This window comes from Streptomyces sp. NPDC090045 (assembly GCF_044747975.1).
GTDB lineage: Bacteria > Actinomycetota > Actinomycetes > Streptomycetales > Streptomycetaceae > Streptomyces.
On sequence record NZ_JBIVFA010000006.1, the window covers coordinates 297,616 to 354,073 of the forward strand.

Sequence of the window (56,458 nt, forward strand, 5' to 3'; positions counted from 1 at the left end):
CTCTCCGCTCTCTCCCACCCCGCCGCCGTCCGGCCTCTAGTCCTTTTAACCCCCCGCGGCCCCCCCCCCCCGCCCGGGGGGCCCCGGGGGGGCGCCGCCCCCCCCCCCCGGGGCGGGCCCACGACCGAGGCCCTACGCGCCGTCGTTCAGCTGCGCGAGGAGACGCTCCGCCGAGGGCAGGAGCCAGTCGGGCAGCTCGCCCTCGGGCAGCGCCCGGGCCTCGTCGATCAGCGTGGAGACACGCGCGGCGCCGGCTTTCGCGTCGCCCCGCTCGTGCTCCGTCCAGGCCGCGTTGTTCAGGCACTGGAACCGGTCCCGGAGATGGTCGGGCCCGAGCGCGGCGTAGGCGCGGGCGGCCCGGTCCCACAGCTCGATCTCTTCCAGGCGCAGCGCATCGGCCTCCGCGCGGCTCAGCCGGGCCGACGGCGTCTCGGTCTCGCCGGCGCCGGCGTCGGCGTCGGCAGCGGCCTCGACCCCGCCGGCGTCGGCAGCGGCCTCGGCCTCGGCTGCGTCCTCGTTCGTGCTGACGTGCCGGTCGAGCACCTGCGCCAGCTGGTGCCAGGTCTGGGCGAGTTCGGAGCGGAGCTCGGGGGCTCCGGGATCCGCGGCCAGGGCGGCCTCCAGCACCTCGGCGGCCTCCGTCATCCGGCCCCGGGCCTGTTCCACCGCCGTGGCCGTGACCTCCTCGCGCAGGCCCAGCCAGGCCAGGGAGCGCAGCACCCGCACCTCGGCGACCGGGGCCTCCCCCGTCAGCCGGTGCAGCTCCAGGGCCCGTTCGTAGGCGGCGACCGCCTCCGCGGTCAGCCCCGCGTCGGACAGGGTGTCGGCGGCCGACTGTGCGAGGCTCGCCTGCGGGCGCGGATCCTCCCAGCCCTTGGTCACCTCCGCCGCCAGCAGGTACTGCTCCGCGGCCGGCCGAGGCTCGTTCAGCCGGCGCAGCAGGTCGCCCAGGAACTCCCGTACGAACACCGCCTGCCCGTCACCGTGCTCCAGCAGGTCGGGCAGTGCCGACTGCAGGACCTCCGCGGCCTCGGCGGGCCTCTCCTCCCGCGCGTAGGCCCGGGCCAGCAGCAGCCGGGCCTGCGCCCCGCCGTCCGCGGTGAGACCGGCCTGGTCGAACCAGTGGGCTCCCGCCAGTGCGAGCGCAGCGGCCTCCTGCGCCGACCCGCCCCGCCGCAGCAGGATGTCCGCGAGGGTCAGCCGTACGACGCCCTGGGCCTCGGCGTCGGTCAGCTCGGCCGCGTGCTCCAGCCCGGCCCGCGCGGCGTCCTCCGCCTCCTCGAGCCGCTCGAGCGACATCAGCACCCCGGCCCGCAGCACCAGCGGGTCCACGGCCTGCCACGGTCGGCCGGCGGTGACCGCCCGCGCGGCGGACGTCGCGAGCAGCGGCACGGCCCGCTCCGGGTCGCCCTGGGCGAGGGCCACCCGGCCCAGCATCTCCTCGGCCTCCGAGACCAGGTCCGCCGCACCGTGCTCGTAGGCGGAGATGAAGGCGGTCAGCTCCGCGGCGAGTTCCCCGTGGGCGTGCTCCTGGTCCCCGCCGTGGTGGTGGTCCTGGTGGTCGTCCGGGCCGGCCGCCTCGACCGAGCGCAGGTACGACTCCACGCGCATCGCCGTCAGTTCCGCGAGCGCGATCCGCCGGACCCGCAACGGTTCGGCGGCGTCCAAGGCCTCGGCGGACCGCAGGGCGATCCGCAGCAGGTCCCGGATCTGCTCGGGCGCGTCCCCCGACTGCGCGGCCACGCTGGCCAGCCGCAGCTCGGCGAGCGCCGCGCGCTCCGCCCGGCCCAGCGCCCGGTAGCCGTCGCGCACCGCGGCCAGGAGCTGCGGAGCCTCCTCGGCCCCCCGCCGTGCGGCGGCCAGGGCCTGCTGGTCCGCGAGGTCGGCGCGGACCAGCGGATCGGGATCCGGCTGCGCGTCCACCCGTACCGCAACCTCGGCCCACAGCGCGTCCGCACCCGGATGACCCAGGTCGCGGGCGCCGCGGGCCCGTTCCACGAGCTCGGCGAACCCGGTGGGCGCCACGAACGGCGTGGGGACGGCGGAGGCGGAGGCGGTGGAGCCGGCGGTGGCAGCAGCACCTTCCGTGTCGGTCCGGGGCAGCTCCGCACTGCGCACCCCCAGCGGCAGGGTGCCCACCAGCGGCTCCCGGCCCACCCGCGCGAGGAACCGGTCCGAGACCCGGGTCGTGCGGTTGCGCGCGTCGAACTGCCGGGCGATGTCGAGGCAGCCCGCGTGGAGCACCTCGTACAGCTCGGAGACCGTACGCGGGGTTCCCTCGTAGGAGACGGCCGGGATCCGGCCGTGTCCCAGCTCCTGCAGACGGCGCAGCAGCACGAGGATGCCGCCGTGGAAGGCCAGCCGGTCGTCGAGGTTGGCCAGCGGCGCCACGTGGGCGGCGTGCTCGGCCAGGATCTCCAGGCCGCGCGACTCGTTGCCGGTGAGCGCGCAGAACTCGATGTGCCTGCCGACCGAGGGCAGCAGGCTGTCGTTGCCGCGGGCCATGCGGTAGCCGCGCAGGTGGTTCGAGCGCGCCTCGTCGGTCCGGCCGAGCCGCAGCAGCGGCAGCAACGAGGTGGCCAGGACCCGGTGCGGCTCTTCGGCGCAGACCAGCTCACCCGTGAGCACGGGCTTCCACAGCTCCAGTGCCTCCGCGTCGTCGCCCCGTACGACGGCGTACTGGCCCTGGCCGTTGAGCTCGCAGGCCTGGCAGTCGCTCATGTCGTCGCGCTCCGCGGCCAGCCAGCGACGGAAGGCCCGCTCGGCGCGCTCGTCCTCGCCGGTCACATGGGCGAGCCACAGCTCGGCCTCGCGTACGGGCCGCTCGCTGTAGCCCGCGATCCGGTAGCGGCGCTCCATCTCGTCCAGCCAGCCGGCGGCCGACTCCAGCGGGATCCCGGGAGAGTCGGAGATGGCCGAGGCCACCCACTTGAACTGCCAGAACAGCGAGTGGGCGTCCCATTCGGAGAAGGCGCCCGGGTCCTTGTCGTACTCCTGGAGCAGCCGCGCGAAGGGCACCAGCATCTTCGACGACTCGGAGCTGTAGAGATACGCGGTGATCAGGTTGTCGAGGGCTTCGCGGAACAGTGCGCCGTCGCCGTTCGTCTCCGCCGCACCGGCCAGGGCCTCGGCGTGCGCGTTGCGCGCGGCCCCGTTCGGCGCTTCGCGGTTCTCCGCCAGACCCCGCACGATCTCCTCGCGCGTCAGCGTCGTCACTTCTGGTCCTCCTGGGCATCGCGGGCATCGGTGGAGTGCGTCGCCCATTCCAGGAGTCCGAGGAAGGCCCGGTTGAGCAGGGTGGAGTCGGCGGGGCGCAGCGGCCGCTGCGACATCAGCAGGGCCTGCCCGTACAGGGATTCGACGGCGGTGCCCGTCAGCGCCTCGTCGGGAAGGGCGGCGATCCGCCGGATCAGCGGATTGTTGTGGTTGAGGACCAGCCGGGCGCGCGGCGCGGAGCCCCGCAGCGCGCCGAGGATGCCGCTCCACAGGGAGTCGGCGCTCTCCAGCGCGGCGGTGCGGTCGCGCTCCTGGCGGGCCTGGCGGTCGTCGAGGTAGAGCGCGGGGACGGCGACGGGCTGGAAGGCGCGCAGCACCACGTCGCAGCCCTGGGGTTCGAGGCGGGTGCGCGCGGTGGCCAAGAAGGCGGCGAGCTCCAGTTCGGCGGAGGTCGGCACCGGGTCCAGCCGCTCGGTGACGGCTCCGGCGTCCAGCTCGGTGACCTTGAGCTCGGGCCGTACGGCGGGCAGCAGGGCCAGCAGGTCCGCGTCGTAGGTGTAGCCGGCATTGATGACGCCGAGTCCGTGGGCCGCGGCGATCGGTGCGATCTGGCGGAACTCCTCGACGGTGCGCGTGAAGTGGATGTCCGTGTGGGCGGCCGCGAACTCCTGCAGGCTCATCGAACCGTCGCTGGTCTCGAACGGCAGCCACGGCAGCATCAGCCCGAGCAGTTCGGAGTCGTGCCGGGCCATGGACTTCACACCGAGGTGGTGGACGCGCAGGAAGGCGGCCAGACGCTCCGGATCGCTGGCCGCGAGCTCGGCGAGCCAGCCGCGGACGCGGGCGCCGAGGGCCTCCCGTACGGCGGCCAGGGTCTCGTCGTCGTAGAGGTTCTCCCGGGAGGCGGTGGGCCGCAGGGTGTCCGTGTCGATGACGGCGCGGACGAAGAAGGCCCAGTCCGGCAGCAGGTTGTCGGCCCGGTCGGTCAGCAGCATGCCCTTGAGGTGGACACGGTGTCCGGCCCGGTGGGCGGGGCTGGTCGGCTCGGGAAGGACGTACGCCACCCCGCGTACGCCGGCGACCGGCAGGTCGAGGTCGATGCTGTCGAGCGGGGTGAAGCCGAAGAGTTCCGCGCAGTGTCCGGCGAGGGCGACGCGGCGGGCGGCGGGGGTCGGGAAGGGCCGGTCCCAGACGGCGGGCCGGTCGGTGACGGAGCGCGGTTCGCCGCCCTCGCCGTCGTCGAAGGTGATGGCGTACGGCAGCAGGGAGCCGTAGTCGCGGGCCAGTTGTTCGACCGTGGCCGGGACGGTCCATTCCGCGGCGCCCGGGCGGGCTTCGAGGACGACGGTGGTGCCGGGCTCCGGGCGCGCCTCGTGGGGCAGTTCGCGGACGGTGTACGAACCGTCGTCCGTGGCGAGCCATTCGACGGGCGCGGCATCGGGGTCGCGGGCGGAGCGGGTGACGACGCGGATCTGGCGGGCCACGACGAAGCAGGCGAGCAGTCCGATGCCGAACTGGCCGAGGAACTCCCGGCGGGTGGCCTCCAGGCCGTGCGCGGCGATGGCGCCGTCGCCGCCGCGCTTGGAGCTGCGGCCGATGGTGGCGAGCAGGGAGTGGGCCTCGTCGGCGGTCAGGCCGATTCCGCTGTCCTCGATGGTCACGCGGCCGCCGGACGCCGACAGCCGGATGCGGACCTCTGCGTCGGGGTCGAGGGCGTGGCGGGCGGTGACCGCGTCCACCGCGTTCTGCAGGAGCTCGCGGACGTAGACGCGCGGGCTGGAGTACAGGTGGTGGGAGAGGAGATCCACCAGACCGCGCAGATCGACCTGGAAATTGTGGGGTGTGGACGTCATAGGGCGTCACCTCGCGTACATGCAGGGATGGTTCGGTGATCGCGAGGTGCCCCCCTCACGGATCCCGGAGTGGGACACACATTAGGGGGATGGTCGGACAATCTCAGCGTGAATTCCCGCTCCTGAAAGCGCTTCCGGTGGCACTCCTGGAACCACTCCTGGAAGCGCAACCGGAAGTGCTACTGGAAGCGCAGGAACTCCGGCGGCACCGCGTCCGCCAGCCACACCCCGTTGGCGCTGATCCGGAACACGTGCCCCGCCGCACGCATCGCACCGGCGTCCACGGCGAGCACGACGGGCCGCCCGCGCCGCGCGCCGACCCGGGTCGCGGTCTCCCGGTCCGGGGACAGGTGCACGTGGTGGCGGGCCATCGGGCGCAGGCCCTCGGCGCGGATCGAGTCCAGGGCCGCGGCCACGGTGCCGTGGTAGAGGTACGCGGGCGGCTCGGCCTCCGGAAGGTCCAGGTCCACGGCGACGGTGTGCCCCTGGCTCGCCCGGATCCGGGTGCCGTCGACGGCGAACCGCTGCTTGTCGTTGGCGGCGACGACGTGGTCGAGCTCGGCGCGGCTGAAGGGGAACCCGTGGGCGGCGGCCGCCCGCAGGAGGTCGTCGATCTCCACCCAGCCCTGGGGGTCGAGCACCAGTCCGATCCGTTCCGGCTGGTGTCGCAGGTGTTTCGAGACGTACTTCGACACCTTCACGGTGCGTCTTTCATCCATGGCCCCAGCGTGCCCGCTCGTGCGGTCTTCCGGCAGGGATTTTCCGGTGGAGCCCGGGGGTGGACACCCTCTATCGCTCTTCCAAGATGCGGAATATATTTTCCGCTGCCACTTCTGCCCAGGGGAGAAACCATGACAGCCCATGCCTCTCTGTCACGCCGTGCGGCTGCCGAGCTGATCGGAACCGCGGGCCTGCTCGTGGTCGTGATCGGCTCCGGACTCCAAGCCGCCGAGCTCAGCCGCGACACCGGGGTCGCCCTCATCGCCAACTCGCTCGCCTCGGCCATCGGCCTCGGCCTGATCATCACCCTCTTCGGGCCGCTGTCCGGCGCCCACCTCAACCCGGTGGTCACCCTCACCTCCTGGTGGGCCCGGCGCACCGGCGGCGAGGGGCTCGGCGGCCGGGAGGCGTTCGTCTACGCCGTGGCCCAGACCGCGGGCGCGATCGGCGGCGCCCTGCTCGCGGAGGCCATGTTCGGGCGGACCCCGGGCGCCTTCTCCACCCAGGTGCGCGACGGCGGGCACCTGCTCATCGGCGAGGTGGTCGCCACCGCCGGGCTCGTCCTCGTGATCCAGGGCCTCGGGCGGATCGGGCGCCCCCGGCTCGTCCCGGCAGCGGTCGCGGCGTACATCGCCGCCGCGATCTGGTTCACCTCCTCCGGCTCCTTCGCCAACCCGGCCGGCACCGTCGGGCGCAGCTTCAGCGATTCCTTCACCGGCATCGCCCCGGAGTCGCTGCCCGGATTCGTCGCCGCCCAGCTGGCCGGCGGGATCCTCGGGCTGGCCCTGGCCGCCCTGCTGTACGGGAGGGGGACGGGGAGCGGGACCGGGGCGGGGGCCGGTGCCTCGCGGACCGCGGAGCCGGTGGCGCCGGCGGTGCCCGTCGAGACGGCCGTACCGGGGTCCCTTTCCGAGACCGCGCCGGGGGGCGGCGCGAGCCCCGAAAAGACGGCGTACGAGTCCGTGGGCTGAGACGCCGCCCCGGTTGCCCACAGGGAAAGGGGACTTGTCCACAGCCGTTTGGGCGGGTTTTGACGGCAAACGCGTGATCCGCCCTGTGGACTACCGGCCCGGCTCCGCCCGCCGCGCCAGATCGTTCATGGTCCGGGCCTGGAGTTCCCGCTCCGTCGCGGCCCGGACGAACTCCGCCACGTGGTCGGGGCCCACCAGGTCCTGCACCGCCCGTACCGTCCCGGCCGGCAGCGCCACCGGCGAGGCGCCCGACGGCTGGGGCGTGCCCGCCGCCCCCAGGTGCCGCTGCAGGTGGCGGGTGGCGAAGAGCCGCATCGCCCGTGCCAGCTCCGCGTCCACGGTCTGCTGGGCCAGCGGGCGCAGCCGCCGCACCATCGTCGCCGCCTCCGCCGCGTCCGCGTCCGTGGGCGGCACCTGCCCGAGGTAGCGCGCGAAGACGTGCTCGGTGGTGAACTCCAGGAACCGCGAGGCGATGTGCTCCACCTGCCCGCGCAGTTCCCGCAGGTGGCCGGTGATCGCCTGCAGCGGCACCCCGGCCGCATACAGCTCGGCGGCCACCGCCAGTTCCTGCGGGGAAGGCACCAGGAACTGGTCCGGGCGCCCGGGGATCCGCTCCAGGACCCCCAGCTCGCACGCCTCGCCCACCGCTTCGTCGTCCGGCCGGCCGCCGAACCGTTCGTTCAGCTCCTCCCGGCTGATCCACGCGGCCTCCTCGTCGGTCCACGGCCCGTGCACCTCGGCGACCAGCCCCAGTACGCCGCCCAGTCCGCGTCCCGCGTCCCAGGCCTCCAGCAACTCCTTGATGGAGGCCAGGGTGTAGCCGCGGTCCAGCAGGTCCGCGATCTGGCGCAGCCGCGCCAGATGCGTGTCCCGGTAGACGTTGGAACGGCCGCGCCGCTCCGGCTTGGGCAGCAGCCCGCGATCCTGGTACGCCCGGATCGTGCGCACCGTCGCCCCGCTGTGGTGCGCCAGATCCTCGATCCGGTATTCGGCCACCGCCTGATCGGACAATCCCGGCTCCCTACGACATCGCGGCTCGGCCGACCGCGCCCGCCGGGGCCCGGACGGCAGGTGAAGCCGCAAGGTACTCGACCGCCCTGCGCAGCGAGCCCTCCTGCGAGGGATGGTACGACCGCCGGAAGTAGGGGGATATGGCCGTGCCGGGCTCTCTCCACACGGGCGGCAGGTCCCGGCGCGGGGCGATCGGGTACGAGCCCGCGCTCACAGCTTGGGCTCCAGCCGTGCGATGCGCCGCAGGGCGCGCGGGGCGTAGCGGGACATCCACAGGGCGCCCTTGGACTCGGGCGTGACCGGGACGACGGCCTCGTTGCGGACCACGGCGCGCAGGATGGCGTCGGCGACCTTCTCCGGCGGGAAGTTGCGCAGCCCGTACAGCCGCGAGGAGCGTTCCTGGCGGCGCTTCTCCTCGGCCTCGTCCACCCCCGCGAAGCGCGAGGTGGCCGTGATGTTGGTGTTGACGATGCCGGGGCAGATCGCGGACACGCCGATCGACTTCGACGCCAGTTCCGCGCGCAGGCACTCCGAGAGCATCAGCACCGCGGCCTTGGAGGTGCTGTAGGCGGGCAGGGTCCTGGAGGGCAGGTAGGCCGCGGCGGAGGCGGTGTTGACGATGTGCCCGCCCTGGCCGCGCTCGGCCATCTGCTTGCCGAAGATCCGGCAGCCGTGGATGACCCCCCACAGATTGACGTCCAGGACCTTCTTCCAGTCCTCGGCCGTGGTGTCGAGGAAGGCTCCGGACAGGCCGATCCCGGCGTTGTTGACCAGGATGTCCACGATCCCGTACTCGGCGGCGACCTTCACCGCGAGCTTCTCCATCGCCTGCTCGTCGCTGACGTCCACGCACTCGGCCCAGGCCTCGGCGGCGCCCACGAGGCGGGCCATGTCGGCCGTGCGCGCCGCGCCTTCGGCGTCGCGGTCGACGGCCACGACCCGGGCCCCGGCCTCGGCGAACGCGAAGGCGGTGGCCCGTCCGATGCCGCTGGCCGCGCCGGTGACCAGGACCAGCTGGCCGCCGAAGCGGTCGGCGTACCGGCCCGGGGCCTTGCGCTCCGGTGCCCGCGTGGCCGGTTCCTCACGGGAGGTGACGAACTCGGTGATCCAGGCGGCCAGCTGGTCCGGCCGGGTCCGGGGCACCCAGTGCTTGGCGGGCAGGGTGCGCCGCAGCAGGTCCGGAGCCCAGTGCTCCAGGCCGTCGTAGAGCCGCTCGGACAGGAAGGAGTCCCCGGTCGGGGTGATCAGCTGCACGGGCGCGTGGGCGTACGCGTCGGGGCGCGGCCGGCGCAGCCGGGACCGCACGTTGTCGCGGTAGAGCCAGGCGCCGTGCGCCGCGTCCGAGGGCAGCGAGGCCGTCGGGTACGAGCCGGCCGGAACGTTCTCGAGGCGTTGGAGCATCGCGGGCCACCGCCTGCCGAGCGGCCCGCGCCAGGCGAGCTCCGGGAGCACGGGGGTGTGCAGCATGTAGACGTACCAGGACTTGGCGCCCTGGCCGAGGAGCTGCGCGGCCGCGCGCGGGGTGGGCCGCGTCATCCGCTTCTTGATCCAGTGGCCGAAGTGGTCGAGGGAGGGCCCCGACATCGAGGTGAAGGACGCGATCCGGCCCTCGGTACGGCCGACCGTCGCGAACTCCCAGCCCTGTACGGAGCCCCAGTCGTGGCCGACCAGGTGCACGGGCCGGTCCGGGCTGACCGCGTCCGCCACCGCCAGGAAGTCGTCGGTCAGCTTCTCCAGGGTGAATCCGCCGCGCAGCGGCTGCGGCGCGGTGGAGCGCCCGTGGCCGCGTACGTCGTAGAGGACCACGTGGAAGCGGGCCGCGAGCCGCTCGGCGACCTCCGACCAGACCTCCTTGCTGTCCGGGTAGCCGTGCACCAGCAGCACGGTCGGGCGGTCCGCCTCGCCGAGCTCGACGACCGACAGCTCGACCCCTCCGGTGCTCACCCGGCGCTCGCGCGCACCCGCAAGCCCTGCCACTCCTGCTCCGCTCATGTCGCTCATGCTGCCTTCTCCTCGGCCCAGCGCCGCACGTGCGGCAGGTCGTCGTCCAGCCAGAACGCGCTCTCCTCGGGATCCCGGGAGTCGGTGACGACCAGGATCTCCTCGAACTTCGCGCCGGTGCCCCGGAATCCCAGGTGCGGCTCCACCGCCCACAGTCCGGGCTGCGGCGGGTGGTCGGAGAAGTGGTACGGGCTCCACAGCGGGGACCAGCCCTCACGGTGCCCGTGCAGCGCGTCGCCGGCCAGGCCCTTCAGGGACTGGGTGCCGAAGCCGAACGCGGTCGGCGACCAGCGCCGCTCCTTGACCCGGTCGATCTTGTGCGCGATCACGCCGAACGGATAGGCCCGGTGCCGGTTGGCGTACCCCTGCCGGGTCATCAGCCGCTCGACGTTCTCGTAGATCTCGCGCAGGGAGCGGCGCTCCCGCACCTGCTCCAGGATCAGTACGCGGTGGGCCTGCAGGTCGGACATGAGCCTGTCCTGCACCGGATTCAGTCCGAGGCTGCCCGAATACCCGATGTCGGCCGCGTAGCCCTTGTAGACCGGCGCCATGTCGAGGATGAAGGGCATCCCCGGCTCCAGCTTCCGGTTGGTCGGGAAGAACTGCAGCGGGATCCTGAAGTTCGCGAAGGCGGTGCGGTCCCCGAACCAGGCGAAGGGCAGGTGGAACCAGTCCCGCACGCCACGGTCGCGCAGCCACTGGCGCTGCATGCGCGCCGCCTCGCGCTCGGTCACGCCGGGCCGCAGCTGGGCCGCGACGGCCTCGGCGCACTCGTACGAGAGGCGCTGCACCTCTCTGAACCCGTCCAGATCGGCGGAGAGTCGTCCGGAGAGTCGCGCGGTGCGTTGCTTGGTGTCCCCAGCCATGTCAGCCCGTCCATCCGTCTAGCCGTACGCGCCCGTAACTTGACACTGATGAATGTGACAATGACTGGAGATCACGTCAAGGGTCGTGCACAGACCTGTGGATAAAGTTGTCCGGTCCACATCAGCCTCCAGTACGGGTACGTACGCCTCAAGGCGGAGACGGGATCCCACTCAAGGTCTGACGCTTCGCGAGGGCTCCCCCACTAACGTCGAACCCGTGACTGTCATCGCGACCGAAAGCCTGAGCAAGCGGTACCCCCGAGTGACCGCCCTCGACCGGCTCTCCCTGGACATCGGGCCTGGTGTGACCGGCCTCGTGGGTGCCAACGGAGCCGGCAAGTCCACGCTGATCAAAATCCTGCTGGGACTGTCCCCCGCCACCGAGGGCAGCGCCGCCGTGCTCGGCCTCGACGTCAAAACGCATGGCAGTGCCATCCGTGAACGCGTCGGCTACATGCCCGAGCACGACTGCCTGCCACCCGACGTCTCGGCCACCGAGTTCGTCGTCCACATGGCCCGCATGTCCGGGCTGCCGCCCACCGCGGCCCGCGAGCGCACCGCCGACACCCTGCGCCACGTCGGGCTGTACGAGGAGCGCTACCGCCCCATCGGCGGCTACTCCACCGGCATGAAGCAGCGCGTCAAGCTCGCCCAGGCCCTCGTCCACGACCCCCAGCTGGTGCTCCTCGACGAGCCGACCAACGGCCTGGACCCGGTCGGGCGCGACGAGATGCTCGGCCTGATCCGTCGCGTCTACACGGACTTCGGCATCTCCGTCCTGGTCACCTCCCACCTCCTCGGCGAGCTGGAGCGGACCTGCGACCACGTGGTGGTCGTCGACGGCGGCAAGCTGCTGCGCTCCAGCTCCACCAGCGACTTCACCCAGATCACCACGACCCTCGCGGTCGAGGTCACCGACTCCGACACCCACCCGGACGGCACCGCCGCCCTGCGCAAGGCGCTCACCGAGGCAGGCGTCGTCCTGCACGAGGGCAGCGAGCAGGGCCTGCCCGGCGCCGGCCACATCCTCCTCGTCGAGGCCTCCGGCGAGCACACCTACGACACCGTCCGCGACACGGTCGCCGACCTGGGCATCGGCCTGGTCCGCATGGAGCAGCGCCGCCACCACATCGCGGAGGTCTTCCGCGACAGCGACCAGCCCGCGTACTCCGTCCAGCAGAAGGGAGCCGGTTCCGATGGCGCCTGAGACGTCGACCCAGATCCACAACATCGGCTACCGGTCCTACGACGGGCCCCGGCTCGGCCGTGCCTACGCCCGCAAGTCGCTGTTCTCGCAGTCCCTGCGCGGCGCCTACGGACTCGGCCGCTCGGCCAAGTCCAAGGTCCTGCCGATGATCCTCTTCGCGGTGATGTGCGTCCCCGCGCTGATCATCGTCGCGGTCGCCATCGCGGTGCCCGGCTCCACCGACCTGCCGATCAAGTACACGACGTACGCCCTGACCACCCAGGTGATCATCGGCCTCTTCCTCGCCTCCCAGGCACCGCAGTCCGTCTCCCGGGACCTGCGCTTCAAGACGGTGCCGCTCTACTTCTCGCGGCCCATCGAACGCGTCGACTACGTCGTGGCCAAGTACGCGGCCATGGCCTCGGCCCTGTTCATCCTCACCGCGACCCCGCTGCTGATCATGTGGATCGGGTCGCTCCTGGCGAAGTTCGACTTCGCCCACCAGACCAAGGGATTCGGGCAGGGACTCGTGTCGGTTCTGCTGCTGTCGCTGCTCTTCTCCGGCCTCGGCCTGGTCATGGCCGCGCTCACCCCGCGCCGCGGGTTCGGCGTCGCCGCGATCATCGCGGTGCTCCTGATCCCCTTCGGCGCGGTGACCGCGGTCCAGGGGATCGCCTACAGCACCGGGAACGCCGGAGCCATCGAGTGGATGGGCCTGTTCTCCCCCATCACCCTCATCGACGGCGTACAGACCGCGTTCCTCAACGCGACCTCCGCCTTCCCCGGCGGCGAGGGTCCCTCGGCCGGCGTCGGTGCCGTCTACCTGCTCGTCGCCCTCGGCCTCATCGCCGGCTCCTACGCCGCCCTGATGGCCCGCTACCGGAAGGCCGGGCTGTGACCACCATCGACATCGACCACACCTCCCGCTGGTTCGGGAACGTCGTCGCCGTCAACGACGTGACCATGCGCATCGGACCCGGTGTCACCGGGCTCCTGGGTCCCAACGGCGCGGGGAAGTCCACCCTCATCAACATGATGGGCGGCTTCCTCGCCCCCTCCACGGGAACGGTCACCCTCGACGGCGCGCCGATCTGGCAGAACGAGCAGGTCTACAAGCAGATCGGTGTCGTGCCCGAGCGCGAGGCGATGTACGACTTCCTCACCGGCCGGGAGTTCGTCGTCGCCAACGCCGAGCTGCACGGCCTCGACGACGCGGACGCCCAGCGGGCGCTCGCCACCGTCGAGATGGAGTACGCCCAGGACCGAAAGATCTCCACCTACTCCAAGGGCATGCGCCAGCGCGTGAAGATGGCGTCCGCCCTCGTCCACAACCCGTCCGTGCTGCTCCTGGACGAGCCGTTCAACGGGATGGACCCGCGCCAGCGCATGCAGCTGATGGACCTGCTGCGACGCATGGGCGACGAGGGACGCACCGTCCTGTTCTCCTCCCACATCCTGGAGGAGGTCGAGCAGCTCGCCTCGCACATCGAGGTGGTCGTCGCCGGCCGGCACGCCGCGTCCGGCGACTTCCGCAAGATCCGGCGCCTGATGACGGACCGCCCGCACCGCTACCTCGTCCGCTCCTCCGACGACCGGGCCCTCGCCGCGGCCCTGATCGCCGACCCCTCCACGGCCGGCATCGAGGTCGACCTGAAGGAGGGCGCGCTGCGCATCCAGGCCGTCGACTTCGGCCGGTTCACGGAGCTGCTGCCCCGTGTGGCCCGCGCGAACGACATCCGGCTGCTGACGGTCTCGCCCTCCGACGAGTCCCTCGAGTCGGTCTTCTCCTACCTCGTCTCGGCCTGAAAGGAGCTGGCACCCATGTACGACCCCACCGTTGCCCGGCTTACCTACCGGGCCCTGCTCGGCCGGCGGCGCGCGCTGATCCTGTTCGCGCTGCCCGCCCTGCTGATCGTCATCGCCCTCGCCGTCCGCGCCTTCGCGGGTGTGGACGACAAGGTCGCCGCGGACCTCCTCGGGGGCTTCGCCCTCGCCACCATGGTTCCGCTGATCGGCGTCATCGCCGGCACCGGCTCCATCGGCCCGGAGATCGACGACGGCTCGATCGTCTACCTGCTCTCCAAGCCGCTGAAGCGCCCGACGATCATCATGACCAAGCTGATCGTGGCGATCGCCGTCACCATGGCCTTCTCCGCGATCCCCACCCTGATCGCCGGGTTCATCCTCAACGGCAACGGCCAGCAGATCGCCGTCGCCTACACGATCGCCGCCCTCGTGGCCTCGATCGCCTACAGCGCGCTGTTCCTGCTGCTCGGCACCGTCAGCCGGCACGCGGTCGTCTTCGGCCTGGTCTACGCCCTGATCTGGGAGTCGCTCTTCGGCAGCCTGGTCTCCGGAGCCAAGACCCTCAGCGTCCAGCAGTGGGCCCTGGCCCTTGCCGAGAAGGTGGCCGGGGACGGGTACGTCGACGCCACCGTGGGCCTTCCCACCGCCGCGATCCTGCTGACCGTGGTCACCGTCGGCGCCACCGTCTACGCGGGCCAGAAGCTGCGCCGCCTCACCCTGGCCGGCGAGGAGTAAGTCCCGCCGCAGGCCCTGCGCAACAGTGCCCCGCCCGGCCCACCGGCCAGGCGGGGCACAGCTTTGCGGGTCATCATCGGTGCATGATCGAGCACACCGAGCCGGAGCCGTCCAGGCCCCTGCGGTCGTGGATACGCTCCTCGCCCGGGACGCACATCTGGCTGCTGATCATCGCAGTCACCAGCATCGTCGTCGCGATCGCGCCCGACCGGGTCGAACACGTTCTGCTCCACCGCAACAGCAGCAACATCCACCAGCTCGTCCAGCACCCCATACGGGCGCTCCTCAGCAGCGCGTTCTGGATCGAGAACCCGGCCTCGCTCGCCCTCTACGCCGTTCTCTTCGAGCTGTTCTACGCGCCCGTCGAACGCTGGCTCGGCACGCAGCGCTGGCTCCTGATCGTGGCGAGCGCCCATGTCATCGCCACCCTCGTCAGCCAGCGGATCCTGCTGATGGCCATCGAGGACCACCGAGCCCCGCGCAGCATGACCCATGTCGTCGACATCGGCGTCAGCTACGGGCTCGCGGCCGCCGTCGGTGTCCTCACCTACCGGCTCCCCAGCCCTTGGCGGTGGTTCTACCTGGCCGGAGCGGTCGCCTTCTTCGGGCTCCCCCTCGCCACCGGCGGCACCTTCACCGACCTCGGCCACGCCATCGCGCTCTCGGTCGGTCTGCTCGCCTGGCCGCTCACCCGCCACGATGTTTCACGTGAAACACGACCCCGTTTCATGTGAAACGAGGTTGTTTCACGTGAAACACGCCTAGTCGGTCTCGGCCGTCACCACGCCGTGCTCCCATGCCCACGCGGCGATCCCCACCCGGTTCCTGGCCCCGGTCTTGGCCTGGACGTTCGCGATGTGGGTCTTGGCCGTCCCCGCGCTGATGAACAGCTCCGCCCCGATCTCGGCGTTGGTCAGCCCCCGCGCCACCAGGCGCACGATGTCCAGCTCCCGCTCCGTCAGCGGATGCGGCGCGCGGCGGACGACGGGACCTGACTCCGTCAGCCGGCTCAGCAGGCGCACCGTGATCTGCGGACTGATCAGCGTGTCCCCGGCCATCGCCGCCCGGACCCCTTCGATCAGCAGGGCCGGCCCGGACCGCTTGAGCAGGAACCCGCAGGCCCCGTTGCGCAGGGCGGTGTGCACGTACTCGTCCAGGTCGAAGGTGGTCACCACCACCACCCGGGTCTCGGGAGCCAGCAGCCGGGTCACCTCCAGCCCGTCCAGCCGTGGCATCCGGATGTCCGCCAGCACCACGTCGGGCCGCAGTTCCCGGGCCAGCGCCACCGCGCGTTCCCCGTCCGCCGCCTCCCCCACGACGGTCATGTCCGGCTGTGAATCGAGGATCAGCCGGAAACCGCTGCGAATGTCCTCTTGGTCATCGGCTATCAGGATGCGTGTGGTCACGCCGCCATGATCACCCGGGCAGGTGCTCCTCCGCCGGGAAGACGGCGCGAACCCGCCACCCGCCGTCCGCGTCCGCCCCGGCCCGCAGCTGCCCGCCCGCCGCCTCCACGCGCCCGCGCAGGCCGGCCAGCCCCGTCCCGCCCCGCCTCCGCCGGGCCAGCAGCCCGCCCGCGCCCCGTGGCGCCGCGGAATTGGCCACGCTGAGCTCTATGCCCGCCCCGGCCCGGCGTACGGCGACCTCCACCACGGCGGCTCCGGGCGCGTGCCGGCGTACGTTGGTCAGCGCCTCGACGGCCACCCGGTACGCCGTGGTGTCCGCCTCCCGCGACAGCCCCCGTACGGCTTCCGGGTCCGCGTCCAGGGCTCCGCCCTCGAACCGCTCCACCAGCTCCGGCAGTTGGGCCAGGCCCGGAACCGGGGTCGTCGGCCCGCCCGCCGCCTCCTGCAGCGCGTGCACCGTCCGGTCCATCGAGGCCAGTGCACTCAGCCCCGCCGTCTCGATCCGCTCCAGCGCGCGGACCGCCTGGCCGGGATCCTGCGCCGCCACGAACCGGGCCGCCTGGGCCTGCACCACGATGGCGCTGACGTCGTGCGCCACGAAGTCGTGCAGGTCCCGGGCCAGTTCCAACTGCTGGTCGCGCCGGGCATCCCGGACGGCCTGCCGCATCCGGCCGGCCTGGCGGCGCAGATGGCCGCCGGCCAGCACCGCCCCGAGGGCGGGCAGCGCCCAGAACGCCGCCGCCCCGCAGGCCTCCAGCCACGATCCGCTCTCCCACACCAGCGGGACGGGCCACAGCGCGGCGGCCGCCACGCCGAGGAGGCCCGCGAAGATCGCGGCGCGCACCGGAGACCAGCGGGCCACCAGGGCCAGCAGGAGAAGCAGAGGACCCTCCCAGAGCAGCAGCCACGCCGGGGGCACCCGCAGGAAGGTGGCGGCGATGCCGGCCAGCGCGGCCGCCGTCAGCAAGGGGGCATACGCGGCACGGAGTTTGGCGGTCATGAGCCGACCCTACGAGCGCGCGCGGCCGTCCGGCCATCTGCCGATCGGCACAGACCCGCAGGCCGGGCCGGGCCGCCGACCGGCTGATCGGCAGATGGTCGCGAACGCCTCGGCCCACGAGGCTTGAGTCATCAACCAGCCCCTCCAGGACAGGACTTGGACCATGACCGCCCACACCGTCGCAGCTGCTTCGGACACCGTGCCCGGAGTCTCCCCCCGGCTTCGCCGGCTCGCCGGACTCGCCTCACTGACGGTGCTCCCCAGCTGCGTCTGGCGGCTCGTGGTCGCGGCCGGCGTGCCCATGGGCTGGGGCCCGGGCAGCGATCTGCACCACGCGTACTACCCGGGCCGGGAATCGCTGGTCCTGATCTTCGTCAGCGTCCTGCAGGAGTGCCTGGGCCTGCTGAGCCTCGGGCTGGTCCAGCGCTGGGGCGAGGAGCTGCCCTGCTGGATCCCGTGGGCGGGCGGACGCCGCTTCCACCCCCTGGTGGCGGTGGTTCCCGCCGCGCTGGGCGCGATCGCGCTCACCGGCATCACGGTCCTCGGCGCCTCGACCTGGAACGAGGTCAACGCCGCGAATCCCGACGCACCCACCGGGCCGGCCCTGTGGATCTTCAACCTGTCGTACGTGCCCCTGCTGCTGTGGGGTCCGCTGCTGGGCGTCCTCACCGTCGCGTACTGGCGGCGCCGCCGGATTCACGGCTGATGCGCGGAAATTCACTGGTACGGGACTTCCGCCCGGGGCAGAGTGAGTCGTGCGGGGAGCAACAAAAGGTCCGGGACGGCCACTTCGAGCGCGCCTCGCGGCGCGGGCCGTCCCGGACCTCTCGTACGTCCGTACCGGTTACGCGGCGCCCAGCAGACGCTCCAGCACCACCGCGATGCCGTCCTCCTCGTTGGAGGTCGTCACCTCGTCGGCCACCGCCTTGAGCTCCGCGTGGGCATTGGCCATCGCCACCCCGTGCCCGGCCCACCCGAACATCGGGATGTCGTTGGGCATGTCACCGAAGGCGATCGTCTCCGCAGCCTTCACCTTCAGCCGGCGCGCGGCCAGCGACAGACCGGTGGCCTTGGTCAGGCCGAGCGGCAGGAACTCGACTATGCCGGGACCCGCCATGACGATGTCGACCAGGCTGCCGACGGTCTCCCGGGCCACCTTGACGAGCGCGTCGTCGTCGAGCTCCCGGTGCTGGATGTAGAGCTTGTTCAGCGGAGCCGTCCACACCGCGGCCGTGTCCTCCAGGTAGAGCGCCGGGAGGCCCCCCTGCGCCTGGTACCCGGGCCCGAACAGGACCTCGCCGTCCACCCCGTCCCGGCTGGCCGCCAAGGCCAGCGGACCGATCTCGGCCTCCAGCTTCGACAGCGCCAGACCGGCCAGCTGCCGGTCCAGCGTCACCGAGGTCAGCAGCCGGTGCGCACCCGCGTCGTAGACCTGCGCGCCCTGCCCGCAGACCGCGATCCCCTTGTAGCCGAGATCGTCCAGCACCTGCCGGGTCCAGGGCACGGCACGGCCGGTGACGATGATGTGCGCCGCGCCCGCCGCGGTGGCCGCGACGAGCGCTTCACGGGTGCGTTCCGAGACGGTGTCGTCACCACGCAGCAGCGTGCCGTCGAGATCGGTGGCGACGAGCTTGTACGGGAACGGGGCCGGGCTCACTTGTTGATCGGCTCCAGGACCTCGCGGCCGCCGAGGTAGGGACGGAGCGCCTGGGGCACCCGTACCGAACCGTCGGCCTGCTGGTGGTTCTCCAGGATCGCGACGATCGTGCGCGGAACGGCGCACAGGGTGCCGTTGAGCGTGGACAGCGGCTGGGTCTTCTTGCCGTCGCGGTAGCGGATCGACAGGCGGCGGGCCTGGAAGCTGTCGCAGTTCGAGGCGGAGGTCAGCTCGCGGTACTTGCCCTGGGTCGGGATCCACGCCTCGCAGTCGAACTTGCGCGAGGCGGAGGCGCCCAGGTCACCGGTGGCGACGTCGATCACCTGGAACGGCAGCTCCAGGCTGGTCAGCCACTGCTTCTCCCACTCCAGGAGCCGCTGGTGCTCGGCCTCGGCCTCCTCCGGCGCGACGTACGAGAACATCTCGACCTTGTCGAACTGGTGGACGCGGAAGATGCCGCGGGTGTCCTTGCCGTACGTACCGGCCTCGCGGCGGAAGCACGGCGAGAAGCCGGCGTACCGCAGCGGCAGCTTGTCGGCGTTGATGATCTCGTCCATGTGGTACGCGGCGAGCGGGACCTCGGAGGTGCCGACCAGGTAGTAGTCGTCCTTCTCCAGGTGGTAGACGTTCTCCGCGGCCTGGCCGAGGAAGCCGGTGCCCTCCATGGCGCGCGGGCGGACCAGCGCGGGGGTCAGCATCGGGATGAAGCCGGCCTCGGTGGCCTGGGCGATCGCCGCGTTGACCAGCGCCAGCTCCAGCAGGGCGCCCACACCGGTCAGGTAGTAGAAGCGCGAGCCCGAGACCTTGGCGCCGCGCTCGACGTCGATGGCGCCCAGCAGCTCGCCGAGCTCCAGGTGGTCCTTGGGCTCGAAGCCCTCGGTGGCGAAGTCCCGGATGGTGCCGTGCGTCTCCAGGACGGTGAAGTCCTCTTCGCCGCCGACCGGGACGTCCTCGTGGACGATGTTGCCGAGCTGGAGGAGAAGCTGCTTGGCGGCTTCGTCGGCCTCGTTCTGCTCGGCCTCGGCGGCCTTGACGTCCTGCTTGAGCTGTTCGGCCTTCTTCAGCAGCTCGGCCCGCTCCTCGGGAGAGGCCTTGGGGATGAGCTTGCCGAGGGACCTCTGCTCATTGCGCAGTTCGTCGAAGCGCATGCCGGAGGACCTGCGGCGCTCGTCGGCGGAGAGCAGTGCGTCGACGAGGTCGACGTCCTCTCCACGGGCGCGCTGCGAGGCGCGGACACGGTCAGGGTCTTCACGGAGCAGCCGAAGGTCAATCACGCCTCCAGGCTACCGGGCTGGGCTTCCTGGGATCACACCGATATCACGCTGCGTGTCACTATGTCCCAATTGCAACGAATGGATAAGTCTTGATCGGTGACCGGAAGTGCACCTTCTCGGACCGTCAATAAAACCGGCCCCTTTCCCCGAAAAGGGGCGCAATGCCGACGGCCGGGCGGGCCCTGAGCAGGGCCGGAGGTGGTTCTTGTCCACAGGAATTGCCGCGGCCGGCATCTTATCCACAGGCTGTGCGCTGCATCTGTGGACACAGGAATAGATCATTCCTGATCGGTGGATGGCCGAGGTGAATCAGGGTTCAAACCACCCTCACACACTCATTCGGGTGGGAATGACTCGCCCCAAAGAGTTGATCGGCGATACGGGGGTGACACCGTTCACCTCCCGCTCCCCAGCGCGAAACCTGAGCCCACCGACCGATTTGTCGACCTTGTCGTGCCGCTCTGTCGACTTGTCCCCAGGTTCCCATCCCGCCCTGTGGATAACTCTGTGGACAATGGGCGGGGCAGTGGACGACGGCCTACGCCCGGCCGTCGAGGCAACGAGTCAGCCAGTCCGAGGCGTCCGTGAAGTCACCGTCGGAGGTTCCGGCCCGAGGTGCCCTGACATCACTCTGAGCGACGCCGGCACGCGGGTACGACCCGAGGAAGCGGACCTGGGGACAGGTCCGCTTGAGGCCCATGAGCGCCTCGCTGACCCGCCGGTCCGAGATGTGGCCCTCGGCATCGACGGCGAAGCAGTAGTTGCCGATGCCCTGTCCCGTTGGACGGGACTGGATCAGCATCAGGTTGACCCCGCGGACCGCGAACTCCTGGAGGAGCTCCAGCAGCGCACCCGGGTGGTCGTCGCCGAGCCACAGCACGACGGAGGTCTTGTCGGCGCCGGTCGGCGCGGCGGGCCGCGCGGGGCGTCCCACGAGCACGAACCGGGTCTCGGCGTTCTCCGCGTCGTGGATCTCGGTGACCAGCGGGACGAGCCCGTAGGTGGCCGCGGCGAATTCGCCCGCGAAGGCGGCGTCGAAGCGGCCCTCCTGGACCAGCCGGGCGCCGTCGGCGTTCGAGGCGGCCGACTCCCACACCGCGTCGGGCAGGTTCGCCCGCAGCCAGTTGCGCACCTGGGGCTGGGCGACCGGGTGACCCGTCACCGTCTTGACGTCCGACAGCGAGGTCCCGGGCCGTACGAGCAGGGCGAAGGCGATGGGCAGCAGCACCTCGCGGTAGATCATCAGCGGCTCGCCCGAGGCCAGCTCGTCGAGGGTGGCGGTGACCCCGCCCTCGACCGAGTTCTCGATCGGGACGAGTGCGGCGGCCGCCTCGCCGTTGCGCACGGCGTCCAGGGCGGCCGGAACCGACACCATCGGGATGAGCTCCCGGGTCGCGGCTTCCGGCAGGGTGCGCAGGGCGGCCTCGGTGAAGGTGCCCTCGGGACCGAGATACGTGAAGCGGGTGGCTGACATGCGATCAGCGTAATGCCGGGGTCACGCCGACCGGGGTCCTGTTCATCCTTCGAGCAGCCGCTGCCCCACGTATTCGCCGCTGCGGGGGCCGGGCGGAACCGCGTACAGGCCACTGGACTCGTGCCGGATGAACTCCGACAGCGCGTCCCCGCGGTCGAGCTTGCGCTGGACGGGCACGAACCCGCGCAGCGGATCGGCCTGCCAGCAGACGAAGAGGAGTCCGGCGTCCGGGGCGCCGTCGGAGCCGATCCCGTCGTGGAAGGAGAAGGGACGGCGCAGCATGGCCGCCCCGCCGTTCTGCTCGGGGGCGGAGATCCGGGCGTGCGCGTTGGACGGGATGACCGGCTTGCCGTCGGCGCCGAACTTGTCGAGCGCCATCTTGGTGGTCTCCGTGCCGCCGGTCAGGGGTGCACCGGTGGCCTTGGTGCGGCCGATGACCTGCTCCTGCTGGGCGAGCGACTGCTTGTCCCAGTCGTCGAGCAGCATGCGGATGCGCCGCACGACGGCGTACGAGCCCCCGGCCATCCATGCGTGCTCGGCCGGTCCCGGGCCCGCCGCGGGGACGAAGATCCGCTTGTCGAAGTCGGGCTGCGAGGGCTTCGGGTTGTTGGTGCCGTCGACCTGGCCCATGAGGTTGCGGGCGGTCATCGGGGTGCCGGTGGCCCCGGGGGACCGGTTGAAGCCGTTCATCTGCCAGCGGACGCGGGCGGCGTCCCCGGCGGCCTTCTGCAGGGCGCGCAGGGCGTGGAAGGCGACGAGCCCGTCGTTCGAGCCGATCTGGACCCACAGGTCGCCGTTGCTGCGCTGGGGGTCGAGCCGGTCGGAGGAGAAGTCCGGGAGCGGGTCGAGGGCGGCGGGGCGGCGGGCGCCGAGGCCGGTGCGCTCGAAGAAGGAGTGGCCGAAGCCGAAGGTGATGGTGAGGGAGGACGGGCCGGCATCCAGGGCGATACCGCTGTCGGAGGTCGCGGAAGGCTCGCCCGCCATGAGCCGCCGTGCCGTGTCCGACCAGCGTCGCAGCAGCGCGGAGGCCTCGGTACGGCCCGCCCCCGGGGTGAGATCGAAGGCGACGAGGTGGCCCTTGGCCTGCAGGGGCGTGGTGATGCCGGCCTGGTGCTCCCCGTGGAAGGCCACCTGGGTGGCGCCGAGGGAGGACAGGCTTCCGGCGGCGCCCGCGGCGGAGCCGCTCCCGGAGTCGGCGAGCGCGGAGTGCGCGAGGGCGCCGCCGGCGGCGCCGAGCGCGAGTCCGGCGGCGCCCGCGGCGCCGACGGTGCCCAGCAGCCTGCGCCGGGAGATCTCGATGTCGGGATTGCTGTCGGTCACGCTGGTCAGCCGATCTTCACAGTCTTCTGCACGGTGGTCTGGTCGATGTCGGAGGTGCGGACGGTCACGTCGATGCGCCATTCGCCGGCGAGCGGCAGCTGGACACCGGATGCGGTCCAGTGCCCGGGGGCGGCCTGGTCGGGAACGAGCGGCAGGGGACCGATGTCCTTGGCCGGCAGGGTGAAGGCGACCTTGATCTCGGGGAGGTCGAAGGGCTTGCCGTCGCTGGAGTCGGCCCAGAGGTGAAGGGTGTTCGCACCGACCCGGCCCGGGTCGAGCTCGAGCCGGACGGACCCCTTGCCGTTCTGGCCGCCGGTGTCGAACGGCAGAGTGATCTTGACCGCGCGGTCGGGGACGGCGGTGGCGCTGGAACCGGCACGGCCGGCCTCCTGCTCCACGGTGCGTCCGGGCTCGGTGCTGGTGAGGACGGTGGTGACGGCGAGCAGGATCACGGCGATCCCCGCTTCGGCGAGGACGGAGCGGCGCAGGCCGGCGCGGTGGGGGTCGGCGTCACGGGCCTGCTTCTCGCGCGCGTTCTCACGGGCGGCGCGCTGCCGGGCGAGCTGCGCGGCGCGCTCCGGGTCCGCCGGGACGGTGACGGGCTCTGTTTCACGTGAAACATCGGAGCCATCGAGGCCGTCGAAACCGTCGAGGCCGTCGGAGCCGGAGACGCCGGAGCTTGTTTCACGTGAAACATCGCCCGGCCCGGCCGCCTCTGCGGCCGCTGCGGCGGGAACCACGGCTGACTCGAGGCTGTCGGCGAGCCGTGCGGTCCACTTCCGGGACAGGCAGGCGACCCCGAGGAGGACGGCGACGAGGCCGACCTTCACGAGCAGCAGCCGCCCGTAGTCGGTTCCGGTGAGGGCGGACCAGCTGCCGAGCTGGCGCCAGGACTGGTACACCCCGGTGACGGCGAGCACCAGGACGCTGACGAAGGCGACCGTGGAGAAGCGCCGGACAGCCGCGCGTTCGATCCCCGGGACCTTGTGGAGGGCGACGAGCAGCGCGGTGAGACCACCGAGCCAGGTGGCGACGGCCAGCAGGTGCAGGATGTCGGCCGGCATGGCGATCCCGGGCTGGATACCGGTGGAGGCGTGCTCCGAGAGGGCCCACGTGGCGGCGATGCCGCCGGCGACGACGGCGCCGCCGATGGCCAGGCCGAAGGTGAGGTCGTTGGTGTCCCTGGTCCTCTCGGACGCCTCCGCGTCCGCCTCCTCCTCGGGGCCGGCCTCCTGTAGGCGGCGCGCGTACACACCGAAGAGGACGGCGACGAAGAGGGCGGCGGCGCCCAGCAGGAGCAGCCGGGAGACGAGCGAGGCGCCGGTCTTGGTCTCCAGGACGGCCCTGAGCCCGTCGAGGTCGAAGGCGTCGGCGAACTTCCCGGAGCCGGTGTACGGGGTCCGGAGCATCAGCATCACGAGGGTGGCGACGGTCAGCGTGACCCAGGCGCGCACGACGAGCTTCTGGAGCGGCCGTTCGGCGGCGCCCCGGCGCCAGCACAGCAGGATGAAGGCGGCGCCGCCCACGAGGACGGTGAAGCCCGCGTAGGCGGCGTAGCGGGCGATCCCGTACGCGACGCCCACGGGTCCGCCGCCCGCCTGCGCGGTCGGCAGCGTGACATCGGTGGCCGAGGGCGCGCCGATGGAGAAGGTGAAGGCCCCGGAGATGGGATGGCTGTCGGCCGAGACGGCCTGCCAGGCGACGGTGTAGGTGCCGTCGGGCAGGCCCGTGTGCAGGGCGGTGCCGTAGCGGACGGTGTTCCCGCTGCACATGTCGCGCAGCTCGCCGGTGTCCACCCGCCTGCCCTGGGGGTCGAGGACGCGGATGGAGTCGTCGCCCATCGCGACCTGCTCCGAGAAGGAGAGGGTGACCTGGGCGGGGGCCGTGGCGACCACCGCCCCGTCCTTGGGGTCGCTCGCGGTGAGTGCGGCGTGCGCCGTGGCCGGTGAGGCCGCGGTGAACAGGGTTGCCAGCAGGGCTGCGAGGACCAGCGCGAGCCTGGGCAGGAATGCCGTGGCAGGGGCGCGGGCCGCGGATGGGGCGGGGGCGGTGGCCGTCATGGCGTGTCAGTTCCTCGGTCCGTCAGTGGGCTTTCGAGTTCTGCGCGTTGTACGTCCGTTCCTTCACGTCCAGTTCGACCTTGACGGGGCCGGCCTTCTCGAAGCGGAGCTCGACGGTGACCTTGTCCCCGACCTTCGGAGTGCTCTTGAGCCCCATCAGCATGATGTGGTTGCCGCCGCGCTCCAGCCGGAGTTCACCGTTCGCCGGCACGTCCATCGACTGGACCTGCTGCATCTTCTGGTCCTTGGTCTCGTGGACCTGGAGATCGTCGGAGAGCGGGGAGGTGGCGCCGGTGAGCTTGTCGGCGGTCTCGGTGTTGTTCTTGATGACCATGAAGGCGCCGGCCATCTTGTCGCTCACGGGCTGGGGCATGAACGCGCCGCTGACCGCTATCTTCGGCTCGCTGTCGCCGGAGCAGCCGGACAGGGCGAGGGCCGCCGTCAGGGAGAGGGCGGCGGCGAGGGTGCGGGTGGTGCGGGCGTTCACGGGGTCTCTCCCTTGACGAGCTTCGGCAGGTCCTTGGTGTAGTCGTCGACGGTGGTGCCCTCGCCGTAGAGGACGTAGCCCTCGTCGGTCTTGGGCGAGAACGCGATGACCTGGGCGCCGTGCATGGAGACGACGTTGCCGTTGTCGTCCTTCTTGGCTGCCTCGATGCCGATGCCGAGCGTGCGTGCGGCGGTCTGGATGGCGGCGAAGTCCCCGGTGAGCCCGATGAAGGACGGGTCCTGTGCCTGGAGCCATGCGCCGAGGGACTCGGGAGTGTCCCGTTCGGGGTCGGTGGTGACGAAGACGACCTGCAGGTTGTCCTGGTCGGCCTGGGGGAGTGCCTTCTTGGCGACGGCGATGTTGCTCATCGTCAGCGGGCACACGTCGGGGCAGTGGGTGTAGCCGAAGTAGATCAGCGTCGGCTTGCCCTTGGTCTGCTCGCGCAGGTTCCACGGCTTGCCGGTGGTGTCCGTGAGGACGAGGTCCGGCTTGTTGAAGGGGCGGTCCAGGACGGTCGCGGCCTTGGCGCTGTTCTGGCCGCCGGAGATCTGGGTGACCGAGCCGGTCTTGGCGGTCTCACCGCCGCAGGCGGTGAGGGTGAGGGCGGCCGCCGCGAGGAGAGCGGCGGCCGTCACACGTGTGGTGCGCATGGAGAGGAGTCCCTGGGATCGGGGATGGTTCGGATGCGGAGCGGTGGCGCCGGGGGGCGCCGCAGGTCAGGCGGAGCGGCGACGCGAGGCGACGCCGAAGGCGACCCCGCCGAGTCCGATGACGATGCCGGCGATGCCGAGGACGCGCGCGGTGGTGTCCGAGCCGTGCTCGGCGGCGGCCTCGTCGTGGCCGTGCCCGGCGTCCTTCTCGGTGTTCTTCGCCTCGTCGGTCTTGGCGGCGCCGTGGTGGTCGTCGCCCTTCGCGGCGGTCAGCTTCAGGACGGGGGCTGGCGTCTGCGGTTCCGCGGCGCCTTCCTTGGCCTCCTCGATCCAGCGGACGACCTCGCCGTTGTCGTAGGTCTGGATGGACTTGAAGACCATCTGGTCGGCGCTCTCGGGCAGCTTGCCCACGGAGACCGGGAACTGCTGGAACTTCCCGGGCTCGATCTTGCCGCCGGTCCAGGTCACCTTGGTGACGACCTCGTTGACCTGCTTGCCGTGGACGGTCAGCGGCTTGTCGAGCTTGGTCTTCTCGACGGTGGACGTCCAGCCGGGGATGTCCTGCGGCATGACGGACGTGAGCGGCTGGTCGACCGGGAAGTTGACCTCGAGCTGGGTGGTCGAAGCGTTGTCGCGCTCGTTGGGGACCTTGAAGTTGAGCGTCGCGTAGCCACCCTTGGCGGCCTCTCCGACGGGCTGCACGCCGACGTGGGCGAAGGCGGTACCGGACAGGGCGAGAACGGTGCCGGCGGCGAGGGCGGCGGCGAAGGAGACGCGAGAGGTCTTCATGGCAGAAACACTCCACGGAAGAAGTGGTGACGGTGGATCCGCGCACGGGCGCGCGCGGAGTTCGCGGCACCGGTGCTCCCACCGTGTGTCCCGGGGAGGAGGGTGCCGCGTCAGGCTGCGAGGGCGAGGGCCGTGGGCGGCCCGCGCCTGATCACCGTGTGCTGGAGTGCTTCCCGGCCGGTGCAGGCGGCCGGGTCGGCCCCGGTGCGCACGGCCCGCGGGAGCCGGGCGGGCGCGCCCGGAAGACCCGCGCCGAGGGCCCGTACGAAGGCCAGCGCGGCGCGCAGCGGGCGTACCGGGGCGGCTTCGGCGGAGAGCCGGGACAGTTCCACGAGCCGGAAGAGCGCGGCGTCGCCGCGGCCGAGCAGCCAGCCTGCGGCGAGCGCGGCCAGCAGGTGGCCGAGCAGCATGGCCGGGCTGAACAGGCCGGTCGCGGGCGCCGTGGTGGCGGCCTGGGCCAGGTGCGCGTGGGCGCTGTGTCCCTGCGCGGCGACCTGTCCGGCCTGCGCGACCTGCCCGGCCTGCTGGGCCAGGGCGGCCGGGTCCAGGCCCGCGGCCTCCAGGATCTGCCGGGCGTCGGCCTGGCTGAGCGGTACGGAGTTGCCACCGCAGACCAGCCGGGCGGCGAGCGCCGCGAGCGAAGCGTCGGAGGTGCCGGCCGGTGCCGGCGCGGCCACGGTGCTGTGCTGGCCGAGGCCGAAGAGCGCGTGCAGGGCCAGTTGACCGGTGGTGAGCCCGGCGGCGATGCCGGGCAGCGTGCGCCGGCGGCCCGCGAGCGCGGCCGCGACGGCGAAGACGGCGAGGAAGCCGGCGCACAGGGACCACCACGGCACGGCGGCGCAGGACGCCAGGGCGTGCCCGGCCGCGGACAGCACGACGCAGACCGCGGTGAACACCGCGGCCCGGATGAGCCGGAGGCCGGCTCCGGCGTGCGTCGCGTGGGGGTCAGACATGGCCGGGCCATCATCGCACTGCGCTCGGGGCGTCCATACGGCAGGTCCGGAAGGTCCGTATGAGCCCCCTCTGCGCCCACCGTCCCGGCCCGGTCCGGACGCGTGCGCGCCTCCGGGAGACATACACCGTTCCCCGGGAGAGCCGCATCGGCCGAACGAGGGCAATGCGGTCCCGGACGGCCGCAGGGCGCTTACGGCCCCCCGCGGGCGGCAATAGGTAACCGTATGAGCATCTGGTGGTCTCTCCACTTGAGGCGCGAAGCCGCGAGCGTGCCGCTCGCCAGGCGACTGCTGCTGGGGACCATGGAGACCGCGGGGGTGGACCCGGACATCTCCTTCGACCTCTCGGTGGCCCTGAGCGAGGCGTGTGCGAACGCCGTGGAGCACGGCGGAGGCGGTGACCTTCCGGACGAGACCGCGGCCTACCACGTCACGGCCTACCTGGACGGGGACTGCTGCCGCATCGAAGTGACCGACTCCGGTCCGGGGTTCCCGCCCGCGACGGAGGCCCGCCGTAGACCCGCCCTGGCCGAACACGGCCGGGGCCTCGATCTGATCGCCGAACTGGCCGACCACGTCCGGTTCCGCAACCGGCCCGGCCGCGGGGCGGTGGTGAGCTTCGACAAGATGCTCAAGTGGCGCGACGACGCGCTGCTGAAGGTGTCCTAGACACGGTGATGGGCGGGACCCCGCAGGGGATCCCGCCCACCGCAGCGAACCGCGCGGGCGTCAGCCCTTCAGGCGCGCCATCCAGGCCTCGACCTCGGTCGAGGTGCGGGGCAGCCCGGCCGACAGGTTCCGGTTGCCGTCCTCCGTGACGAGGATGTCGTCCTCGATCCGGACGCCGATGCCTCGGTACTCCTCGGGCACGGTCAGGTCGTCGGCCTGGAAGTAGAGGCCCGGCTCGACGGTGAGGCACATGCCCGGCTCCAGGGTGCCGTCGACGTACGCCTCGGTGCGCGCGGCGGCGCAGTCGTGGACGTCCATGCCGAGCATGTGGCCGGTGCCGTGCAGGGTCCAGCGGCGCTGCAGGCCCAGCTCCAGGACGCGCTCGACCGGGCCCTCCAGCAGACCCCACTCGACGAGCTTCTCGGCCAGCACGTGCTGCGAGGCATCGTGGAAGTCCCGGAACTTCGCACCCGGCTTCACCGCGGCGATGCCGGCTTCCTGGGACGCGTAGACCGCGTCGTAGATCTTGCGCTGGATGTCGGTGTACGTGCCGTTGATCGGCAGCGTGCGCGTGACGTCGGCGGTGTACAGGGAGTGCGTCTCCACACCGGCGTCGAGCAGCAGCAGGTCGCCGGAGCGGACGTCGCCGTCGTTGCGGACCCAGTGCAGGGTGCAGGCGTGCGGGCCGGCCGCGCAGATGGAGCCGTAGCCGACGTCGTTGCCCTCGACGCGGGCGCGCAGGAAGAAGGTGCCCTCGATGTAGCGCTCGGAGGTGGCCTCGGCCTTGTCCAGGACCTTCACGACGTCCTCGAAGCCGCGGACGGTCGAGTCGACGGCCTTCTGCAGCTCGCCGATCTCGAAGGCGTCCTTCACGGCGCGGGCCTCGGAGAGGTAGACGCGCAGCTCCTCGTCGCGCTCCTTGGTCACCTTGTCGGTGAGGGCGGACTCGATCACGGAGTCGTGGCCGCGGACGCACCGGACCGGGCCCTCGGCCTCGGTCAGGGCCTCGGCGAGCTGGCGCACGTCACTGGCGGGAATGCCCAGGAGCTGCTCGGCCTCGGTGAGGGAGTGGCGGCGGCCGACCCACAGCTCGCCCTGGCCGGACAGCCAGAACTCGCCGTTCTCGCGGTCGGAGCGCGGCAGCAGGTAGACGGTCGCGGTGTGCCCGGCAGCCCCGGTGGGCTCCAGGACCAGGACGCCGTTCTCGGTCTGGTCGCCGGTCAGGTACGCGTACTCGGTCGAGGCGCGGAAGGGGTACTCGGTGTCGTTCGAGCGGGTCTTCAGACGGCCGGCGGGCACGACGAGACGCTCGCCGGGGAAGCGCGCCGACAGCGCGGCGCGCCGGTCGGCGGTGTGCCCGGCCTGGGCGATGGGCTCCAGGCCGTGCAGCTCGGTGTCGGCCCAGCCGGTGCGCATGCTCTCGGCGAGTTCGTCGCTGACGCCCGGGTACAGACCGTTCTTGCGCTGCTTGTGCGTCTTCTTGGGCTGCTCTTCTTCCGGGGTCTCCGGGGTGAGCTCGTCAGCCACGTCTTCTCCTCAGCTACGACGGTACGGACCTGGGTGTGGACCGCATCCATCGTATGCGTGTGCGGAGAGAGCTGGTCCGAATCATGCCGTCCGTCACGATTCGGACCATGGAGCGCGGCCCGGCCGAACGCGGAGCGGCCTACCCGGGGCAGCTCACGCGAAACAGGCGGCTCACTCGAAACGGGCGGCGAGCAGCACGATGTCCTCGGGGGCGTCGGCCGGCTCCCCCTCGGGCAGCACGGTCCGCAGGATGTGCTCGCACAGGGCCGCCGGGTCCTCCCGGGCGCTGCGGGGCACGCCCGCGGCCGCCGCGTGCAGCCGCGCGTAGGCCCGGTCCATCGGGTCTCCGGTGTGGCGCAGCAGCCCGTCGGTGTACAGCAGCACCGTTTCTCCGGGTGCGGGTTCGATCTCCACGCTCGGCGCCTCCCAGCAGGAGAGCATGCCCAGCGGCGCGGAGAGCGAGGTTTCCACGTACTCGGTGCGGTGCTCGCCGATGAGGAGCGGCGGGGTGTGTCCGGCGCCGGCCAGGATGATCTTGTGGCCCTGGCCGTCGGAGTGCGGGCCCCCGGCCGGTTCGCAGTAGGCGAAGAGCGCGGTGGCCGAACGCGCCGGCTCCGTGAGGCGCAGCAGCAGCTCCAGGTCGGACAGGACCGCGACCGGGTCCTCGCCCTCCATGACGGCATAGGCGCGCAGCGATGCGCGCAGCCTCCCCATGGCCGCGACGGCGCTCGGCCCCGATCCGGTGACGGAGCCGACGGCCAGGCCCAGGGCGCCCTCGGGCAGCGGCAGGGCGTCGTACCAGTCGCCCCCGCCGCGCGGTCCCGTGTGGTGGCGGGCGGCGAGCTGCACCCCGGGGATCCGGGGGAGCCGGCTGGGCAGCAGTTCCTCGGCGACGGTCGCCAGGCGCGAGCGGGAGCGCTCCACCTCCAGCATCCGGGCCAGGTGCTCGGAGGCGTGCCGGACGTACAGCCCGGCGAGGTCGCGCTGGCGGTCGTTCGGCTCGGCCTGCTCGTCGTAGAGCCAGACGGCTGCGCCGAGCCTGCCGGTGGCCTCGGCGGTCAGCGGGAGCGCGTAGCTGGCGGCGTAGCCGAGACGGGCCGCGACCTCGCGGTGGCGGGGGTCGACGGGGGCGGCGAAACCGCCGGTGCCGGGGGGCTCGCCCGGTTCGGGGAGGACCTCGGAGCCGCCGTGGGCATCGGGCAGTCCGTCGAGGATCCGGCCGTACGAGGTCGCGCTGCGCGGCACGGTCTCGATGTGGCCGAGCTCGGCGTGGCCGAGACCGAGGCCGATCGTGCTGGTGGGGCCGAGCCCGTCGGAGGGCTCCAGGACGACCAGGCCGCGGCGGGCGCCGACGAGCGAGGCTCCGGCGCGCAGGAACTCGTGGAGGGAGGTGTCGAGGTCACTGGTGCGGGCCAGCCGCTCGGTGAGCTCGTGCAGGGTGGTGAGGTCCGAGACCATGCCCGCCAGCCGGTCCTGGATGACACTGCCCGGGCCGGGCGGTGGGACCGGTGCGGGAGCCGTTCGGGCGGGAGCGGGCGCCGCAGTGTGCGGTGACGCGGTTACCGCTGGATCGATTCCAGCCACTTTCGGCAGATGCGGGGCGCTCATGGCGTCCGCCTTTCCACCTGGTGCGATTCGCCATATAGCATCGCAAACCCCCAGATCGTGCTGCGCCGCCATCAAGGAATCCACATCTACACGCACACGTGGATGCATGTCCAGCATTGCCCAGGTGGGAATCCTGGTGTCCGTGGTACGGCAACTCACTGTCGAGCCAAGGCTAGAACTTGGCCGGAAAAAGCTGGAAGCAGTCGGTTTTTGAGGTCGACTGGGCGGGCGTCGCAGGGGGGTCGGGTACGTATTCGGTGGCGCCCGGGGCCAGTTGGTGCCGCCGGGAACCGCTTGGAACCACCCGGCACGGGCCGTCGTCCTTAGCGGCGGCAGCCGGTCTCGGCCGTCGGCGCGGGTCGCGCTCCGCCCCCGCCGGACGTTTGATGGACCCGTAAGAAACTGCACGAACCGTGTGAACCTGCTTCGGCGGACAGTGACGCGAAACCTGTACGTGTGGTGAGACACCGGTTACATGGTGTGATGTGGCCCTCGGCGTTCAACGGAAAGGAACGAGCGCTCATGCGCGAGATCCTCGGAAGGCGTCTCCAGCGGCTCCGCGATCGCTTTCAATCCCTGCGCCCCGACCAAGGACAGAGCGGCACCTCGTCCGCTCTCCTCGACGCGGCGCTCGTCTGCGCCACCACATGGCAGTGGCCCGTGCTGCCCGGTGTCGGCCGGTCCGCCACCGACGGCTCGCGGTGCGCCTGCCCCGATCCCGACTGCGTCGTCCCCGGCGCCCACCCCTTCGACCCGGGGCTGCTCGCGGCCACCACCGACCCCCGGATGGTGGCCTGGTGGTGGACCAACCGGCCCACCGCCCCCGTTCTGATGGCCACCGGCGGGACCGCCCCGTGCGCGGTGAGCCTGCCGGCGGGCGCAGCCGCACGGGCCCTCGTACGACTGGACGCGCTGGGCATGCGGCTCGGACCGGTCGTGGCCACACCCACCCGCTGGTCGCTGCTGGTGGCTCCGTATTCGCTGGAGCGGCTCGGCGAACTCCTCTACGCGAAGGACCACGTGCCCTCCTCGCTGCGCTTCCACGGCGAAGGCGGCTACCTGTTGATGCCGCCGTCCGCCGCGTCCAGCGGTGGCCAGGTGCGGTGGGAACGGGAGCCGCGGCCGCAGCCCCGGCTCCAGCAGCGGAAGCAGCAACAGCGGCAGGCACAGCCGCAGTCGACGACGGAGCCGCAGCCGCGGGGTGCGGTGGACATCTGGCTGCCCGAGGTCGAGGCGGTCGTGGACGCGCTGGTCGAGGCGAGCAGCGGCGCACCCGGCGGCGGCAGCAGGCTCGCGTACTGACCTGCAGGGCGTCGCCGGATCACTCGTACGGGTGCCAGCGGGACCAGTTTCGAGGGGAATTGGGCGCGGGGATCTCCGCGCCCCATTCCCGCGTCGCTATCTTCGGCGAATGAATCTCCGCCTGATCGGTATCGGCGCCGGTGTGCTGATCATCTTGTCGCTCCCGCTCGCCGGAGCGATGGCCGGGCCGGATTTTGCCGGTCAGGGCGACGGAAAAGGCGGCGGGCTGTTCTCGGCGCTCGGGCTTTCGGACCCTCCTCGCCCGTCCTCCGGGGCCCCGGCGCGGCCTGCGGCGGGGGCGGTGGAGCCGGGCAAGCCCGGTCCGGCCGAGCAGCCCCGGACCGATTCCCGCTGCGGTCCCGAACTGTCCTCGCCGCACGGCCTGGAGGCGCAGACCTGCGTGCTGGTGGGCGAGGGGCATACGTGGGGCCGGAGTTACTACAGGAACACCAGTGGTCGAGCGCTGGATGCCGTGCTGACGATGATGGGTCCGGCCGGGCGCACGGTGCAGATCCGGTGCGCGGTGGGCGCGGGCGACGAGCCGGGCCTGTGCGAGACGCCGAAAGAAGAGTCGGCCGGAGATCCGGACAGTTACTCGGCCGTAGCGGAGTTTGCAGTTCCGGATGATGAAGGGGAGCTGCTTCTGCGGTCCGGGAGCAACTCATCGGGACCGGGTGACGGTTGAGCACCGCCGTAAATGGAAGGGCCCGGTCGCTGGCGACGGGGGATGCACCAGCGACCGGGCTACAAGAACGGTAACAAGAGATCGCCTGTTCGCAAATTCGATCTCTGATATTCAGACACCGATTTGCAGACGATTAGCGGGAGTTGTGACTCCGGTCACCGGCTCCACGCGTGCGCGCGGTCAGCTGAGGGTCACCTGGCGGTTGGTGAGTCCGCCGCGTGCCCGGCGCTCCTCCGTGGTCAGCGGGGCGTCCGTGGCCAGGGCCCCGGCCAGCCGCTCCGCGAACTCCGCGGCGGGCTTCTCGACGTCGTCGGCCGTCACCCCGGTGGGCAGGTCCCAGACGGGGACCATGAGGCCGTGCGCGCGGAAGGAACCGACGAGCTTCGTGCCCTCGCCGAGGGAGGTCGTGCCGGCCGCGTGCAGCCGCGCGAGGGCGTCGAGCAGCTTCTCCTCGGGGTGCGGCATGACCCAGCGCAGGTGGTTCTTCTCCGGCGTCTCGCACCAGTACGCGGCGTCCACGCCGGTCAGCTTGACGGTGGGAATCGCGGCCGCGTTGGCGCGCTCCAGCGAGGCGGCGATCTCCGGGGAGGCGTTCTGCGCGCTCTCGGATTCCGGAATCCAGAATTCGAAGCCGCTGTGCACAACCGGCTCGAAACCGCCGTCCGCGTCCAGGAGATCCTGAAGTCGGGGACCCTCGGCGGGAACCCGGCGGGCGGCGACCGGAGTACCGGGCTCCGCCGCGAGCGCGCGCTCCAGCGTGTCGGCCATGTCGCGGCCGAGGTCACCGCTGGACGAGTCGTTCTGCAGGCCGAGGAGGACGGACCCGTCCTCGCGGCGCAGCGCCGGCCAGGCCATGGGCAGTACGGTCACCAGCGTGACGGAGGGAACGCCCTCGGGCAGACCGCCCTTGAGGGTCAGCGGGACGGTGGCGGCGGGCACGAGCTCGCGCAGCGCGACCCAGTCGCACTCGCCCGGCAGGCCCTCGAACGGGCGCTGCACGTGCTCGGTGACGGCGTGCGCGGCGGCTGCGCCGTGGCAGGCCTTGTAGCGGCGCCCGGATCCGCAGGGGCAGGGCTCGCGCGCGCCCACAACGGGGATCTCACCGTTGTTGAGCTGCGGCTTTGCAGTCTTGGCTGCGGGGCGCTTCTTGGCCATCGTGCGTGTCTCCCGGTTGCGGCGGTACGGCGTCGTGTCTGGGCGCGAGCCTAGCCGTTCGTACCGCCGGAACCGGTGGTGTGCGGCCGGGAGCACGGTCGGCGTGCGCTCCCGGACGGCCGCCTGTGCGGATGACCGGTACTGCTGTTCTGATGGTCGTGCGGTTCACTGTGCTTCACGTGTGCGGTAGGGCTGTGCCGTCAGGATCCCGCAGTCAGGGATCCAGGTCGTCGAACGCCGTGCTGAAGTCGATCGCCGGGGGCGCAACGCGCGTAGCGAAATCCTCGTGCCGGGGCCCACAGGCAACGACCACCCACACGGTGACCTCACCCGCCGCTCCGTCCCGGACACCCCAGTCCTGGGCAAGGGCGCTGATGATGTTCAGCCCCCGGCCGCCGCGCGCGGTGACCGAGGGCGTGGCAGGAACAGGGCGGGTGGGACCGCCCCCGTCCGTGACCTCGACCGTCAGCCGCCCCGCTCTGTCGACGCGCCATGCGGCGCGTATCTCCCCGTCCCCGACTTCCCGCGTGCCCAGGGGCCTGCCGTGTCGGCAGGCGTTGCTGAGCAGTTCGGAAAGGATCAGTACGGCATCGTCCACGACCGATTCGGGCACACCGCTGATACGCAGTTGTTCGCGCATTCGGTGTCTCGCCTCGCCCACGCCCGCAGGACCATGGCGTACGTCCATGCACGACGACGTGGGCACTTCTTGTGCCACCACCAACGCCACCCCCGGAACCTCCTTAGCCCCACGCATGGTCTGGATGCCCCAATGGCCTGGACCGGAAACCGCCGAAGCGGGCCCCTCTGACGCATTCATGCCGAACGAATGCGGAGCGGATGCGCCGGAGCACACCCTGTTACGAGAGGGGTGGGAGTGACGGGTGTGCAAATCGGGACGTCAGCGGCCCAGTTGGGACAGAACTTGACGGGGTCTGTTCGTGATGATCGCTTCCACACCCAGATCAGCGCAGAGCTGAACGTCTTCGGGCTCGTTCACTGTCCATACGTGTACGGAGTGGCCCGCGCCCTGGAGCCTGCGGATGTAGCCGGGATGGTTGCGCACGATGCGCATCCCCGGACCGGCGATCGTGACCCCGGCCGGCAGCCGCCCGTCCCGCATCCGGGGCGAGATGAACTGCATCAGGTACACGGTCGGGATCGTCGGGGCGGCCGCGCGCACCCGGTGCAGGGAGCGCGCGGAGAAGCTCATGACCCGGACCGGGTGCGGACCCGCGGCGGGCGGGGCGTCCAGCCCGAAGCGCTTGAGGAGGAAGAGGAGGCGCTCCTCCACCTGTCCGGCCCAGCGGGTCGGGTGCTTCGTCTCGATCGCGAGCTGCACCGGCCGTCCGGCGTCGGAGACGAGCTCCAGCAGGCGCTCCAGGGTGAGGACGGAGGTCCGTTCGGGGTCCCCGTCCCAGTCGGGGGACTCCTCGCGGTCCTTCCAGGAGCCGAAGTCGAGAGCGGCGAGATCGGCCAGCTCCAGGGCCGAGACGGCGCCGCGGCCGTTCGAGGTGCGGTTCACCCGGCGGTCGTGGACCAGCACCAGGTGGCCGTCGGCGGTGAGCCGGACATCGCATTCGAGGCCGTCGGCGCCGTCCTCGATCGCCTTGCGGTAGGCGGCCAGGGTGTGCTCGGGGGCGTCCTCCGAGGCGCCGCGGTGGGCGACGACCTGGATGGTGCGCGGCATTGCGTGGGTCACCGGGTCATGGTGCCACCGAGAGGGCCCCCGGCGTCGAGGTCCATCCTGTGGATCCGTCCGAAATGTCGGATATAAAGAATGGGGAGAGATGCACAGGTCCGGCTTACAGTGCTCTGACGGGTCATGGGAAAGGCTTTGCCCAGGAACTTGTGCGGCACGTCGAACGTTCAGTCGGACCGATCGCCAGAGATTTTTCGAAGCCGTGTGTGACGAGGAGAGAGCGCTGTGAGCAACGAGAACGAGGGCACCGCGGCCCCCACACCCCCCGCGGCCCCGTCCGTACCCCCTGCTCCGGCCTCCGAGACGCAGGCGGCGGGACACGCGTCCGCTCCGCAGCCGGCCGACGCCGTACCGCAGGCCCCGGCGCACGCCCCGGCCGCTCCGGCGCCCGGGCCCGTGGCCGCCGAGCCGGTGACCCAGCAGCTGCCGCCGACGCCCGCGCCCGGTACCGAGCCCACCCAGCAGATCCCGCCCGCCCCGGCGGCCCCGGCCTACGGACAGGCCCCCGCTCCGGCCGCGTACGGAGCCGAGGGCTGGCCGCCCCCGCCGCCCACCGTGCCGGCGTACGGTGCGGGCGGCCACGGCGGCGCCTGGGGTGCTCCGCTGACCACCGACGGCGCCCCCGCGCCCAAGCCGAAGGGCAGGGGCGGCCTGATCGCCGGCGTGCTCGTGGCGGCCCTCCTCGCGGGCGGCATCGGCGGCGGCGTCGGCTACTGGGCCGCCGAGCGCAGCAACAACGGCACCGGCTCGACCACGATCAGCGCGGCCAACACCCCCAGGGACCTCAAGCGCGAAGCCGGCTCCATCGCCGGCCTGGCCTCGGGCGCACTGCCCAGCGTGGTCACCATCGAGGCCTCGGCGGGCGACGGCGAGGGCGGCACCGGCACCGGGTTCGTCTACGACCAGCAGGGCCACATCCTCACCAACAACCACGTGGTGGCCTCCGCCGCGAACGGCGGCAAGCTCTTCGCGATCTTCTCCGACGGCAAGAAGTACGACGCCGAGGTGGTGGGCCGCGCCCAGGGCTACGACGTCGCCGTCCTGAAGCTGAAGAACCCGCCGGCCGGCCTCAAGCCCCTGCCGCTCGGCGACTCCGACAAGGTCGCCGTCGGCGACTCGACCATCGCGATCGGCGCCCCCTTCGGCCTGTCCAACACGGTCACCACCGGCATCGTCAGCGCCAAGAACCGTCCGGTCGCCTCCGGAGACGGCAGCGGCAGCAAGAACTCGTACATGAGCGCGCTCCAGACGGACGCCTCGATCAACCCGGGCAACTCCGGTGGCCCGCTGCTCGACGGCCGCGGCGCGGTCATCGGCATCAACTCGGCGATCCAGTCGGCCGGCAACGGCGGCTTCGGCGGCGGCCAGGCCGGTTCCATCGGCCTCGGCTTCGCCATCCCGATCAACCAGGCGAAGAACGTCGCCGAATCGCTGATCAAGACGGGCAAGCCGGTCTACCCGGTGATCTCGGTCTCCGTGGACCTCCAGGCCAAGGCGGAGGGCGCGAAGATCTCCGAGCAGGGCGCGGCGGCCAGCGAGCTGGTCGACCCGAACGGGCCGGCCGGCAAGGCGGGCCTGAAGCCCGGCGACGTCATCACCGAGTTCGGCGGCAAGCCGGTCGACAGCGGCCCGACCCTGATCAGCATGATCTGGACGTACAAGCCCGGCGACACCGTGAAGCTGACCTACCTGCGCAGCGGCAAGCCGACCACGGTGGACATCACGCTCGGCTCGCGGGTCGGCGACAAGTAGCGGCAACGGCCACGGCGGTGGCCCGATGAGGAGGGGCCGTAGGCGCGATTCTGCCTACGGCCCCTCCAACGTCCGCTTATGCTTCGTTGGTGTTCGATTCTCGGCACATACGGACCTTCCACGCGGTGGTCGCCTCCGGGTCGTACTCGGCGGCCGCCCGTGTGCTCGGGTACACCCAGCCCGCCATCACCCAGCAGATGAAGGCGCTCGAACGCGCCGTCGGCACCCCGCTGTTCACCCGCGTGGGCCGCAAGATGCAGCTCACCGAGGCCGGGGAGTCGCTCTCCCGGCACGCCGAGACCATCCTCGGCAACCTCTCCGCCGCCGAGGCGCAGCTGAGGGCCTACGCCCGCCTGCGCACCGGCCGGGTCAGGCTGTGCGGTTTCCCCAGCGCCAACGTCACCCTCGTACCGGAGGCCCTGAGCGGCCTGGCCAAGGACCATCCGGGCATACAGGTGGAGCTGCTGGAGGGCGAGCCGCCGGAATCGCTGCGCCGGCTGGAGCGCGGCGAATGCGACATCACCCTGGCCTTCACCTATCCCGGCCTGCACGAGGAGATCCCGGAGGAGGTCGCCGAGGTCAGGCTGCTGGAGGACCAGCTGACGGTGCTGCTCCCGACCGGGCATCCGCTGGCCCGGCGCCGCGCCGTGCACCTGGCCGACCTCGCCGAGGAACGGTGGATCGCCGGCTGCCCGCGCTGCCGGGCCAACCTGCTGCACGAGTGCGCGGAGCTGGGGTTCGTGCCCGACATACGCTTCGCCACCGACGACAACCTGGTGGTGCAGAGCCTGGTCGCACAGGGGCTGGGGGTGGCGATGATGCCCGCCCTCGTGCTGCCCTCCCTCTCGCTGAGCCGGGTCTGCGGGCGGGCGCTCCAGCCCGCCGCGCGCCGGCACATCGCCGCCTACGTCTACCGGGACCACCTGCGGATTCCGGCGACCGCCGTGGTCCTCGACGCACTGAAGCAGGCGGCGGCGAACCGGGTCGGCTGCTGATCAACCCATAAGCAGCGCTTGGGATTTCAGGTCATAACTGTCGTTGGACGTGATGGAACGACGGCAGCACGCTGCCCATATGACCACCACCACGCCGGCCCGCACCACCACGAGGATGGCCGCCCTCGTCAGTGAGATCCGCACCGTCGTGGAGCGGGGGCTGGCTCCCGACCTCACCGCGTACCTGGTGGGTGAACGGCTCGCCCCGCACCTGGGCGCGCCCGACCTCCTGACGCCGGCGCAGCAGGAGGGCGACCCGGAGCGGTACCGCCAGCACATCCTGCACGCAGAGTCGGACGGCAGCTTCTCGGTGGTGGCCCTGGTGTGGCTCCCCGGGCAGGAGACCTGCATCCACGACCACGTGTCCTGGTGCGTGGCCGGGGTGCACCAGGGCGAGGAGAGCGAACGCCGCTTCCGCCTCGCGCCGGGCGTCGGCCCGGCCCGCCTGGTGGCCACCGAGGACGTGGTCAACGCCCAGGGGGAGGTCTGCGGTTTCGCCCCGCCCGGCGACATCCACAAGGTGCGCAACTCCTGTGGCACCAAGGCGATATCCGTGCACGTGTACGGGGCCGACGTGTCCCGGCTGGGCACCAGCATCCGTCGCGTCTACACGCTCCCCGTCAACTGATGGCCCTCCTGCACCGCCCGCACGCGGCGGTCCGGCATGTTTCACGTGAAACATCCACTCCCTGGCCAGGGTTGGCGATGGCCGCGGGCGGGGCGCTGGCCGCCTGGGGCATCCACCGTCTCGTGCCCGCCGTACCCATGCTGACGGCCTCGGTGGTGCTGGGCATCGCGGTGGCGCACCTCCCCGGTCTACGGACCTTCGTACGGGGAACCGCGCGCCCGGGCCTCTCCCTGGCCGGCCGGCGGCTCATGCGGATCGGCATCGTCCTGCTGGGCCTCGGCCTGGGGCTGGACCAGGTGCTCCGGCTCGGCTGGGCCACGGTGGCGATGGTGGTGGGGGTGGTCGCGGCCACCTTCCTCGGAACCGTCTGGCTCGGGCGGCGCCTCGGCCTCCCCGGCGACCAGCCCTTGCTGATCGCCACCGGCTACTCGATCTGCGGGGCCTCGGCGATCGGCGCGGTGAGCGAGGTGTCGGGCAGCGACGAGGAGGACGTGGCCGCCTCCGTGGCACTGGTCACCCTCTGCGGAACCCTCGCCATCGCGGTTCTCCCGCTCCTCCAGGGCCCGTTGGGACTCTCCGACCCGGCCTTCGGGCGGTGGGTCGGCGCCGGCGTCCACGACGTCGGCCAGGTGGTGGCGACCGCGCAGACCGCCGGCCCGGACGCCCTCGGCGAGGCGGTGCTGGTCAAGCTCATGCGGGTGGCGCTGCTCGCCCCGCTGGTGGCGGCCGTGGCCTTCTCCATGCGGGCCCGGCGGCGCGGGGTCCGCACGGCCTCGGGGCGCCGGCCGGCTCCCGTTCCGCTGTTCGTGGCCGGGTTCCTGGCCGCGGCCGCACTGCGCGCCACCGGCGTACTGCCCGACGTAGCGCTGGAGTGGGCGCACACCGCGCAGGAGGCGCTGCTGGCGGCGGCCCTGTTCGGCCTGGGGAGCGCGGTGCACCTGCCGACGCTGGCCCGGACCGGGGGGCGGGCAGCGGCGCTGGGGCTCGGGGCGTGGGTGGTGGTGGCCGGCGTTTCGTACGCGGGCGTGGTCCTCACCGTATGACGGCGCAACGGCGGGGAGTTGGCCATTTCCTGGCCGGAACCGACCGAACGTTCTGACTGCCCGCTGACATTGACGCGCGGCCGTGCCACTCTGCCCCGGCAAGGCCGCACCCGGCACAAGCCACCCCGCACACGCACCCGCACCCCGCGCCCTGCCCCTGCACCCCGCACCCGCACAGCCGATCCGCACCGACCGTTCTTCACCCCCACCTTGCCCGGCTTCACCCGGACCGGGCACGGCAGAAGGAGTCATGCGTGAATCGTCATCGCACGGTCTTATCCGTCCTGCTCTCGGCGGGCGCCCTGGTCACGGGCGTCCTGACGGCCGCCGGCCCCTCGGCCGCGGCGGACGCCCCCGCGTCCTTCCGGCAGCAGCACGCCTCCGGCTTCTGGACCGCCGAGCGGATGCGGAGCGCCACCCCGCTCGACGTGACGGCGGTCCCCGGCACCTCCCGCACCCCGGTCGCGACCTCGCAGGCGCCCACCAGGATCGCCCCGACGGCTGCCGCGTCCCCCACGGCCTTCCCGCAGGCGGGCGGCGCGTGGACGGGCAGCGGCGCGGTCGTGAAGACCTCGGGCCGGGTCTTCTTCACGATGGGTGGCCGGACCGCCTCCTGCTCGGGAGACTCGGTGACCAGCGCCAACGGCAGCACGGTCATGACGGCCGGCCACTGCGTGAAGTACCAGGGCGCCTGGCACACGAACTGGGTCTTCGTCCCCGCCTACAACAACGGGTCCGCGCCCTACGGCCAGTGGTCGGCCACCAAGACCTTCGCCACCGACCAGTGGGCGGCGAGCGAGGACATGAACATGGACGTCGGCCTGGCCGTCGTCGCCCCGCTGAACGGCCAGACCCTCAGCCAGGCCGTCGGCGCCCAGGGCATCCTCTTCAACGGCGGCTACAACAAGAAGATGTACTCCTTCGGCTTCCCGGCCGCGGCCCCGTACGACGGCACGAAGCTGGTCTACTGCAGCGGCAACAGCGGCAAGGACTTCCTGCTGACCAAGGACCACAGCCTGGGCTGCAACATGACCGGCGGCTCCAGCGGCGGCCCCTGGTTCCAGGACTTCAACGAGGCCACGGGCCTGGGCACCCAGGTCTCGGTGAACAGCTTCGGCTACACCTTCCTGCCGAACCGGATGTACGGCCCCTACTTCGGCAACGAGGCGAAGGCGGCCTACGACAAGGCCCAGGTCTCCTGACCTGCTGTGGGGAGCCCGGCAGGCCCTCGGTCACCGGCGGGTGAGCAGGGCTCCCCACATGGCCCGCGTGCGGTGGGCGCGGTAGGACAGCTTCGTCCACGGCCGGTACCGCCAGGGGAACGCTTCCGCGTAGCCGTCGACGTGGCGGAACTGCTCCACTGCTGCCCGGTAGCGGCCCTGGCGGAGCAGGAAGTAGGCGAGCGCGTGCCGTGCCGAGGGCAGGTTCGGGTGGCCCTCGGCCGCGGCCACGTCCTCGAGGGCGGCGTCGACGAGCGCGGTGAGCACGGGGGTCCGGAAGAAGTCGGCGGGCACGCGCCCCTCGGCACTGAGGACGTGGTGCTCGTACCAGGAGACCAGCGGCAGCACCGTCAGCAGGCTGCCCCTCGGCGCCCGTCGCGCGGCCTCGGCCGCGAACTCCTCGGCCTCCTGCGCGGAACCCCGCCACTTGCGGCACTTGTACTGCAGGGCGGCCGAGTGGGCCTGGTAGTGGTCGGGCGCCCGCTCGGTGACCTCGGTCCACAGCGACCGCATCTGCTCCTTGGAGTAGCCCAGCCCGAGGGCGACCCAGATCTCCTTGGCGAGCGGGGTGGGGTCATCGGGGTTCAGCGCGGCTACGTGCGCGAGGTCCTGCCGGGCCCCGATCAGCTCACGGTGGAAGCCCTGGGCCTGCTCGGCGGAGGTCGCGCTCGCGTAGGCGGCCCCGCGCAGCTTCCAGGCGTACTCGACGCGCGCGCACGCGCTGACCAGCATGGCGTCCGGGTCCTCGGGGCGGGCCGCGTGCCACTTCCCGAGCCAGGCGCCGCCGTCGTAGACGGCCGTGTAGGCGAGGTGCTGCACGTAGTGCGCGCGCAGGTTCCAGTCGCTCCCGGCAGAGCCCACGAGGAGCGCCGCCGGCTCCCACTCCCCCGTACGGACGGACTTGAGGACGGGCTCGAGCTGCGGGTCGGCCCCGGGCAGCCGGCCGTTCTGGCGCCGGAGGGGGAGCAGCCCGTACCGCAGCCAGTACGCGGCCACGAGAGAACTGATGATGATGATTGCGGCCATGGATGTCCCTGATGCCTTGAAAGTCGCGCGGTTGTTCGAGCGCTGAGCGCAGCGGAGTATGCACACCCACCAGCGGAAATCGCAACGGCGATTCGAGGGCGCCCCGAGCAGTGGCGCCACCCGGTACGCTGTACCCCGCTCCGCCGCTGGTCGGCAGGGGCGAGGGTGGGTTGCCCGAGCGGCCTAAGGGAACGGTCTTGAAAACCGTCGTGGCGCGAGTCACCGTGGGTTCAAATCCCACACCCACCGCACCAGGTCAGACAACGCGCTGATCAGAAGGGGTGTCCCGACCAGGGGCACCCCTTCGTCATGTGATCCTGTCTCACCCTGACCCGCCCGTGTACCGCTTTGGATCATGGTGTGTGGACCAGGTGTGGACCATGCCAGCAGCGTGCGGACTCAGGCGCGCTACAAGTGAAGCCGCCCAAATCGAGCAAAACGGCGCGCACAGAACGTAGTTGCATCGGTAGCATCGCTAACCGCAGCGGAAACATGCGGCACAGGGAGAACCGATGGATCCTCATCACCACCTTGCACCCACCTCTAACGATGGTGATGAGCGGTCGAACACGCCGCCTAGCAGCGAACTGAGCTTGTTGACCTACGAGGACCTTGCAGCGGAAATCAAGGCTGCTAAGACGCGCGCGACGAGCGCTGAGAAGCGAGCCGCGTGGGGCAACCTACTTCTCCAGGTTGAGAGCATCGCCGGAGAGTCAATTGCTGCTTGGGACCCCACTGACGGGGACCCCTGGCATCTTACGAGCCTGGAAATCGATGGCTTTCAGGGAGTTACAGAGCCGTTCTCGTTTCAGTTCGACCCCACTCCTGGCGTCACTATCATTCACGGCCCCAATGGATCCGGGAAGTCAAGCATTTCTGACGGAATTCGAGCGGCACTGTCTGGGAAATCTGACTGGTGGGCTGCGGTAACGCCAGGCAATGCGCGGAGCGGCAAGTCTCCACTGTGGGAGAAGGTAAACTGCGCGCGAGACAGCGATAAAGCTCGCGTGCAGATTGAGCTGATGCGAGGAGAAGAGTCGCTCACTCTCACTAGCCATCTAGGTAAAGATGGGGCGGTTCATGAAGTCGAATCGATTCGACGAAATGAGGTCGGGGAGATTGAGGTGGTCGATATTTCCTCAACTCCATGGCGCTATGCCATGGAAGGGCATCCGCCAGTATTCTCGTACGCTGACGTAGAACGTCGTGTGCAGAAGCATGAGGATCTCCAGAAATATATCGAAAACCTTCTGGCCTTGGGCGGTTGCTTCGATTTTCTGGACCGTCGAGTTCTTGAGCTGAGTGAAGCGGCGTCCAACAGTCGTAAGAAGCTCGCAGCAGCGCTCAAAAGCGCCAAGGTGGGTATTGAGCGGGTAGATCGAGAGTTTCGTGAGCGTGACTCGTCCCAGTTCGTTGAAGAGATCTCATGGTCCGAGACCGTGACTGATATGAAGCACTGGCTCGCAGAAAATGGTCTGTCAGACAGGGGTGCGCACCTTCCACAAGTCACGCGTGAAGGCGTCAACGCCGTAGCCGAAGATATGCGCAATGTTGACGCTGCGTTGGAACTGCTTCATGGAAGCCACGTGGGTTTGCACCACAGGCTTGCGAACTCTCTTACCTCCCTCCGTTCTGAAGTTGAGCAGGTAACCGATCCTGGATACTTCTGTCCGGTGTGCGACAGCGAGAGTGCAGACTGGGTTGACAGGCTCGGCGTGAATCTTTCTAGCGTGGAATCGTATGGACCCAAGCGGGCCGCGGTTAACCGCGCTCTCCAGTCTCTCCGCTCCTCCTCTTTGGAGATCGGGCTGGTACTTGAAGTACTGAGCCAGGATGAAAGCTATATCGGGAACGAGTTCCTGGCGGATCTGCGGCTGAAGTACTCGGCGCTCACGATTTCCTTCGATCATCATGGTACTCAGCCGGTGCCTGAGGTGATTTCGGCCTTTCTGTCGCTGCGAGAAATCACGGCCCGCAGTGAGTGGGAGAAGTGTGCAGGGAGTGCGATCGAGCTCAGTGACCTGACTCGCCAGTGGCGCCTGCGCAGGCGTGCAGAGGTTGATTCGTACGTCGCTATATGGGAGACGGAGCACGAAATGGCCTCGTCGGCCGGGCTCTGGGAGGCAACGCGCGACTGCATCACGAATCTTGCCGATCGGCTGCGTAAGACGAGGACGTCCCAGTTTGAAGGAAAAGCTGGAATCCAGGTGTCGCGGCTACTGGAGGATGCCGGCATCGTCCTCGAGTCGGTAAATCTCAGTCGGACACGTGCTGAGATAGAAGTACACGGGCTGGATGGGCAGAAAATTGCCCTGGCCATGTTGAGTGCAGGTCAGAGGAACGCGTTTCTTCTCGCCCCTCTATTTGCCACGGCAGAGTTCGGCCCATTTGGGTTCCTTGTGTTGGATGACCCGGTCCATTCATTTGATGAAGTTCGGGTTGATCGGCTTGCGGCAGTTATTGCCGACCTGGGGCGTACCAGGCGAGTGATTGTCCTAACTCACGACGAAAGGCTCAAGGAGCACCTCTTGGCGCGGAGCCCTCTGTGTGAGGCTTGGGCGATAACCCGTGACGCCGTAAAGGGTGCATTGGGGTTGGAAGCAACAGATGAACTCTGGCGCGTACTTATTGAGGACGCCAAGGCTGTCTGGCAGTACTCGCCCAAGGCGTCGCCTACCGGATATCTCACCGAAGTCCAGATCATTCGAGGGCTTTTGCGGCAAGCGTTGGATAATGCACTGCATCAGTGCGTCGTCAAATACTCGTTGAAAGTTGGCGTGAGTGTTTCCCGCTCTATCTCAACTCTTGATGCGAGTATGACAACGCAAAGCAGGATGGAGGCGGCCGCCGGTATTATCGCACTTGATGCGGGAGTGGATCATCCCGTTGTTCGGGCTAAACAAGCATGTAGTCACCACCTGAACAACTGGAACAATGCCGCCCACGGGAATGGTGAAATCAAGAAAGCCGACCTCGGTCGCGAGATCCAGGCAGGCTTGGAAGCCTGCTCGGTGCTCGGGGAGTGGGATTTCTAGATGGAGATATCGGATCTCACCCAGCGGAGAATCAGAGTCCTAGAGCTCAGGCTCCGCATCGAACGCATTGCCTATGACGCCCACGCCGCAGTCTGCCAGCCAGAAAAAATTGCGACTCGGCCGCATCAGGCAGATACCCACCTGTCGTACGTTCTTGGCCTGGTCTCGCCAGACCGCTACATGGAGGTCCACGGTCTTATTAGGCTGGCGAGACACGTCTATCGGAAGTCGTCCGATATTTTGCATGGGCGATCTGGATTGCTCAATGCGGCGCCTGTAATTTTGGAGGAATGGGCCGCTGTGGTTGAGAAGCTGGAATCGCTGTTCGCGGCGTCTACAGTGCCGGCCCAGGGTGGTGCGCCGGAGTCTGCGTCTGACGCTCACTCGGGATAGAGGTATCCGGTTGGCTTGTGTCAGGAGCGACCTACTCAGCTCGCCGCAGTGCTGATTCGATCTTTTCGTTCGTCGCGCCCTGGCCGCCGTGAAGAGCCTTCGCGTAAAAGCGGAACAACACGGCGATGCTGTGGCCGGCGCGGCGGGCGACCTCGGCCGGGGAGACGCCGGACTCCAGCCAGAGTGAGACGCACGCGGCGCGCAGGCCGTAGGGGACCTCGGCCAGTGGCGTCTTGACTTCCTGCTGGGTGAGGACGGCTCGGCGAGCAGCTTTCCAGATCTCGCCGTACTCCTTGCTCAAGAGGCCGCCTCCGCGGGCTGCACGGAAGAGTCGGCCGTCCTCGGCCGTGCCGAACTCCGTGATGTGGTCGCGGATCAGACGGACCAGGACCGGCGGGATCGGTACCTCGCGGGTGGCCTTCCGGGCACGCTTCTTGAGGCCCCGGGAGTCGTAGGACTCCCCCGAGTCGGTCCAGCCGGAGCCCACGCGCGGGGAGCTGGACGAAAGGACGACTTGGCCCCAGCCCTCCTCGGGAAGCGTGAAATCCGACTCACGGAGGCCGACGGCTTCGCCGGGGCGGGTGGCCGCGTAGTAGAGGCATCCGAAGAACGCCTTGAGGTGCCGACCACGGTTGTTCTGCTCGCCCACGGCATCGATCAGCTTGCGGGCCAGGGCCGGGCCGGGGACGTACCGGAAGTCGATCTCGTCGTCCGTCTCGGGCGGCGTCCAATCCACCTTGGTCAGGGGCAGGGAAGGCAGGCGGTCCAGCTCGACGGCGTAGCGCAGGCAGTTGCTGAACACGGGCACCTTGCGGTTCACCGTGTTGTCCGCCGCAGCGGTCCCGTCCATCTTGCGGGCGAGTGCGTCCAGAGCGGACCGCACGACCGTCGGCGTGTTCAAGGCCGAGACATCCAGGGACTTACGGCCGATCCAGTCGAGGGCCGCCACGATGGCTTCGGGTGCTTCCTCGGCGTCGATGCGGGCCACGAGTTCGCTGTTCTGGTCGAGGACGAGGCGGAAGGCCCAGGAGTAGAGGGCGGCCCGCAGAACCCCGGGAGCGGGGGCACCGCGGTTGTCCTTCACCAGGTGCGGTGTGACCGTGGCCAGCGCGTCCGCGATGCTCGCGCGGTGCTTGGCCGAAGCGTTCGGCCACTTCATCGCCGCGTACTCCCGGGCGTGCGCGAACCAGGTGGGGGACTGGGCCGCCTGCATCTCGGAGGCCGGCAAACCGGTCTCGGTGTCGAACTGCTCGCGCTTGCGCAGCGCGGCTAGCAGCTCGGAGCGTCGGCCGTCCGCCTGAGCCTTGATCTTGTAGCTCTTCGAGAACGGCTGCATGCCGACTCGCCAGCGCAGCTGATAGGCCGCAGCGCGGTCGGGGCGTTTGCGGATGCCCCAGATCTGCACGTCGAAGGTCAGCACCCGGGCACCTCGCAGCCCTCGAACCACGCGTCGAGGTCGGCACGGCGGATACGGATCTGCCCGTTCGGGAGCTTGAGGCAGCGGGGCGCGTTCCCGCGAGCGCGGAGCCGGTAGAAGGCGGCCCGCGACATGCGCAGCTCGGCCAGCGCTTCCACCATGGTCAGCATGCGGGTGGTCGGTGCGGCGGTCACTGCCAAACCTCCCCTTCGGTCTTGGCCCGTTCCTTGTCGGCGCGGTTCTGGTTGATGTCGTGGCGGGTCTGAGCGGCGAGGAGTTCTTCGCCAGGTCGGTAGCCGGAGGCGAAGTAGGCCCAGGAGGACTCGGTGACGAGCACGGTGTCCGGGGCGGGCGAGGGGTGGCTGGCGCGGGCGGCGTCGGCCTGTGCGAGGCGCCAGGCACGGCGGACGTCGCGGAGAGCGCCGAGGGTGGTGGAGTAGGCGCGGGACTTGGTGGAGAAGTGGCCGCGGAAGCCGAGCATGTGGGCCCACTTGCAGAGCTTGAGGTCTGCGAATTCGGGCAGGCCACCGAGGTGCCAAGAGGTGCGGATCATCTGCCGGACGTGCCTGGGCACAGGCAGTTCCCGGAAGGGTTCTGCCTGGCGGGTACCTTCGCAGTCGGGGCAGAGATCCTTGACGCGGCCCCCGACCGTCCCCCGTCCGGAACACGTCCGGCAGACCAAGGAGCGGTCCACGGTGCCGGAGTCCTCGGCGCTCTTGGTGGCGTACTTGGCGACGTACCCGGCCACGGCCGCGTCGGTGAGTTCGCCGTCCCCCAGCGCGGTGATCTCCCGTACGTCGAGCATGGCGCCCCAGCGGATCTCCTGGTCTCCCACGGTGTCGGACGAGACGGTGAGGGCGGTGCGGGGGACGGCGGTGCGGATGGCGCGGGTGAGGTCATCCACGGCGGCCCAGGCCGGCGGGGTGCTGGTGTGGCCGTCGGGCCCGTCGATGCGGACGACGGCGTGGAAGTGGACCAGGCCGCGCTTCTGGTACTCGGCGACCTTGGCGAAGGAGACGCGCAGGACCTGCTTCATGTCCTTCTGCGTGATGCCGAAGTGGGCGGCCAGTGCGCGGCGGAGGTTGAGGGTGAAGCGTGCCCACAGTGCTCCGGCGTGGGCGTTCCAGAGCACGGCGCCGGTGTAGTCGTACGTCTTGGGTGCCAGGGGCGTGCCGAGTTCGGGGGCGTCGTCGGGGTGGTGGGTGCCGCAGTGGCAGGCGCGGGGCTTGCCGTCTTTGGTGGTGGGGCGGTTGTGGACGGGGCCGAAGGAGGGGGCGGTGAGGGTGAGGAAGACGCGGGGGTGGGTGCGAACGGTCTCGGGGACATCCTTGCCGCCGCAGAGTCCGGCGCGGACGAGGTGGAAGGTGTCGGCGGCGTAGGTGCGGGAGCAAGCGGGGCAGCGGGAGGCGCGGCGGTTGCCGCACGTGGTCAGAAGCCGTCCGGTGGGTTCGTCGCTGGTGCTGTACGAGCGGATCGTTTCGCCTGTGGCGGCGTTGCGAGTGTGGGTGTAACCGACCAGGTTGACCGGGCGGGTGCAACCGCGCAGGCGGGTGATCTGGTCGCGGGTGCGGTCGAAGTTGTCGAGGTTGGCCAGCTCGATCAGGTCCCGGACAGCGGGGCTGATCACGTGCCGCAGGTCGAGGTTGCGGGGCATCGGCAGGGGGATCCTTTTCCGCTGGTGATCAGGTCCCCGGGCAGCACTGAGCTAGGGGTTGAGGTGCTGCCCGGGGCATGACGGGCCAGGCTCAGGGGGCCGAGGAGGGGTGGAGCGTCGGGAAGGCCGGCGGAGGGCGGGTCAGGCCGACAGGGCAGCGTGTGCCGCGGTGGCCAGCGGGAGGCTGACGCCGAGGCGGGCCTTGAGCTGGGCCACGGTGATCGCCTGACCGTTCGCAGAGCGGTGGGCGTCGACGATTTCGCGGGCGGCGTCCAACAGAGCCGGGGCCACCTTGACCGCCTGGCCCGGGGCCGAAGCCGGAGGGGAGACAGGGGCCAAGGCGGGAGCCGGGGGTGCCGCCGGTTCAGGAGCCAGTTCCGGGGCGGACTCGGCGGGCTCTGGTGCGGCTTCGGCGGGGGTGTCCTTCGACACTGATTCCGGGCCGGGGTCGGGGCCGGGCCTGGGGTCGGGAGTCGGGGCCAGGGACAAGGCCGGTACAGCGGCCGGGACGACCGTGGTGACGGCGTGGAAGTGGCGCAAGAGCGCGGGCCCGACGGCGCCCCAGCCGAGGAGGAGCAGGGGTGCGACGGCGTCCACGCAGGCGCGGCCGTAGTGCCCGGCGATGACGGGTTCGGCGATGTTGAGGGCGAGTGTGAAGAAGCCGGAGGTGTGCATCAGGCGCGTGGCCGCGGTGAGGTCTTCGGCCGCCACCCCGTGCAGGGAGAGGTAGCGCAGGGCGACCAGGAGCCCGAGGACGGACAGGTCCACCATGGGCGCGATCAGGGGCGCGATCGGGTCGGGGATGCCCAGGCGCAGGGCCAGGGACCAAACGTTGCCAAAGGAGAACACGAAGGCCAGTAGGGCGATGACCGCCATGACCACGGTGACCGTGCGCTGAGTGATCCGGTCTTCTGACATGAGGGGATTCACCTCCTTTCGCTGGGCGACTTGGGCAGAGGAGCAGGCGGTCAGCGGTTGGGTGCGAGGCCGGCCAGACGGGCGGCGTTCGGGCCGAGATAGGTCTCAAGAACCCGGCGTTCGTGGGCATTGGCGACCCTGTAAGCGGCGATTCCGATCCGTAGGGCCAGATCGAGATTTCCGACGGTGATGGCCCTGTTCATGGCGCGGATGTAGATCCTTCTCATGTGGGGGCGCATGTCAGGCCGCCATGGCCGGGGGCTCGGGGTCTTCCTTGGCGAGGTCCACGGCCGCCTTTCCGGCGAGGTCTTCCAGCAGGCGGGCGGGGTGGCGCACCAGGTGGGAGGTGGCTTGGGCGACGCGGGCGGCATCCTCGTCAGAGACGTAGGGGGTGCGGATGCGGATAAAGCCGGGGCGGCCGTGCTGGGACATGACCGCGACACCGACATAGGCGGGGTCCTGAAGGGTGACGGGGCTGGCGTCCGGCCATTCGCGGATGTCGTCGCCGAGCGCGGCAACGGCAGCATCAGCGGTCTTCTGGGCGAAGGACAGTCCGACCGGGCACACGTCCCGGATGAAGGTGGGGATGGCATCGCCGGTCGTCTTCTGCGTGGTCAGGAACGTCATGAAGCCGACCGAGCGGCCCTTCTTGACCAGGTCCTCCACCAGGCGGGCGTTCTCCGCCGCGAGCGCGGCCAGCTTCTTGGTGGCCGGGTCGGAGCCCTTGTGGTCGCGGAAGTAGGTGTGGGCCTCGTCGATGACGATGACGACCAGCGGCCAGTCTGCAGAGGGCCCGACGTGCCACATGTTCTTCACGCCTAGCACGCGGCGGATGGACGCGGAGCGGGCGCGGCGCAGCTGGACCAGGTCCTTCAGCTTCTTGTTCGCCTCCTCCAGGTCGTCCCCGCAGAAGTCGAACGCCCGCTCGACGAGATCGGCGTAATCCCCCTCGTAGGCGTGGGAAACCTTTCCGTCGAAGAAGACGAACTGGATGGCCGGCGAGGGCGCCCAGTCACACAGCAGCCGGTTCACGCAGGAGGTCTTCCCGAAGCCGGGCAGTCCGCCCATTGCCACCCCGGGCACTTCCTTCAGGGGCACGAAGACGGGCATGCCGAACTCGTCCACCCCCAATTCCCACTTGGCGTACTCCTGTGGGGGCAGACCGGTGGGCGTGTGCGTCGTGGGAGTGATCAGCGGGTCCACGCGTACCCCGCGCAGCATGACGTGTCCGGGCTTGTCCCCCGGCATCACCGATACCCGCGTCATGCGCCAGGCGTCCGCGAGATATGGGGCGGCCTTCTGGAACTCCTCCAGGCCGACCTTCGGCAGGCAGTTCGCCCACACCATCACCCCGAAGGCGTCTGGGGTGACCTTGAGATTGGGGGTCAGGATCCGGGGCTTGGGCGGCTTGCCGTCGGTATTGGCGAAGGAAGCCAGGGTGGTGGGCATCTTGTCCGTGACCGACAACCCGCACATCTGCGCCAGCCGCTTCCAGCCCCATCGAATCCTCACCGCCTGCCGGATGCTGATCCGCTTCATCGGCGACGCCTTGAGGTAGCGGACCACCCACACCACGGCCCACAGGGCGGTCAGGCCGAGGCCCAGCCAGACAGCAACATTCAGCCAGCCGAACGCTTCGTTCAGCTCGTTCACTGGTCCTCCTTCGTTTCGTTGGGAAAGCAGGTCGGCACCGGGTTCGAGGCCGCCAGGTGCGAGGGGAAGCGCAGGATCAAGGGGCTGCGCTGGGCCCCCAGGACGGCGGCCGCTTCGTCGATGAAGATCACGAGCGGGCGGCCGCCGTCTGAGGTCTCACCCTGGCGAGCAGAGAGCGAGGTCACGCCGCAGCATCCTCGGGCGCGCTCATTTCCGTCATGACCGGGGCGGCGACCAGTTCCAGGGCCTCGCAGCGGTAGGCCACGCCGTCCTGAAGCTGGTTGTTGAAGATGCGCGCCCAGGGCGTCGCCACCAGCTCGACGGGGCGGACGAAACGGCCCACGTGCAGTCCGTTGGGAAGACCGGTCTGCGGAACGGTCACCTTCAGCGTCTCCGCGCGCTCCTCCCCCATCACGAAGAGCGTCAGGGTGAACAGCGGGACGCCGGTCTCCCGGTCCGTGGCACGGATGCCGTTCTCCTGGTCCTTCCACTTCGGCACCGGAGGCATGCCGACCATGTGGTTCGTCGACTCGGGGACGGCGACGGGGATACGGGTCATAGCCATGGCAAATAAGCCCTTTCATTCGGGTTCGGCCGGTGATCCGGCCGTGCCTGAATGAAACCATGCTATGCAGCTCGCTGCAACACCCAGCGAGCTGCATCGATGCTCGCTAGTTGGTCGGGGTGACTGCGCACCCCAGGTAGCCAGCCTTATCCTGCGGACATGACACTGCCGCTCGACCGAGACCACCGCCCGCCCTACGTCCAGGTCGCCGAGTACCTGCGTCGCCAGATCGAGAGCGGCCAGCTCGGCCCCGGGGACAAGCTCCCGTCCTCCCGCGAGTTGCAAGACAAGTTCGGAATCGCGAGCGCCACCGTGCAGAACTCGCTTCGGGCGCTGAAGGCCGAGGGGCTGATCTACAGCGTCTCCGGGCGGGGATCGTTCGTCCGCCGACAGGAGGTGGACCCGCAGACCGGTGAGCAGGCCGAAGGGGGCGCATCATCTGACACGCCCCCTACGCCGGCTGATGACCGCTACTTCCGACTCGCCATGGAAGTCGAAGAGCTGAAGCACGATCTCGGAATCATGCGGAACACACTCGAAGGTGTCCTCAAGCTCACTCAGCAGATGGCCGAGAAACTCGACGGGCAAGGCTGACCAATTCCGCTTGCACCTTCACCAGTAGTGCCGACAAGTCGGCCAACTCGCCCTTGAGGCCCTTCACGTCGGCCTCCAGCGCCGCAATCTCCGACTCGCTCACTTTTTCCCCGCCCGTTGTCGTGCCGTTCTTCCGTACCGCTCGGCAAAGCACCCCGTTCACGGACCGCGGTGACGCACACTCACGCTCTTCGGCCACGCATGCAGAAACCATGCTGAGAGCAGGCGTACCCCCGCAACCATGAAGCCCGCCGGGCGGGAGCATGCGTGAAGAAACCTCCCCGCAGCCCGCCTCGCGGGCACGAACCCCGCATCGCGAGCCCACCCCATGGGAAGCCGTCGGCCGCTCTGAACAGCGCCGGTCATCGCTGCGTGCCACTCGCCCCACCCTCACTTCCTGGCCCGGAACCCATGGGCAATCCTCCGGAGATTCCGAGAATTCCGAATTCCCGCCCAGCCTGGTAGAAGCCGCCCGAGAGGAATCCGGCCGGTCACTTGGTACTGGTGTCGAAAACCCCGAGCGTGTGACGCCCGCCCGTGTGACCCGCATCACACCTCCTGCTTTCCGTGTGCACAGCACCGGACCTTCCGGCGCGGGCCGCACGCAATCAGCGAATGCGGACACCTCTTTCAAGTGCGCATCCCGCCATCCCTTTCCTTGCGTCCCGTGCTCCCGGAATCAGGGCCGCCCGGGCGCAGCACAAAGGAGTCCGGCCAGACGCAACCTGTGGACAACTCCGCGCAAGAAGAGCCAAACACGCGGAGCCTGTGGACAAGGGAGAGCGATCCCGCGAGCAGACCACCATGAAGGGCTTGAAGCGACAATTCTGCTGATGTATCCGGCATTGCATGGCAAAACAGCCCACCTCCTACCGGCCAAGGCGGCCGAAGGGATGAGCTGTCCAAAGTTTCTTTACTGGATCAAGGCGGCCCGCTGGCGCGGGCCGCGCGGCGCGGCGGCCCCAGGCCGCCGCTGGCTCCTTGTCTCCGCCACCGCACGCGACGGCCCCCGCCCGCTCGCGCCGCAAAAGCCCGAGAAGCGGGCAGTCAGATCTGCGAAGAACTCCACCAGCCGCCCCACGGCGAGCACGGCCAGCAGGAGCGGGGTGCAGGCCAAGCCAGCCCGGGTCACCGCGGATTGCTCTTCAACCAGATGTGGCCGGGGCGGCCGGCCTACACGGCTTTACCCACCTGTTCGGCCCGGGGCCCGCGTCGGGCAAGTCCAGGGGGCCACTCGTTCAAATTCCGGGCAGGATCAAAGCCTGCCCGAGTTGCCGGCCAGCGTACGGCCCCCTGAACATGCCCGACCCCAACCCGAACAGGACACCGGCCAAAGCCGCTCCGGCCGGCCGCGTGGGCGAGGCGGGCGCCGTCTCAGCAACGGTCGAAGAAGGGGCGGGAGTTGAAGCACCTGGCGTTGACGAACGGGTCGTGTTGGACAGCCCGCTCCTGCTACGGTCATCCGTTCGCCGAGGAGGTCATGATGACTGTTTCCCTGCCTGTCGCTGCCCGAGTGGACCTGCGCCGTCAGCCTGTCGAAGACGTGCTGGAGCGTGTGGAGGGGGCCCTGCACGCGCGATTGGATCGGCAGGCGCTGGTACGTAAGCGCCGTTCCTTGGGCGGCCGTACGGAGCGGGGTACCTGGGTGCGTATCGAGCGGCGGGGATTCGAACGGATCGGCCCGCAGGGCTGGAACGGGACCGAGGCCGCCGCCGTGCTGCAAGGGGTCGCGATGCCCGAGTGGTACCAGGGCGTGGCGTGGCGCGAGCCGGGCGAGCCGGTGATGTGGCGCGCGGATGAGCTGGAGCTGCTTGCGTCGCCGTCTGTCGCCAAGGGCGCCCTGGTGCTCGAAGACCCGGGCCTGCCGGATGCGTGGTGGGCGGAGCTGAATGCCTCGCTGGACGCCCTCGGGGACCAGCAGACGCCGCGGATCGCCACGCCGGACACGGTGACGATCACCCAGGAGCAAGTGACGCAGACACTCCGCGAGGTCTTCCCCGGCCTTGCCGATACGCGCATCGAGCGGTGGGCGCCAGCTCATGCGGATCTGACCTGGGCCAACGTGATGGGACCGGAGTTCTCCATCATCGACTGGGAGGACTGGGGCATGGCGCCCCGGGGCCTGGACGCCGCAACACTGTGGGGCAACGCGCTGGCCGTCCCGGCGCTCGCGGACCGCGTCCACCAGGAGCGGCGTGCGGACTTGGAGAGCCGGGACGGCAAGCTGATGTCGCTGTTCTTTCTGTCAAAGATCGTCGGGCCCCACGCGTATGAGGAGGATCCGCTGCTAGTGCCGGCCCGCAAGGAGGTCGAGCGCCTGGTGGCTGAGCTTCAGCTCTGACGGTGCCCATGCAGGGCGCGCAGGTACTGACTGACGGCGGTGGTGTCCACATCCGCGCCCAGGGCCGTGACCAGCTGGGCCAGGTGACCGGGGTTGTCGGTGCCGACGGCCACTGCGGCGGCACTCGGTAGGTGGAACGCCGTACGGAATGCTGCCTGCACGCGGGACAAGCCATCGTGGGGCGGTCGAAGGAAGGGGCGAGGGTCGAAGTCCTCCCAGACCTTCCCGTTGCTACCCCCGAAGGGGCTCATGCCCCAGGTCTCGCCCGCCTGCCAGACGCTGCGCAGGACGGCCGTGGTGTCGAGGAGGTCGATGCCCACGAGGAACCCGGCCCGGACCATGAGGACGTCCGGAGACGGCAGGTCGTCCACGCCGACCATGCCGAGCGGCCGGGTGTCCCAGGAAGACACACCCCATGTGCGGCACAGGCCCTCGCGGGCCGCGTCGACCAGGGCGATGCAAGCGCTGCCGAGGAGGGCGTGGCCATCAGCCGGGGACAGGCCCGTGAGGCTCCGTTCGGGGTTGTGGAGGAGCACGGTGTCAGGTTCCCTGCCGAGTTCCCAGACCGCCTTCTCAATGGCCAGGCGCAGCCGACTTGGATCGAGGGAGTGCTCAGCACCTCCGGCGCCCGGGAAGAAGCCCACCTTCGTGGACAGGGCGAACTTCGGCAGCAGATCAGCAGCCGTCTCGGCCAGCACCGCGTGCGAGCGGAAGCCGAGGTAGGCAGCCGCGGTGTCCAGGGAGGTGATGCCGAGGTCGAGTGCGGCCGTCAGGATGTCGCGGTGGTGACGAGACCGGTGTAAGCCGAGGACAAGGCGGGGGTCAGCTCCGTGCACAGTTCCTCCTTCAGCAGGATCTCGGCGAGCTGTTCCACGTCCAGGCCGGTCTTCTCGGCGGCGTCGGCGATGTCGACGGGGTGGCCGCTCAGCAGCAGGGCGAGCGCGGGGTACGCCTTTCCGGAGAAGGAGACCTTCTTGCCTGCCGCGAGGACGTCCACAGTGTCGGCGTGCTGCTCGATCACGGGCTCGAAGTCGGTGACGCACACGACGGCCGCGGGCTTGCCGAACAGGCCGGTGGCCGGGACATGCCGAGCCGCGAGGCGTTCCCGCTCCCGGGCATCAAAGAAGTCCTGCGGGGTCAG

General features: G+C 70.5%; 51 protein-coding genes and 1 tRNA gene (1 of these 52 cut by a window edge). 19 read left to right on the forward strand and 33 right to left on the reverse strand.

The annotated features are described in order from the left end of the window. Positions 1-132: 132 nt before the first annotated feature. From ACIPYQ_RS18960 to ACIPYQ_RS18970, 3 genes are all read right to left on the reverse strand, one after another. The gene (locus tag ACIPYQ_RS18960; protein WP_401252415.1) at positions 133-3,216 is read right to left on the reverse strand and encodes a tetratricopeptide repeat protein; all 3,084 of its coding nucleotides are present in this window, start codon (positions 3,214-3,216) and stop codon (positions 133-135) included. Then, a complete protein-coding gene (locus ACIPYQ_RS18965; RefSeq protein ID WP_401252418.1) occupies positions 3,213-5,069 on the reverse strand; it encodes an HSP90 family protein in 1,857 nt (618 codons plus the stop codon). The genes ACIPYQ_RS18960 and ACIPYQ_RS18965 overlap by 4 nt, the downstream gene beginning before the upstream one ends. 179 nt (positions 5,070-5,248) lie before the next feature. Beyond that, entirely contained in the window at positions 5,249-5,788 is a 540-nt protein-coding gene (locus ACIPYQ_RS18970) for an RNA 2'-phosphotransferase (protein ID WP_401252421.1), read from the reverse strand. 132 nt (positions 5,789-5,920) lie between these two features. Between ACIPYQ_RS18970 and ACIPYQ_RS18975 the strand changes: the two genes are divergently transcribed. Beyond that, complete coding sequence (locus ACIPYQ_RS18975; protein ID WP_401252424.1) at positions 5,921-6,760, forward strand: aquaporin; 840 nt, start codon at positions 5,921-5,923, stop codon at positions 6,758-6,760. A 90-nt stretch (positions 6,761-6,850) separates the two neighbouring features. On the opposite strand, the gene ACIPYQ_RS18980 is transcribed toward ACIPYQ_RS18975, so the two are convergent. From ACIPYQ_RS18980 to ACIPYQ_RS18990, 3 genes are all read right to left on the reverse strand, one after another. Next, complete coding sequence (locus ACIPYQ_RS18980) at positions 6,851-7,771, reverse strand: MerR family transcriptional regulator (RefSeq protein WP_361753272.1); 921 nt, start codon at positions 7,769-7,771, stop codon at positions 6,851-6,853. 210 nt (positions 7,772-7,981) lie between these two features. Further along, positions 7,982-9,772, reverse strand: a complete 1,791-nt coding sequence (locus ACIPYQ_RS18985) for an SDR family oxidoreductase (protein ID WP_401252428.1) — start codon at positions 9,770-9,772, stop codon at positions 7,982-7,984. Further along, on the reverse strand, positions 9,769-10,638 hold the full coding sequence (locus ACIPYQ_RS18990) for a M24 family metallopeptidase (protein WP_401252431.1): 870 nt from the start codon (positions 10,636-10,638) through the stop codon (positions 9,769-9,771). The genes ACIPYQ_RS18985 and ACIPYQ_RS18990 overlap by 4 nt, the downstream gene beginning before the upstream one ends. Before the next feature lie 217 nt (positions 10,639-10,855). Between ACIPYQ_RS18990 and ACIPYQ_RS18995 the strand changes: the two genes are divergently transcribed. From ACIPYQ_RS18995 to ACIPYQ_RS19015, 5 genes are all read left to right on the forward strand, one after another. Beyond that, entirely contained in the window at positions 10,856-11,845 is a 990-nt protein-coding gene (locus ACIPYQ_RS18995) for an ABC transporter ATP-binding protein (RefSeq protein WP_361753278.1), read from the forward strand. Then, the gene (locus tag ACIPYQ_RS19000; protein WP_361753280.1) at positions 11,835-12,722 is read left to right on the forward strand and encodes an ABC transporter permease; all 888 of its coding nucleotides are present in this window, start codon (positions 11,835-11,837) and stop codon (positions 12,720-12,722) included. Before ACIPYQ_RS18995 ends, ACIPYQ_RS19000 begins: the two co-directional genes overlap by 11 nt. Beyond that, positions 12,719-13,630, forward strand: a complete 912-nt coding sequence (locus tag ACIPYQ_RS19005) for an ABC transporter ATP-binding protein (protein ID WP_401252435.1) — start codon at positions 12,719-12,721, stop codon at positions 13,628-13,630. Before ACIPYQ_RS19000 ends, ACIPYQ_RS19005 begins: the two co-directional genes overlap by 4 nt. 15 nt (positions 13,631-13,645) lie before the next feature. Then, positions 13,646-14,365 carry an ABC transporter permease subunit gene (locus tag ACIPYQ_RS19010; protein WP_361753284.1) on the forward strand — a complete coding sequence of 240 codons (720 nt, stop codon included), beginning with the start codon at positions 13,646-13,648 and terminating at the stop codon, positions 14,363-14,365. Positions 14,366-14,448: 83 nt separating this feature from the next. Continuing rightward, entirely contained in the window at positions 14,449-15,099 is a 651-nt protein-coding gene (locus ACIPYQ_RS19015; RefSeq protein ID WP_361753286.1) for a rhomboid-like protein, read from the forward strand. Positions 15,100-15,126: 27 nt separating this feature from the next. Here the strand turns inward: ACIPYQ_RS19015 and ACIPYQ_RS19020 are convergent, their stop codons facing one another. Together ACIPYQ_RS19020 and ACIPYQ_RS19025 are read right to left on the reverse strand one after the other, a co-directional pair. Next, positions 15,127-15,771: a response regulator transcription factor gene (locus tag ACIPYQ_RS19020; protein WP_361753288.1), complete on the reverse strand. Its 645-nt coding sequence runs from the start codon at positions 15,769-15,771 to the stop codon at positions 15,127-15,129. A 10-nt stretch (positions 15,772-15,781) separates the two neighbouring features. Further along, the gene (locus tag ACIPYQ_RS19025) at positions 15,782-16,771 is read right to left on the reverse strand and encodes a sensor histidine kinase (protein ID WP_401252439.1); all 990 of its coding nucleotides are present in this window, start codon (positions 16,769-16,771) and stop codon (positions 15,782-15,784) included. A gap of 163 nt (positions 16,772-16,934) precedes the next feature. Between ACIPYQ_RS19025 and ACIPYQ_RS19030 the strand changes: the two genes are divergently transcribed. Next, positions 16,935-17,477 carry a hypothetical protein gene (locus tag ACIPYQ_RS19030; protein ID WP_401252442.1) on the forward strand — a complete coding sequence of 181 codons (543 nt, stop codon included), beginning with the start codon at positions 16,935-16,937 and terminating at the stop codon, positions 17,475-17,477. Positions 17,478-17,615: 138 nt separating this feature from the next. Here the strand turns inward: ACIPYQ_RS19030 and ACIPYQ_RS19035 are convergent, their stop codons facing one another. The 9 genes from ACIPYQ_RS19035 to ACIPYQ_RS19075 all read right to left on the reverse strand — a co-directional run bounded on the left by ACIPYQ_RS19035 (position 17,616) and on the right by ACIPYQ_RS19075 (position 27,435). Further along, positions 17,616-18,428, reverse strand: a complete 813-nt coding sequence (locus ACIPYQ_RS19035) for an HAD family hydrolase (RefSeq protein ID WP_401252445.1) — start codon at positions 18,426-18,428, stop codon at positions 17,616-17,618. Continuing rightward, a complete protein-coding gene (serS, locus tag ACIPYQ_RS19040; protein WP_361753295.1) occupies positions 18,425-19,702 on the reverse strand; it encodes a serine--tRNA ligase in 1,278 nt (425 codons plus the stop codon). The genes ACIPYQ_RS19035 and serS overlap by 4 nt, the downstream gene beginning before the upstream one ends. A gap of 538 nt (positions 19,703-20,240) precedes the next feature. After that, on the reverse strand, positions 20,241-21,176 hold the full coding sequence (gene pheA, locus ACIPYQ_RS19045; protein ID WP_327414957.1) for a prephenate dehydratase: 936 nt from the start codon (positions 21,174-21,176) through the stop codon (positions 20,241-20,243). Positions 21,177-21,218: 42 nt separating this feature from the next. Further along, positions 21,219-22,496: an iron uptake transporter deferrochelatase/peroxidase subunit gene (gene efeB / locus ACIPYQ_RS19050; protein WP_401252449.1), complete on the reverse strand. Its 1,278-nt coding sequence runs from the start codon at positions 22,494-22,496 to the stop codon at positions 21,219-21,221. Between the two features lie 5 nt (positions 22,497-22,501). Then, on the reverse strand, positions 22,502-24,556 hold the full coding sequence (locus ACIPYQ_RS19055; protein WP_401252452.1) for a copper resistance CopC/CopD family protein: 2,055 nt from the start codon (positions 24,554-24,556) through the stop codon (positions 22,502-22,504). A gap of 22 nt (positions 24,557-24,578) precedes the next feature. After that, entirely contained in the window at positions 24,579-25,043 is a 465-nt protein-coding gene (locus ACIPYQ_RS19060; protein WP_361753301.1) for a copper chaperone PCu(A)C, read from the reverse strand. Continuing rightward, the gene (locus tag ACIPYQ_RS19065; RefSeq protein WP_401252456.1) at positions 25,040-25,693 is read right to left on the reverse strand and encodes an SCO family protein; all 654 of its coding nucleotides are present in this window, start codon (positions 25,691-25,693) and stop codon (positions 25,040-25,042) included. The genes ACIPYQ_RS19060 and ACIPYQ_RS19065 overlap by 4 nt, the downstream gene beginning before the upstream one ends. 66 nt (positions 25,694-25,759) lie before the next feature. Then, the gene (locus ACIPYQ_RS19070; RefSeq protein ID WP_401252459.1) at positions 25,760-26,482 is read right to left on the reverse strand and encodes a YcnI family protein; all 723 of its coding nucleotides are present in this window, start codon (positions 26,480-26,482) and stop codon (positions 25,760-25,762) included. A 110-nt stretch (positions 26,483-26,592) separates the two neighbouring features. Then, the gene (locus tag ACIPYQ_RS19075; protein WP_401252462.1) at positions 26,593-27,435 is read right to left on the reverse strand and encodes a hypothetical protein; all 843 of its coding nucleotides are present in this window, start codon (positions 27,433-27,435) and stop codon (positions 26,593-26,595) included. Positions 27,436-27,660: 225 nt separating this feature from the next. Here ACIPYQ_RS19075 and ACIPYQ_RS19080 point away from each other — a divergent pair, with 225 nt between their 5' ends. Continuing rightward, entirely contained in the window at positions 27,661-28,104 is a 444-nt protein-coding gene (locus tag ACIPYQ_RS19080) for an ATP-binding protein (RefSeq protein ID WP_327414948.1), read from the forward strand. Between the two features lie 60 nt (positions 28,105-28,164). Here the strand turns inward: ACIPYQ_RS19080 and ACIPYQ_RS19085 are convergent, their stop codons facing one another. Together ACIPYQ_RS19085 and ACIPYQ_RS19090 are read right to left on the reverse strand one after the other, a co-directional pair. Further along, on the reverse strand, positions 28,165-29,631 hold the full coding sequence (locus tag ACIPYQ_RS19085) for an aminopeptidase P family protein (RefSeq protein ID WP_401252466.1): 1,467 nt from the start codon (positions 29,629-29,631) through the stop codon (positions 28,165-28,167). A 171-nt stretch (positions 29,632-29,802) separates the two neighbouring features. Then, positions 29,803-31,356, reverse strand: a complete 1,554-nt coding sequence (locus tag ACIPYQ_RS19090; protein WP_361753310.1) for a PP2C family protein-serine/threonine phosphatase — start codon at positions 31,354-31,356, stop codon at positions 29,803-29,805. A gap of 405 nt (positions 31,357-31,761) precedes the next feature. On the opposite strand from ACIPYQ_RS19090, the gene ACIPYQ_RS19095 reads away from it, so the two are divergent. Beyond that, entirely contained in the window at positions 31,762-32,541 is a 780-nt protein-coding gene (locus tag ACIPYQ_RS19095) for a bifunctional DNA primase/polymerase (RefSeq protein ID WP_401252470.1), read from the forward strand. 109 nt (positions 32,542-32,650) lie between these two features. After that, positions 32,651-33,226 carry a hypothetical protein gene (locus ACIPYQ_RS19100; RefSeq protein WP_401252473.1) on the forward strand — a complete coding sequence of 192 codons (576 nt, stop codon included), beginning with the start codon at positions 32,651-32,653 and terminating at the stop codon, positions 33,224-33,226. Positions 33,227-33,406: 180 nt separating this feature from the next. Here the strand turns inward: ACIPYQ_RS19100 and ACIPYQ_RS19105 are convergent, their stop codons facing one another. The 3 genes from ACIPYQ_RS19105 to ACIPYQ_RS19115 all read right to left on the reverse strand — a co-directional run bounded on the left by ACIPYQ_RS19105 (position 33,407) and on the right by ACIPYQ_RS19115 (position 36,071). Beyond that, entirely contained in the window at positions 33,407-34,381 is a 975-nt protein-coding gene (locus ACIPYQ_RS19105) for a DUF5926 family protein (protein WP_361753316.1), read from the reverse strand. Between the two features lie 214 nt (positions 34,382-34,595). Beyond that, positions 34,596-35,021: an ATP-binding protein gene (locus tag ACIPYQ_RS19110; RefSeq protein WP_383564903.1), complete on the reverse strand. Its 426-nt coding sequence runs from the start codon at positions 35,019-35,021 to the stop codon at positions 34,596-34,598. 261 nt (positions 35,022-35,282) lie between these two features. Further along, positions 35,283-36,071, reverse strand: a complete 789-nt coding sequence (locus ACIPYQ_RS19115; protein WP_361753545.1) for a glycerophosphodiester phosphodiesterase — start codon at positions 36,069-36,071, stop codon at positions 35,283-35,285. 237 nt (positions 36,072-36,308) lie between these two features. On the opposite strand from ACIPYQ_RS19115, the gene ACIPYQ_RS19120 reads away from it, so the two are divergent. From ACIPYQ_RS19120 to ACIPYQ_RS19140, 5 genes are all read left to right on the forward strand, one after another. Continuing rightward, complete coding sequence (locus tag ACIPYQ_RS19120) at positions 36,309-37,835, forward strand: S1C family serine protease (RefSeq protein ID WP_401252477.1); 1,527 nt, start codon at positions 36,309-36,311, stop codon at positions 37,833-37,835. An 89-nt stretch (positions 37,836-37,924) separates the two neighbouring features. Further along, positions 37,925-38,830 carry a LysR family transcriptional regulator gene (locus ACIPYQ_RS19125; RefSeq protein WP_361753320.1) on the forward strand — a complete coding sequence of 302 codons (906 nt, stop codon included), beginning with the start codon at positions 37,925-37,927 and terminating at the stop codon, positions 38,828-38,830. 79 nt (positions 38,831-38,909) lie between these two features. Beyond that, positions 38,910-39,458: a cysteine dioxygenase gene (locus tag ACIPYQ_RS19130; protein ID WP_401252480.1), complete on the forward strand. Its 549-nt coding sequence runs from the start codon at positions 38,910-38,912 to the stop codon at positions 39,456-39,458. Continuing rightward, positions 39,458-40,501, forward strand: coding sequence for a YeiH family protein (locus ACIPYQ_RS19135; RefSeq protein ID WP_401252483.1), 1,044 nt, complete (start codon positions 39,458-39,460; stop codon positions 40,499-40,501). Before ACIPYQ_RS19130 ends, ACIPYQ_RS19135 begins: the two co-directional genes overlap by 1 nt. 254 nt (positions 40,502-40,755) lie before the next feature. Continuing rightward, positions 40,756-41,703 carry a trypsin-like serine peptidase gene (locus ACIPYQ_RS19140; protein ID WP_401252486.1) on the forward strand — a complete coding sequence of 316 codons (948 nt, stop codon included), beginning with the start codon at positions 40,756-40,758 and terminating at the stop codon, positions 41,701-41,703. A 30-nt stretch (positions 41,704-41,733) separates the two neighbouring features. Here ACIPYQ_RS19140 and ACIPYQ_RS19145 read toward each other — a convergent pair whose 3' ends face one another. After that, complete coding sequence (locus tag ACIPYQ_RS19145) at positions 41,734-42,747, reverse strand: hypothetical protein (protein WP_401252489.1); 1,014 nt, start codon at positions 42,745-42,747, stop codon at positions 41,734-41,736. Between the two features lie 164 nt (positions 42,748-42,911). Between ACIPYQ_RS19145 and ACIPYQ_RS19150 the strand changes: the two genes are divergently transcribed. Together ACIPYQ_RS19150 and ACIPYQ_RS19155 are read left to right on the forward strand one after the other, a co-directional pair. Continuing rightward, positions 42,912-42,996 (forward strand) — tRNA-Ser (locus ACIPYQ_RS19150). 263 nt (positions 42,997-43,259) lie between these two features. Next, positions 43,260-45,782 (forward strand): ATP-binding protein, encoded by a 2,523-nt coding sequence (locus ACIPYQ_RS19155; protein ID WP_401252492.1) that lies wholly within the window; start codon positions 43,260-43,262, stop codon positions 45,780-45,782. 424 nt (positions 45,783-46,206) lie between these two features. Here ACIPYQ_RS19155 and ACIPYQ_RS19160 read toward each other — a convergent pair whose 3' ends face one another. The 8 genes from ACIPYQ_RS19160 to ACIPYQ_RS19195 all read right to left on the reverse strand — a co-directional run bounded on the left by ACIPYQ_RS19160 (position 46,207) and on the right by ACIPYQ_RS19195 (position 52,382). Further along, positions 46,207-47,595 carry a tyrosine-type recombinase/integrase gene (locus tag ACIPYQ_RS19160; RefSeq protein ID WP_401252495.1) on the reverse strand — a complete coding sequence of 463 codons (1,389 nt, stop codon included), beginning with the start codon at positions 47,593-47,595 and terminating at the stop codon, positions 46,207-46,209. Beyond that, complete coding sequence (locus ACIPYQ_RS19165) at positions 47,589-47,762, reverse strand: helix-turn-helix transcriptional regulator (protein ID WP_401252731.1); 174 nt, start codon at positions 47,760-47,762, stop codon at positions 47,589-47,591. Before ACIPYQ_RS19165 ends, ACIPYQ_RS19160 begins: the two co-directional genes overlap by 7 nt. Positions 47,763-47,782: 20 nt before the next feature. Continuing rightward, entirely contained in the window at positions 47,783-49,246 is a 1,464-nt protein-coding gene (locus ACIPYQ_RS19170; protein ID WP_401252498.1) for a replication initiator, read from the reverse strand. Between the two features lie 141 nt (positions 49,247-49,387). After that, the gene (locus ACIPYQ_RS19175; RefSeq protein ID WP_401252501.1) at positions 49,388-50,164 is read right to left on the reverse strand and encodes a DUF2637 domain-containing protein; all 777 of its coding nucleotides are present in this window, start codon (positions 50,162-50,164) and stop codon (positions 49,388-49,390) included. Between the two features lie 50 nt (positions 50,165-50,214). Further along, complete coding sequence (locus ACIPYQ_RS19180; protein ID WP_401252504.1) at positions 50,215-50,391, reverse strand: hypothetical protein; 177 nt, start codon at positions 50,389-50,391, stop codon at positions 50,215-50,217. 13 nt (positions 50,392-50,404) lie between these two features. Further along, positions 50,405-51,817 carry a cell division protein FtsK gene (locus ACIPYQ_RS19185; RefSeq protein WP_401252506.1) on the reverse strand — a complete coding sequence of 471 codons (1,413 nt, stop codon included), beginning with the start codon at positions 51,815-51,817 and terminating at the stop codon, positions 50,405-50,407. Beyond that, the gene (locus ACIPYQ_RS19190) at positions 51,814-52,002 is read right to left on the reverse strand and encodes a hypothetical protein (protein ID WP_401252509.1); all 189 of its coding nucleotides are present in this window, start codon (positions 52,000-52,002) and stop codon (positions 51,814-51,816) included. Before ACIPYQ_RS19190 ends, ACIPYQ_RS19185 begins: the two co-directional genes overlap by 4 nt. Beyond that, positions 51,999-52,382 (reverse strand): hypothetical protein, encoded by a 384-nt coding sequence (locus ACIPYQ_RS19195; RefSeq protein WP_401252512.1) that lies wholly within the window; start codon positions 52,380-52,382, stop codon positions 51,999-52,001. The genes ACIPYQ_RS19190 and ACIPYQ_RS19195 overlap by 4 nt, the downstream gene beginning before the upstream one ends. A 159-nt stretch (positions 52,383-52,541) precedes the next feature. Between ACIPYQ_RS19195 and ACIPYQ_RS19200 the strand changes: the two genes are divergently transcribed. Continuing rightward, on the forward strand, positions 52,542-52,976 hold the full coding sequence (locus ACIPYQ_RS19200) for a GntR family transcriptional regulator (RefSeq protein ID WP_401252515.1): 435 nt from the start codon (positions 52,542-52,544) through the stop codon (positions 52,974-52,976). Positions 52,977-54,459: 1,483 nt separating this feature from the next. Then, positions 54,460-55,317, forward strand: a complete 858-nt coding sequence (locus ACIPYQ_RS19205; protein ID WP_401252518.1) for a hypothetical protein — start codon at positions 54,460-54,462, stop codon at positions 55,315-55,317. Here the strand turns inward: ACIPYQ_RS19205 and ACIPYQ_RS19210 are convergent. Further along, the gene (locus ACIPYQ_RS19210; protein WP_401252520.1) at positions 55,308-56,153 is read right to left on the reverse strand and encodes an aldo/keto reductase; all 846 of its coding nucleotides are present in this window, start codon (positions 56,151-56,153) and stop codon (positions 55,308-55,310) included. The genes ACIPYQ_RS19205 and ACIPYQ_RS19210 overlap by 10 nt on opposite strands. After that, positions 56,087-56,458, reverse strand: partial view of a JmjC domain-containing protein gene (locus tag ACIPYQ_RS19215; RefSeq protein ID WP_401252523.1) — the end only. The gene runs 840 nt beyond the window's last position; 372 of the gene's 1,212 nt are visible here — the last part of the coding sequence; its start codon lies beyond the right edge, outside the window — the gene reads right to left on this strand; the stop codon is at positions 56,087-56,089. The genes ACIPYQ_RS19210 and ACIPYQ_RS19215 overlap by 67 nt, the downstream gene beginning before the upstream one ends.

Bases quoted from the DNA above. Each gene is read 5' to 3' on its own strand.
- ACIPYQ_RS19130 (WP_401252480.1), top strand. From the start codon at position 38,910: ATGACCACCACCACGCCGGCCCGCACCACCACGAGGATGGCCGCCCTC.
- ACIPYQ_RS19145 (WP_401252489.1), bottom strand. From the start codon at position 42,747: ATGGCCGCAATCATCATCATCAGTTCTCTCGTGGCCGCGTACTGGCTG.
- ACIPYQ_RS19175 (WP_401252501.1), bottom strand. From the start codon at position 50,164: ATGTCAGAAGACCGGATCACTCAGCGCACGGTCACCGTGGTCATGGCG.
- ACIPYQ_RS19105 (WP_361753316.1), bottom strand. From the start codon at position 34,381: ATGGCCAAGAAGCGCCCCGCAGCCAAGACTGCAAAGCCGCAGCTCAAC.
- ACIPYQ_RS19065 (WP_401252456.1), bottom strand. From the start codon at position 25,693: ATGCGCACCACACGTGTGACGGCCGCCGCTCTCCTCGCGGCGGCCGCC.
- ACIPYQ_RS19200 (WP_401252515.1), top strand. From the start codon at position 52,542: ATGACACTGCCGCTCGACCGAGACCACCGCCCGCCCTACGTCCAGGTC.
- ACIPYQ_RS19135 (WP_401252483.1), top strand. From the start codon at position 39,458: ATGGCCCTCCTGCACCGCCCGCACGCGGCGGTCCGGCATGTTTCACGT.
- ACIPYQ_RS18965 (WP_401252418.1), bottom strand. From the start codon at position 5,069: ATGACGTCCACACCCCACAATTTCCAGGTCGATCTGCGCGGTCTGGTG.
- ACIPYQ_RS19110 (WP_383564903.1), bottom strand. From the start codon at position 35,021: ATGCGCGAACAACTGCGTATCAGCGGTGTGCCCGAATCGGTCGTGGAC.
- ACIPYQ_RS19195 (WP_401252512.1), bottom strand. From the start codon at position 52,382: ATGGCTATGACCCGTATCCCCGTCGCCGTCCCCGAGTCGACGAACCAC.
- ACIPYQ_RS19205 (WP_401252518.1), top strand. From the start codon at position 54,460: ATGACTGTTTCCCTGCCTGTCGCTGCCCGAGTGGACCTGCGCCGTCAG.
- ACIPYQ_RS19170 (WP_401252498.1), bottom strand. From the start codon at position 49,246: ATGCCCCGCAACCTCGACCTGCGGCACGTGATCAGCCCCGCTGTCCGG.
- ACIPYQ_RS18985 (WP_401252428.1), bottom strand. From the start codon at position 9,772: ATGAGCGACATGAGCGGAGCAGGAGTGGCAGGGCTTGCGGGTGCGCGC.
- ACIPYQ_RS19115 (WP_361753545.1), bottom strand. From the start codon at position 36,071: ATGCCGCGCACCATCCAGGTCGTCGCCCACCGCGGCGCCTCGGAGGAC.
- ACIPYQ_RS19030 (WP_401252442.1), top strand. From the start codon at position 16,935: ATGACCGCCCACACCGTCGCAGCTGCTTCGGACACCGTGCCCGGAGTC.
- ACIPYQ_RS19180 (WP_401252504.1), bottom strand. From the start codon at position 50,391: ATGAGAAGGATCTACATCCGCGCCATGAACAGGGCCATCACCGTCGGA.
- ACIPYQ_RS19010 (WP_361753284.1), top strand. From the start codon at position 13,646: ATGTACGACCCCACCGTTGCCCGGCTTACCTACCGGGCCCTGCTCGGC.
- ACIPYQ_RS18970 (WP_401252421.1), bottom strand. From the start codon at position 5,788: ATGGATGAAAGACGCACCGTGAAGGTGTCGAAGTACGTCTCGAAACAC.
- ACIPYQ_RS19025 (WP_401252439.1), bottom strand. From the start codon at position 16,771: ATGACCGCCAAACTCCGTGCCGCGTATGCCCCCTTGCTGACGGCGGCC.
- ACIPYQ_RS19000 (WP_361753280.1), top strand. From the start codon at position 11,835: ATGGCGCCTGAGACGTCGACCCAGATCCACAACATCGGCTACCGGTCC.
- ACIPYQ_RS18975 (WP_401252424.1), top strand. From the start codon at position 5,921: ATGACAGCCCATGCCTCTCTGTCACGCCGTGCGGCTGCCGAGCTGATC.
- ACIPYQ_RS19095 (WP_401252470.1), top strand. From the start codon at position 31,762: ATGCGCGAGATCCTCGGAAGGCGTCTCCAGCGGCTCCGCGATCGCTTT.
- ACIPYQ_RS19080 (WP_327414948.1), top strand. From the start codon at position 27,661: ATGAGCATCTGGTGGTCTCTCCACTTGAGGCGCGAAGCCGCGAGCGTG.
- pheA (WP_327414957.1), bottom strand. From the start codon at position 21,176: ATGTCAGCCACCCGCTTCACGTATCTCGGTCCCGAGGGCACCTTCACC.
- ACIPYQ_RS19055 (WP_401252452.1), bottom strand. From the start codon at position 24,556: ATGACGGCCACCGCCCCCGCCCCATCCGCGGCCCGCGCCCCTGCCACG.
- ACIPYQ_RS19165 (WP_401252731.1), bottom strand. From the start codon at position 47,762: ATGCTGACCATGGTGGAAGCGCTGGCCGAGCTGCGCATGTCGCGGGCC.
- ACIPYQ_RS18990 (WP_401252431.1), bottom strand. From the start codon at position 10,638: ATGGCTGGGGACACCAAGCAACGCACCGCGCGACTCTCCGGACGACTC.
- ACIPYQ_RS19070 (WP_401252459.1), bottom strand. From the start codon at position 26,482: ATGAAGACCTCTCGCGTCTCCTTCGCCGCCGCCCTCGCCGCCGGCACC.
- ACIPYQ_RS19015 (WP_361753286.1), top strand. From the start codon at position 14,449: ATGATCGAGCACACCGAGCCGGAGCCGTCCAGGCCCCTGCGGTCGTGG.
- ACIPYQ_RS19090 (WP_361753310.1), bottom strand. From the start codon at position 31,356: ATGCTGGACATGCATCCACGTGTGCGTGTAGATGTGGATTCCTTGATG.
- ACIPYQ_RS19155 (WP_401252492.1), top strand. From the start codon at position 43,260: ATGGATCCTCATCACCACCTTGCACCCACCTCTAACGATGGTGATGAG.
- ACIPYQ_RS19100 (WP_401252473.1), top strand. From the start codon at position 32,651: ATGAATCTCCGCCTGATCGGTATCGGCGCCGGTGTGCTGATCATCTTG.
- ACIPYQ_RS19075 (WP_401252462.1), bottom strand. From the start codon at position 27,435: ATGTCTGACCCCCACGCGACGCACGCCGGAGCCGGCCTCCGGCTCATC.